50 protein-coding genes and 1 tRNA gene (2 of these 51 only partly in view) are annotated in these 56,404 nt (G+C 63.6%); 22 read left to right on the top strand and 29 right to left on the bottom strand.

Annotated features, from left to right (window positions below; genetic code table 11):
* From ACUXVH_RS05680 to ACUXVH_RS05695, 4 genes are all read right to left on the bottom strand, one after another.
* On the bottom strand, positions 1-487 hold the start of the coding sequence (locus tag ACUXVH_RS05680; protein ID WP_011058768.1) for a class 1 fructose-bisphosphatase. The gene continues 524 nt to the left of window position 1, outside the view; 487 of the gene's 1,011 nt are visible here — the first part of the coding sequence; its start codon is at positions 485-487; its stop codon lies off the left edge, out of view.
* Between the two features lie 186 nt (positions 488-673).
* The gene (locus ACUXVH_RS05685) at positions 674-2,047 is read right to left on the bottom strand and encodes a DUF3999 domain-containing protein (RefSeq protein ID WP_065364830.1); all 1,374 of its coding nucleotides are present in this window, start codon (positions 2,045-2,047) and stop codon (positions 674-676) included.
* The gene (locus ACUXVH_RS05690; RefSeq protein ID WP_065364829.1) at positions 2,044-5,676 is read right to left on the bottom strand and encodes a DUF2339 domain-containing protein; all 3,633 of its coding nucleotides are present in this window, start codon (positions 5,674-5,676) and stop codon (positions 2,044-2,046) included. The genes ACUXVH_RS05685 and ACUXVH_RS05690 overlap by 4 nt, the downstream gene beginning before the upstream one ends.
* A gap of 205 nt (positions 5,677-5,881) precedes the next feature.
* On the bottom strand, positions 5,882-8,332 hold the full coding sequence (locus ACUXVH_RS05695; protein ID WP_041115300.1) for a glycogen/starch/alpha-glucan phosphorylase: 2,451 nt from the start codon (positions 8,330-8,332) through the stop codon (positions 5,882-5,884).
* A 269-nt stretch (positions 8,333-8,601) separates the two neighbouring features.
* Between ACUXVH_RS05695 and ACUXVH_RS05700 the strand changes: the two genes are divergently transcribed.
* Complete coding sequence (locus ACUXVH_RS05700; protein ID WP_026020056.1) at positions 8,602-9,042, top strand: YkgJ family cysteine cluster protein; 441 nt, start codon at positions 8,602-8,604, stop codon at positions 9,040-9,042.
* Positions 9,043-9,311: 269 nt separating this feature from the next.
* On the opposite strand, the gene typA is transcribed toward ACUXVH_RS05700, so the two are convergent.
* Positions 9,312-11,132, bottom strand: a complete 1,821-nt coding sequence (typA, locus tag ACUXVH_RS05705) for a translational GTPase TypA (RefSeq protein ID WP_019093868.1) — start codon at positions 11,130-11,132, stop codon at positions 9,312-9,314.
* 139 nt (positions 11,133-11,271) lie between these two features.
* Positions 11,272-12,726, bottom strand: a complete 1,455-nt coding sequence (gene thiI, locus ACUXVH_RS05710; RefSeq protein WP_011058762.1) for a tRNA uracil 4-sulfurtransferase ThiI — start codon at positions 12,724-12,726, stop codon at positions 11,272-11,274.
* 331 nt (positions 12,727-13,057) lie between these two features.
* On the opposite strand from thiI, the gene glnA reads away from it, so the two are divergent.
* The 3 genes from glnA to ACUXVH_RS05725 all read left to right on the top strand — a co-directional run bounded on the left by glnA (position 13,058) and on the right by ACUXVH_RS05725 (position 15,730).
* Positions 13,058-14,464, top strand: coding sequence for a glutamate--ammonia ligase (gene glnA / locus ACUXVH_RS05715; protein WP_011058761.1), 1,407 nt, complete (start codon positions 13,058-13,060; stop codon positions 14,462-14,464).
* A gap of 136 nt (positions 14,465-14,600) precedes the next feature.
* On the top strand, positions 14,601-15,155 hold the full coding sequence (locus tag ACUXVH_RS05720) for a chorismate mutase (RefSeq protein WP_011058760.1): 555 nt from the start codon (positions 14,601-14,603) through the stop codon (positions 15,153-15,155).
* 68 nt (positions 15,156-15,223) lie between these two features.
* On the top strand, positions 15,224-15,730 hold the full coding sequence (locus tag ACUXVH_RS05725; RefSeq protein ID WP_015633837.1) for a DUF4124 domain-containing protein: 507 nt from the start codon (positions 15,224-15,226) through the stop codon (positions 15,728-15,730).
* Positions 15,731-15,733: 3 nt separating this feature from the next.
* On the opposite strand, the gene ACUXVH_RS05730 is transcribed toward ACUXVH_RS05725, so the two are convergent.
* The gene (locus ACUXVH_RS05730) at positions 15,734-16,921 is read right to left on the bottom strand and encodes a CaiB/BaiF CoA transferase family protein (protein WP_065364828.1); all 1,188 of its coding nucleotides are present in this window, start codon (positions 16,919-16,921) and stop codon (positions 15,734-15,736) included.
* A 35-nt stretch (positions 16,922-16,956) separates the two neighbouring features.
* Positions 16,957-18,678 carry an acyl-CoA dehydrogenase family protein gene (locus ACUXVH_RS05735; protein WP_065364827.1) on the bottom strand — a complete coding sequence of 574 codons (1,722 nt, stop codon included), beginning with the start codon at positions 18,676-18,678 and terminating at the stop codon, positions 16,957-16,959.
* Between the two features lie 110 nt (positions 18,679-18,788).
* Between ACUXVH_RS05735 and ACUXVH_RS05740 the strand changes: the two genes are divergently transcribed.
* Both ACUXVH_RS05740 and ACUXVH_RS05745 read left to right on the top strand, forming a co-directional pair.
* Positions 18,789-19,688 (top strand): LysR family transcriptional regulator, encoded by a 900-nt coding sequence (locus tag ACUXVH_RS05740; protein ID WP_011058756.1) that lies wholly within the window; start codon positions 18,789-18,791, stop codon positions 19,686-19,688.
* A 157-nt stretch (positions 19,689-19,845) separates the two neighbouring features.
* Positions 19,846-21,258, top strand: a complete 1,413-nt coding sequence (locus ACUXVH_RS05745; RefSeq protein ID WP_065364826.1) for an MFS transporter — start codon at positions 19,846-19,848, stop codon at positions 21,256-21,258.
* Here ACUXVH_RS05745 and ACUXVH_RS05750 read toward each other — a convergent pair.
* The gene (locus ACUXVH_RS05750; RefSeq protein ID WP_011058754.1) at positions 21,241-22,335 is read right to left on the bottom strand and encodes a bifunctional transcriptional activator/DNA repair enzyme AdaA; all 1,095 of its coding nucleotides are present in this window, start codon (positions 22,333-22,335) and stop codon (positions 21,241-21,243) included. The genes ACUXVH_RS05745 and ACUXVH_RS05750 overlap by 18 nt on opposite strands.
* 371 nt (positions 22,336-22,706) lie before the next feature.
* Here ACUXVH_RS05750 and glnL point away from each other — a divergent pair, with 371 nt between their 5' ends.
* Both glnL and ntrC read left to right on the top strand, forming a co-directional pair.
* Positions 22,707-23,792, top strand: coding sequence for a nitrogen regulation protein NR(II) (glnL, locus tag ACUXVH_RS05755; protein ID WP_011058753.1), 1,086 nt, complete (start codon positions 22,707-22,709; stop codon positions 23,790-23,792).
* Positions 23,789-25,225 carry a nitrogen regulation protein NR(I) gene (ntrC, locus tag ACUXVH_RS05760; protein WP_065364825.1) on the top strand — a complete coding sequence of 479 codons (1,437 nt, stop codon included), beginning with the start codon at positions 23,789-23,791 and terminating at the stop codon, positions 25,223-25,225. The genes glnL and ntrC overlap by 4 nt, the downstream gene beginning before the upstream one ends.
* A 685-nt stretch (positions 25,226-25,910) precedes the next feature.
* On the opposite strand, the gene ACUXVH_RS05765 is transcribed toward ntrC, so the two are convergent.
* Positions 25,911-26,351, bottom strand: coding sequence for a hypothetical protein (locus tag ACUXVH_RS05765; RefSeq protein WP_011058751.1), 441 nt, complete (start codon positions 26,349-26,351; stop codon positions 25,911-25,913).
* Between ACUXVH_RS05765 and trmL the strand changes: the two genes are divergently transcribed.
* Entirely contained in the window at positions 26,350-26,805 is a 456-nt protein-coding gene (gene trmL, locus ACUXVH_RS05770; RefSeq protein WP_047283558.1) for a tRNA (uridine(34)/cytosine(34)/5-carboxymethylaminomethyluridine(34)-2'-O)-methyltransferase TrmL, read from the top strand. The two genes, ACUXVH_RS05765 and trmL, sit on opposite strands and share 2 nt — an antisense overlap.
* Positions 26,806-26,900: 95 nt before the next feature.
* Here trmL and secB read toward each other — a convergent pair whose 3' ends face one another.
* The 3 genes from secB to ACUXVH_RS05785 are packed head-to-tail and all read right to left on the bottom strand — an operon-like array spanning position 26,901 to position 28,090.
* A complete protein-coding gene (gene secB / locus ACUXVH_RS05775; RefSeq protein ID WP_011058749.1) occupies positions 26,901-27,380 on the bottom strand; it encodes a protein-export chaperone SecB in 480 nt (159 codons plus the stop codon).
* A gap of 42 nt (positions 27,381-27,422) precedes the next feature.
* Positions 27,423-27,677 carry a glutaredoxin 3 gene (gene grxC, locus ACUXVH_RS05780; RefSeq protein ID WP_011058748.1) on the bottom strand — a complete coding sequence of 85 codons (255 nt, stop codon included), beginning with the start codon at positions 27,675-27,677 and terminating at the stop codon, positions 27,423-27,425.
* On the bottom strand, positions 27,677-28,090 hold the full coding sequence (locus ACUXVH_RS05785; protein WP_011058747.1) for a rhodanese-like domain-containing protein: 414 nt from the start codon (positions 28,088-28,090) through the stop codon (positions 27,677-27,679). The genes grxC and ACUXVH_RS05785 overlap by 1 nt, the downstream gene beginning before the upstream one ends.
* Before the next feature lie 164 nt (positions 28,091-28,254).
* Here ACUXVH_RS05785 and gpmI point away from each other — a divergent pair, with 164 nt between their 5' ends.
* The 5 genes from gpmI (at position 28,255) to ACUXVH_RS05810 (ending at position 34,602) form a co-directional block, all read left to right on the top strand.
* Positions 28,255-29,796 (top strand): 2,3-bisphosphoglycerate-independent phosphoglycerate mutase, encoded by a 1,542-nt coding sequence (gene gpmI, locus ACUXVH_RS05790; protein WP_065364824.1) that lies wholly within the window; start codon positions 28,255-28,257, stop codon positions 29,794-29,796.
* 166 nt (positions 29,797-29,962) lie between these two features.
* Complete coding sequence (locus tag ACUXVH_RS05795) at positions 29,963-30,877, top strand: DUF1460 domain-containing protein (protein ID WP_065364823.1); 915 nt, start codon at positions 29,963-29,965, stop codon at positions 30,875-30,877.
* Between the two features lie 174 nt (positions 30,878-31,051).
* The gene (locus tag ACUXVH_RS05800; RefSeq protein ID WP_019093876.1) at positions 31,052-32,338 is read left to right on the top strand and encodes a murein hydrolase activator EnvC family protein; all 1,287 of its coding nucleotides are present in this window, start codon (positions 31,052-31,054) and stop codon (positions 32,336-32,338) included.
* A gap of 31 nt (positions 32,339-32,369) precedes the next feature.
* Positions 32,370-33,680, top strand: coding sequence for a S41 family peptidase (locus tag ACUXVH_RS05805; protein ID WP_011058743.1), 1,311 nt, complete (start codon positions 32,370-32,372; stop codon positions 33,678-33,680).
* A 115-nt stretch (positions 33,681-33,795) separates the two neighbouring features.
* The gene (locus ACUXVH_RS05810; RefSeq protein WP_065364822.1) at positions 33,796-34,602 is read left to right on the top strand and encodes a divergent polysaccharide deacetylase family protein; all 807 of its coding nucleotides are present in this window, start codon (positions 33,796-33,798) and stop codon (positions 34,600-34,602) included.
* Positions 34,603-34,640: 38 nt separating this feature from the next.
* Here ACUXVH_RS05810 and ACUXVH_RS05815 read toward each other — a convergent pair whose 3' ends face one another.
* The 7 genes from ACUXVH_RS05815 to ACUXVH_RS05845 all read right to left on the bottom strand — a co-directional run bounded on the left by ACUXVH_RS05815 (position 34,641) and on the right by ACUXVH_RS05845 (position 40,411).
* On the bottom strand, positions 34,641-35,396 hold the full coding sequence (locus ACUXVH_RS05815; RefSeq protein WP_053155988.1) for a substrate-binding periplasmic protein: 756 nt from the start codon (positions 35,394-35,396) through the stop codon (positions 34,641-34,643).
* A gap of 63 nt (positions 35,397-35,459) precedes the next feature.
* Positions 35,460-36,230: an imidazole glycerol phosphate synthase subunit HisF gene (hisF, locus tag ACUXVH_RS05820; protein WP_015633827.1), complete on the bottom strand. Its 771-nt coding sequence runs from the start codon at positions 36,228-36,230 to the stop codon at positions 35,460-35,462.
* Positions 36,231-36,239: 9 nt separating this feature from the next.
* Positions 36,240-36,977 (bottom strand): 1-(5-phosphoribosyl)-5-[(5-phosphoribosylamino)methylideneamino]imidazole-4-carboxamide isomerase, encoded by a 738-nt coding sequence (hisA, locus tag ACUXVH_RS05825; protein ID WP_011058739.1) that lies wholly within the window; start codon positions 36,975-36,977, stop codon positions 36,240-36,242.
* 42 nt (positions 36,978-37,019) lie between these two features.
* On the bottom strand, positions 37,020-37,280 hold the full coding sequence (locus ACUXVH_RS05830; RefSeq protein ID WP_011058738.1) for a DUF2164 domain-containing protein: 261 nt from the start codon (positions 37,278-37,280) through the stop codon (positions 37,020-37,022).
* On the bottom strand, positions 37,281-37,919 hold the full coding sequence (gene hisH, locus ACUXVH_RS05835) for an imidazole glycerol phosphate synthase subunit HisH (protein WP_011058737.1): 639 nt from the start codon (positions 37,917-37,919) through the stop codon (positions 37,281-37,283).
* A complete protein-coding gene (gene hisB, locus ACUXVH_RS05840) occupies positions 37,919-38,512 on the bottom strand; it encodes an imidazoleglycerol-phosphate dehydratase HisB (protein ID WP_011058736.1) in 594 nt (197 codons plus the stop codon). The genes hisH and hisB overlap by 1 nt, the downstream gene beginning before the upstream one ends.
* A 237-nt stretch (positions 38,513-38,749) precedes the next feature.
* The gene (locus ACUXVH_RS05845) at positions 38,750-40,411 is read right to left on the bottom strand and encodes an OFA family MFS transporter (protein ID WP_011058735.1); all 1,662 of its coding nucleotides are present in this window, start codon (positions 40,409-40,411) and stop codon (positions 38,750-38,752) included.
* 343 nt (positions 40,412-40,754) lie between these two features.
* Here ACUXVH_RS05845 and ACUXVH_RS05850 point away from each other — a divergent pair, with 343 nt between their 5' ends.
* From ACUXVH_RS05850 to ACUXVH_RS05865, 4 genes are all read left to right on the top strand, one after another.
* On the top strand, positions 40,755-42,980 hold the full coding sequence (locus ACUXVH_RS05850; RefSeq protein WP_015633825.1) for an AsmA family protein: 2,226 nt from the start codon (positions 40,755-40,757) through the stop codon (positions 42,978-42,980).
* Positions 42,977-44,044, top strand: coding sequence for an A/G-specific adenine glycosylase (gene mutY / locus ACUXVH_RS05855; RefSeq protein ID WP_065364821.1), 1,068 nt, complete (start codon positions 42,977-42,979; stop codon positions 44,042-44,044). Before ACUXVH_RS05850 ends, mutY begins: the two co-directional genes overlap by 4 nt.
* A complete protein-coding gene (locus tag ACUXVH_RS05860) occupies positions 44,041-44,313 on the top strand; it encodes an oxidative damage protection protein (RefSeq protein WP_011058732.1) in 273 nt (90 codons plus the stop codon). The genes mutY and ACUXVH_RS05860 overlap by 4 nt, the downstream gene beginning before the upstream one ends.
* A 105-nt stretch (positions 44,314-44,418) precedes the next feature.
* Positions 44,419-44,494 (top strand) — tRNA-Phe (locus ACUXVH_RS05865).
* A 265-nt stretch (positions 44,495-44,759) separates the two neighbouring features.
* Here ACUXVH_RS05865 and ACUXVH_RS05870 read toward each other — a convergent pair.
* From ACUXVH_RS05870 to ACUXVH_RS05880, 3 genes are all read right to left on the bottom strand, one after another.
* On the bottom strand, positions 44,760-45,083 hold the full coding sequence (locus ACUXVH_RS05870) for a hypothetical protein (protein ID WP_019093884.1): 324 nt from the start codon (positions 45,081-45,083) through the stop codon (positions 44,760-44,762).
* A 171-nt stretch (positions 45,084-45,254) separates the two neighbouring features.
* Positions 45,255-45,713: a hypothetical protein gene (locus ACUXVH_RS05875; RefSeq protein ID WP_019093885.1), complete on the bottom strand. Its 459-nt coding sequence runs from the start codon at positions 45,711-45,713 to the stop codon at positions 45,255-45,257.
* 252 nt (positions 45,714-45,965) lie between these two features.
* Positions 45,966-46,307, bottom strand: a complete 342-nt coding sequence (locus ACUXVH_RS05880; protein ID WP_065364820.1) for an isochorismate lyase — start codon at positions 46,305-46,307, stop codon at positions 45,966-45,968.
* A 122-nt stretch (positions 46,308-46,429) separates the two neighbouring features.
* On the opposite strand from ACUXVH_RS05880, the gene ACUXVH_RS05885 reads away from it, so the two are divergent.
* On the top strand, positions 46,430-46,759 hold the full coding sequence (locus tag ACUXVH_RS05885) for a hypothetical protein (RefSeq protein ID WP_065364819.1): 330 nt from the start codon (positions 46,430-46,432) through the stop codon (positions 46,757-46,759).
* Positions 46,760-46,808: 49 nt separating this feature from the next.
* Complete coding sequence (locus ACUXVH_RS05890; RefSeq protein ID WP_041115266.1) at positions 46,809-47,786, top strand: alpha/beta hydrolase family protein; 978 nt, start codon at positions 46,809-46,811, stop codon at positions 47,784-47,786.
* Here ACUXVH_RS05890 and gltS read toward each other — a convergent pair whose 3' ends face one another.
* From gltS to ACUXVH_RS05905, 3 genes are read right to left on the bottom strand one after another with little or no spacing between them, the layout of a single operon-like run.
* Entirely contained in the window at positions 47,787-48,995 is a 1,209-nt protein-coding gene (gene gltS / locus ACUXVH_RS05895; RefSeq protein WP_065364941.1) for a sodium/glutamate symporter, read from the bottom strand. It abuts the gene before it with no gap.
* A gap of 52 nt (positions 48,996-49,047) precedes the next feature.
* Positions 49,048-49,986, bottom strand: coding sequence for a formimidoylglutamase (hutG, locus tag ACUXVH_RS05900; protein ID WP_065364818.1), 939 nt, complete (start codon positions 49,984-49,986; stop codon positions 49,048-49,050).
* An 18-nt stretch (positions 49,987-50,004) separates the two neighbouring features.
* Positions 50,005-50,730: an IclR family transcriptional regulator gene (locus ACUXVH_RS05905; RefSeq protein WP_019093890.1), complete on the bottom strand. Its 726-nt coding sequence runs from the start codon at positions 50,728-50,730 to the stop codon at positions 50,005-50,007.
* Positions 50,731-50,989: 259 nt separating this feature from the next.
* On the opposite strand from ACUXVH_RS05905, the gene ACUXVH_RS05910 reads away from it, so the two are divergent.
* Positions 50,990-51,400 carry a hypothetical protein gene (locus ACUXVH_RS05910; protein WP_041115261.1) on the top strand — a complete coding sequence of 137 codons (411 nt, stop codon included), beginning with the start codon at positions 50,990-50,992 and terminating at the stop codon, positions 51,398-51,400.
* Positions 51,401-51,482: 82 nt separating this feature from the next.
* Here the strand turns inward: ACUXVH_RS05910 and ACUXVH_RS05915 are convergent, their stop codons facing one another.
* From ACUXVH_RS05915 to gabP, 3 genes are all read right to left on the bottom strand, one after another.
* Positions 51,483-51,803 carry a hypothetical protein gene (locus tag ACUXVH_RS05915; protein ID WP_011058722.1) on the bottom strand — a complete coding sequence of 107 codons (321 nt, stop codon included), beginning with the start codon at positions 51,801-51,803 and terminating at the stop codon, positions 51,483-51,485.
* Between the two features lie 358 nt (positions 51,804-52,161).
* The gene (locus tag ACUXVH_RS05920; RefSeq protein ID WP_065364817.1) at positions 52,162-54,192 is read right to left on the bottom strand and encodes a DKNYY domain-containing protein; all 2,031 of its coding nucleotides are present in this window, start codon (positions 54,190-54,192) and stop codon (positions 52,162-52,164) included.
* Between the two features lie 187 nt (positions 54,193-54,379).
* Complete coding sequence (gene gabP / locus ACUXVH_RS05925) at positions 54,380-55,771, bottom strand: GABA permease (RefSeq protein WP_011058720.1); 1,392 nt, start codon at positions 55,769-55,771, stop codon at positions 54,380-54,382.
* 565 nt (positions 55,772-56,336) lie between these two features.
* On the opposite strand from gabP, the gene ACUXVH_RS05930 reads away from it, so the two are divergent.
* On the top strand, positions 56,337-56,404 hold the 5' portion of the coding sequence (locus ACUXVH_RS05930; RefSeq protein ID WP_011058719.1) for an ABC transporter ATP-binding protein. Its footprint extends 706 nt past the window's final position; the window shows 68 of its 774 coding nt (coding positions 1-68); it begins with the start codon at positions 56,337-56,339; its stop codon lies beyond the right edge, outside the window.

Below are 56,404 nucleotides of genomic sequence, written 5' to 3' on the forward strand. Positions count from 1 at the left end.
AACCGGCGGCGACCTGCTGGGTGCCCGGCTGCAGGAAGGCCTTTTCATTCAGGGCTTCGTTCTGGCTCAGGTACTCGTTCGGGCAGCGCAGTACCGAGAAAATGGTGCCGACCGGTGCGTTGATATCGATGTTCGAGGAGCCGTCCAGCGGGTCGAATACCAGCAGGTAGGCGCCTTTGGGGTACTTGCCCGGAATCTGGTAGGCATTGTCCATTTCCTCGGACGCCATGCCGGCCAGGTGGCCGCCCCATTCGTTGGCTTCGAGCAGGATCTCGTTGGAGATCACGTCGAGCTTCTTCTGCACTTCGCCCTGCACGTTTTCCGTGCCCATGCTGCCCAGGACACCGCCCAGGGCGCCCTTGGAAACGGCGTGGCTGATCTCCTTGCAAGCACGCGCCACCACTTCGATCAGGAAGCGCAGATCGGCAGGAGTGTTGTTGCTGCGGGTCTGCTCAATCAAATAGCGACTCAGGGTAACGCGGGACATGGAAGGCTCCGGAGGAATGGGGGGCTAAAAACCCGCGCAGTTTAACGCGAGTCGAGGCGCATTTCCTCCTCTCAGACAGGGAACCGCCAGTTAGAGTTCAGGCGCCGGTTTCAGCGTAGTCAAAAACCCCGGGCACGATGGACCTTGGTGGCGAGGGAGCTTGGTCCCTCGCCACACCTGCCCGCCTCAGGCCGCGGGTTTGCGCAACATGCTGAAGGCCATGCCGGCCAGGGCCAGCACCCCGAGAAGCAATACGGCCCACAGGCCGATCTTCTTCCAGTCCGGCCCGCCTGCCGCCACGGCAGCGGCAGGAGCGACAGTGGCCGAGGCCAGTTGCGCCGCGCCCTCGACCTTGGCCTGGCCCAACTGCTTGAGGCGTTGCGCACTGTAGTCGGGGATCAGGGTCGCCAGCGGCAGGTTGGCCGCGCTCGCGGTGGGGTTGCCCAGGGCCAGGGTGTAAGGGCCGGCTCCCCGAGCCAGGAACACCAGTTGGGTGCCACGCACGGCGAACTCCAGGCTCGGGGCCTCGGCGCCCAGGCCGCCACCACGTTCATCCACCACCAGCCTGAGTTGCTGCACGGTCTGCCCCGGCAGTTGCAGTTCGTTCTGCTGTACGTCCTGGCCATTCTGGGTCAGGCGGTACAGCAGGCCATTGCCCAGTGGCTGCCACGGCAGGCTGCTTTCTCGGCGCCCATAAAGCGTGGCCGGAGCCAGGCTGTTGGCCTGGGTCAGGGCAATGCGCACCCGTTCCAGGTTCAAACCCATGGGCAACTGCCAGGTGTACTCGCCGGCCTTGGCACTGCTGCCTCCCAGGGGCTGCGACCACACCAGCGGCGAGGGCAGGCTGCTGGTGGTACTGCTTTGCAATTGCGCCGAAGTCAGCACCGGCGCCGTTTGCGGGGTGTTCCACAAGAGGCGCAGGTAGCGCGCCGTCTGCCCGGGCAAGGCCACTTCATGCTGTTCGACCCGTTCGTCGGCGAACGACAGGCGCGCCACCTGGCCTTCGCCCCAGGGCTGCCAGTGCTGCAGGTCGTCGCTGGCTTCGATGCTGAACCGCTGGAAGCCGTCGCGTTCGCTGGTCCAGTCCAGCACCAGTTGCTGCAACGGTGCCTTGATTGCGCTGGCATCCAGCAACCAGCCACGCAGGACCTCCTCGCCGGCCTCCAGTTGAGTGGAGGGCTGAACCTCCACCAGCGTGCCATTGGTGGTGGATTGCACCCGCACGCTGGGGGTGCTGTCGGCGGCATCTGCCGAGCTGTACAACGGGAACCACTTCACATCGCTGAGCGTGTGCTGCTCGGTGGTCTGCGCCTGCTGGCGCGCCAGGGCATAGGCCTGGGGCTCACCGGCAGCGTTGAACACACGGATATCCCGCAGGTCGGTCTGGCTGGCGTGCAGTTGCACCGCCAACGGCAGTTCCAGGCGATACCAGGGCCCCTCGCCGCTCAGGCTCAGGGGTGCCAGGGACTTGAAGTCCCCCGGTTTGTCCTGGGCCACGGCGGACAACGCCACACACAGGCCCACAGCCCCCAACCAGCCCAGGCTCAGCTTCGCACTCACGATGACACTCCTTCATTCAACGGTTTGCCGGGCTCGGCTTGCGCCTCGGCGCGCTTGGGCGGCAATGGGGCGAAATAGCCCACCACCAGCAGCAATACTCCCACCCCGATGAACGAGACGATCCGCGCCAGCCCGCCACGGTTGCTCAACTCCACCAGGAACAGCTTGGCCACCACCACGGCAATCAGCACTGCGCCGATCAGCCAGACTTCACGGCGATGACGCAGGTGGCCGCCGATCATCAGGCTCAGGGCAATCAGGGTCCAGACGATGGACAGCCCGGCCTGGACCATCATCGATTCCAGCAACGCATCCGCCTGGAACGGCACGCCGCTCCAATGGTGGGCCGCCCGCATCACCAGCACGGTGAAGAAGGCGAACAGCGACAGCCCCGCCACCAGTTGCGTGGCACGCTCGGCGTAGTCGGCACGGATCGCCAGTTCCCGCACCGCGCTGCGCGACCAGACATAGACGCCGAACAGCGCGAACAGCAGCCCCAGTTCCAGCGGGTTGAGCAGCGGCAGGTAAGGCAGTGGTTCGGCCCGGCCATCGCTGAAGATATTCGCCAGCCAGAACCAGCCGAGCATCAGCACCGCCAGGGGCAGCGCGGCATACAGGCGGTACTCGCGGGAGTGGGCAGAAACCGGCCACGGCCAGGCGCGCGGCGCGGCCATCGCCACCAGGTACAGGCTCGGCAGGATCGCCCAGCCCAGCCAGCGCCAGGCGTTGTACTGCTCGGACAACAGCAGCAGGCCATAACGCAGCTCCAGCGCCAGCACGCCGATCAGCAACCAGCAGCCCAGCACATGGGCAATGCTCGCCACCCGTGCCGGCAGCTGCGACGCGAGGCGCCGCTGGCTGAAGAAGTGCACGGCGAACAACAGGGCCCAGGCCAGCCAGCCGAAATCCGCCGCCGGGTGATAGCGCGGAGCCCAGGAAGCCAGGAGCACCAGGCCCGCGGCTGGTATCAACAGGCTGCACAACAGGCCCAGGGACGACCATTTCAAACGTACCGCCAGCAGCGCCCAGAGCAACACGCTAGCCGCGCTGATCAGCAACAGCAGGCTGGCCTGCCAATGGGCCGGGGCGAAGCGCAGCACTTCCTTGAGCCAGGTAAAGGCCCACCAGCAGGCGCCCCAGGCCAGCAACAGATCGGACAGATGGCCCAGGCTCAAGGTATCGAAGGCCGAACCATGGTTGCCCCGCTGCAGGCGCCAGGCGCCCACCAGGGCCGCCAGGGCCAGGACCATCGGCGTCCAGAAATCGCCATTGGCCAGAGGCCGCGCAGCGTCCGCCGCCACGAAATACCAACCCGACCCGGCCAGCAGGAAAGTGCTGCCGCCAATCACCTGGAGCACCAGGCCGAAGACAAAGCTGGCCCGCTGCTGCAGATACAGGCTGAGCCAGATGATCAGCAGGCCACTGGCGGCCCAGACGCCACTTGCCGTGCTCCAGGGCAGGACGAACAGCACCGCCAGGTTGATCATCATCAGGCCGGCCAGCAGTACCAGGGACAAGCCCCGCAGCAGCCGCGGATCACTGCGCACCATGTCATTGCGGGCTGCCAGGAGCATGCCGCCGATCAGCGCCAGGCCAATCAGCGAAGCGCTCATCAGCCCGCTCCAGCCGGCGTTGAACACCGCACCGGCATCGCCGTCCGCACCTTGCAGGCGCATCAGGAACAGCGCACCGCCCAACAGCTGCACGGCGAAGGCGGTGAACAGGAACGTCCGCGATTGCAGGCGCAGGCCGACAAACAGCGTCGCCAACCCGGCCACCGCCCAGCTGATGGCGGTGCCCTGGGTGAACAGGAACAACGGCGCCAGCAGGTACAGGAAAGCCAGCCCGGCCACCGCCAGGATCGGCGCAATGCCCTGCTCCCAGCTCGCTACCTGGGTCTTCTGCGCCCGCCGCAACTGGTCGAAGCTGAACAGCAGCGCGACGCCCAGCAGCAACGCCCCCAGCGGCGCGCCATCCAGCAGGCTGGTAGCGCCAGGCTGCAGCTTACTGAGGAAGGCCAGGGCCGACCCCAGTTGCAGCAGCAGGGCGAACGCCCGGGCCAGCGGCCGTTGCTGGCGCAGGCCGAGCCAGAAGATTCCCGCCCCTTCCACGGCCCAGGCAGCGCAGGTCCAGCGCGCATCCAGGCCTAGAGGGATCGCCAGGCTGGCGAAGATCACGCCCAGGGCCAGGCAGGTTTCACCCAGCAACAGGGCGCGGCCGCCCATCAGTAGCCGGGCCAGGACCATGTAGGTCAGGCCCAGGGCCAGGGCACTGAAGGAAGCGGCGAACTCCAGGTGCTGGACCAGCGCCAGTTGCAGGCCGAAGCCCACCAGGGGCGGGCCGAAGAGCATGCTGCCGTCGACGTAGTCACCCTTGCGCGCAGACCAGTGCAGCAGCGCCTGGCGGCTGTCATCCGCCGGTGCGTCGGGCATTTCCAGCAGCTTGCGCCGGGTGAACAGCAGGCCGATGGCCAGGTACATGACAAAGAACAGGATCAGGAAGGGCTCGGTGCTCCACAGCAGCTCCGGCGTGTAGGAGCGCAGGCCCCAGGCAAAGCCGATACCGAAGGTGCCGACAAAGCCGATCAGGTTCAGCAGGCGCCAGGCCTTGAACCAGGCAATGGCCAGGATGCCTGCATTGAGCAGGGCGAAGTAACTGAACAGTGCCACATGGCTGCCGGCGCCGGTGGACGTCAGGATCGGTGCGGCAAAGCCGCCCAGGGCTGCAGCGGCCGCCAGACTGAGGGCGTCCTGGGTAATGGCCAGGATCGCCGAAAACACGGTGACCGCCACCAACAGGCCAAGGGCCGCGGAAGGGTCGAGCAACGGATGCAGGCGCATCGCCGCGAACACCGTCAGGTACAGCACGGCGATACCGGTGCCCTGGAGCATCAGGGCGTAGCTGCTGTTGCGCCGCCGCAACCACCAGCCCAGGCCCAGCAGGCCCAGGGAACAGGCCGCAACCCCGGCGTAGCGCAGCTCCAGCGGCACCACCATGCCTTCGGTGGCGTAGCGCAGAAGGAAAGCCAGGCCAAGGAACAACAGCACCACGCCGACCCGCAGCACGGTGTTGCCGCCAAACAGCCAGGTGCGCGCGCCGCTCAGGGCACGCTCGATCAGGTTGGGTTCCCGAGGCGCAGCTACGGACTCACGGGCCGGCGCCTGGGGCTGGGGTTGCCACACCGACTCCGGCACCGGCTGGCTGGCCTCCACGGAGGCGGCAGGGCTCGCTGCCGCGGGCAACTCCCAGACCAGCTCGGGGGCAGCCGGCGCCGGCTCCACGGGCTGGACTTCCTCAAGAATGAATTCGGGAAGGTCTGCAAGTTCCGGCGCGGCGCTCATGCCGCTGCCTGCCTCGGCCAGCGGGGCGCTGGCCTGGGGTTCTGAGGCGGGCTCGGCAGCGGGGCCGCCGGTGCTTTCCAGCAGGGCAAGGCGCTGGCCCAGGGTAGCGAGGGCCTTCTTCGCCTTCTCCAGCTCACGATGCTGGTCGACAACTTGTCGATGCAAGGCGTCGGAACGAATCGCCAGGCCGATGGCCAAGCCCGAGACCGCGCCAATCAGGGCGTCGCTGAAGGACTCGTCAAGGAGCCAGCCCAGTCCCCCTCCCAGCAGCATGAATATCCATTGCATGTGTCGATATCCCTAAGCAGTCCATTGACGGACGGGGGCAACCGTATGGGTGCCCGCGCCGGTAAACCGGTAAAGGCCCCTCCCCGCTTGGAAGCCGGACACCAGCCAAAAGACACCGCCGGGGAGGCAAAACGCTGCCCAGTATATCGGCAAGGCCCAACAAACGCTGGGCCTTGTACACACTTCTAGAATTTTCTCAGGGGCCTCATTCCAGGGCCTTCCAGATCTCCGTAGCGTATTCACGGATGGTCCGGTCCGAAGAGAACCAGCCCATGCGCGCAGTGTTGAGCACTGCCGAACGCCACCATTCCTTGGAGTCGTGCCAGCGCTCCTCGACCCGAGCCTGGGCGTTCCAGTAAGCGTCGAAATCGGCGCAGACCAGGAACCGGTCGTAATCGATCAGCGAATCGATCAGCGCGGTATAGCGCGACGGATCGTCCGGGGAGAACACCCCGCCGCGAATCGCCTGCAGCACATCGTTCAGCCGATGGGAGGCGGCGATGTCCGGCACCGCGCTGAACTCGCCATTGCGTTTGCGCGCCTCCACCTGCTGGGCACTGAGGCCGAAGATGAACATGTGCTCCGCGCCGACCTGCTCGCACATCTCCACGTTGGCGCCGTCCAGGGTGCCGATGGTCAACGCGCCATTGAGGCCGAACTTCATGTTGCTGGTGCCCGAGGCCTCGAACCCGGCGGTGGAGATCTGCTCCGACAGGTCGGCGGCAGGAATGATGCTTTCCGCCAGGCTGACGTTGTAGTTGGGCAGGAACACCACCTTGAGCAAGCCGCGCACCGTGGGGTCATTGTTCACCGTACGGGCGATGTCGTTGGTCAGCTTGATAATCAGCTTGGCCTGGTGATAGCTGGCGGCAGCCTTGCCGGCGAAGATCTTCACCCGCGGCACCCAGTCGGTTTCCGGCTCGGCGCGGATCGCCTGGTACAACGCCACGGTATGCAGCAGGTTGAGCAACTGGCGCTTGTATTCGTGGATGCGCTTGACCTGCACATCGAACATTGCCGCCGGGTTGATCGCGATTCCCAGGCGCTCATGGATGATCGCCGCGAGGGCGCGCTTGCTGTGCAGGCGCTGCTCGGCGAATTGTTTGCGAAAGGCCGGTTTCTCGGCAAAGGGTTCGAGCCCCCTGAGCAGTTCCTCGGGGCTGTCCAGCAGCTCGGGGCCCAGGGCCTCCACCAGCATTTCAGTGAGTTGCGGGTTGGCCTGGTACAGCCAGCGGCGGAAGGTGATGCCGTTGGTCTTGTTGTTGATGCGCTCGGGGTACAGCTTGTGCAGCTCGGAGAACACCGTGCTGCGCATCAACTGGGTGTGCAGCCCGGACACGCCGTTGACGCTGTGGGAGCCGAGAAACGCCAGGTTGCCCATGCGCACCCGGCGGCCGTTGTCTTCCTCGATCAGCGACACCGCCCGCAGCACGTCGAAATCGTGCAGGCCCTTGGCCCGCAGCGAGTCGATGTGCTGGGCGTTGATCAGGTAGATGATCTGCATGTGCCGCGGCAGCATGCGCTCCATCAGGCCCACCGGCCAGGTTTCCAGGGCCTCGGGCAGCAAGGTGTGGTTGGTGTAGGAGAGGGTTTCCACGGTGATCTGCCACGCCGCGTCCCAGGCGATGCCGTGCAGGTCGACCAGTTGGCGCATCAGCTCGGCCACGGCGATCGACGGGTGGGTGTCATTGAGCTGGATCGCCGCGTGCTCGCCGAGGCTGAGCACCGAGTCGTGCATGTTCTTGTGGCGGCGCAGCAGGTCCTGCAGCGACGCCGAGACGAAGAAATATTCCTGGCGCAGGCGCAGCTCCTGGCCGGCCTCGGTGCTGTCGGCCGGGTACAGCACCCGGGAAATGCTCTCGGCCCGGGCCACTTCGGCTACCGCGCCCAGGTGGTCACCGGCATTGAAGCGCTCCAGGTGCAGGTCTTCCATGGCCCGTGCCCGCCACAGGCGCAAGGTGTTGACGCTGGCCCCGCGCCAGCCCACCACCGGGGTGTCGTAGGCCACCGCGCGCACCGTTTCCGCCGGCCACCAGACCTGCCGGGTGTTGCCCGCCTCGTCGGTCACGGTGTCGACACTGCCGCCAAAGCCGATGGAGTAGATCACCTCGGGGCGCTCGAACTCCCAGGGGTTGCCGAAATCCAGCCAGTGCTCAGTCTGCTCCTGCTGCCAGCCATCGACGATGGCCTGGCGGAACAGGCCGTGTTCGTAGCGGATGCCGTAGCCGTGGCCGGCGATGCCCAGGGTCGACATGCTTTCCATGAAGCATGCAGCCAGGCGCCCCAGGCCACCGTTGCCCAAGGCCGCATCGGGCTCCAGCAGGCGAATGCGCTCCAGGTCCACCCCCAGGTCGGTGAGGGCCTCGCGGGCCACCTCCAGCAGCCCGAGGTTGCTCAGGCTGTCGAACAGCAGGCGGCCGATAAGGAACTCCAGGGACAGGTAGTACACCCGCTTCTGGCCCTTGCGGTAGATCTGCCGCGTGTGATCCATCCAGTGGTCGACCATGTGGTCCCGCGCGGCCAGGGCAATGGCTTCGAACCAGTCGTGGTCGAAGGCGTGATCCGGGTCTTTGCCTACCGCGTAGGTGAGTTTGGTCAAGACGGCTTCGCGAAAAGCGGCCACCTCAGCGTCGCGAACAAGGGGTTCCTGAGTCATCGATACGACCTCTGACGAGATACACAGTGAGCATGGAATTGTCTGAGCCTAGTCGGTCTGACACGAGGCGAAGGCTCTGGTTCGGCGCTATTTCAAATGGCTCGGCTAAACAGGGAGTCTTCTGCGCCAGCGGGAGAAAAGGATGCAGTTGCCGTGCCGCCAGGTATTGTTCGGCGCCACATGAAGAAAAATCCGACCTAAAGTCGTTCAAAAATCCACCAGTCCCGGTATGATCGCGCGCCCTGGAACACCTGCCGGAAATGACCTTGATGAAGTCCAACCTGATCGCCGCCGCGGAAATCGATCGTCTCGATACCTGGGCCAAGTACACCGCCCCCATGTGCGGCTCCTGCATGTCCAGCTGCTGCACACTGCCGGTGGAAGTGAAGATCAAGGACCTGATCCGCATCGGCATCGTCGATGAATTCGAACGCGGCGAGCCGGCGAAGAACATCGCCAAGCGCCTGCAGAAGGAAGGCATCGTCGAGCGCTACAACCAGAAGTCGGAAATCTTCACCCTGCAGCGCATGAGCAACAACGACTGCCTGTATCTGGATCGTAAAAGCCGCCTGTGCACCATTTATGACAAGCGCCCGGACACCTGCCGCAACCATCCGAAGATCGGCCCGCGCCCCGGTTACTGCGCCTACAAGCCCAAGCCCCAGGTGCGCCCGACCAATACCAGCAGCCGGACCCTGGAACGTTTCTGAGCCCCGGCCTGCGCCTGCAACCCTGTTCCCCATGTAACCCTGCCGCCCTGTAGCCGCTGCCGAGCCTTGGCGAGGCTGCGAACGGCTGCAAAGCCGCCGCAGTACGGGCCACTGCAGAGTTTCAGATACACCGTTTTACGACCGCTACGCGGTCGAGCGCAGCCTCGCAGGCTCGGCAGCGGCTACAGGACCCGAGCTTTTTCACAGATCAAAAAAAACGCCCCCGGCCGCAAGGCCGGGGGCGTTTTCATTCAGCCGGAACTAAAGACTCAGTTCTTGGCTTTCTTGGCAGCGCGAGTACGCTCGCCTTCGTCCAGGATCTTCTTGCGAAGACGGATGGACTTAGGCGTCACTTCACACAGCTCGTCGTCCTGGATGAATTCCAGAGCCTGTTCCAGGGTGAAACGGACCGGTGGAACCAGGGCGATGGTTTCGTCCTTGCCCGAAGCACGCATGTTGTCGAGCTTCTTGCCTTTGGTTGGGTTCACACCCAGGTCGTTGTCACGGCTGTTCAGACCAACGATCTGACCGTTGTAGATTTCCTGGCCGTGCTCGACGAACAGCTTGCCGCGCGCCTGCAGGGTTTCCAGGGAGTAGGTCAGGGCCTTGCCGGTTTCTACCGATACCAGTACGCCGTTCTGACGGCCGGACATGTGGCCGGACTTCATCGGAGCGTAGCGATCGAAGATCGAGGTCAGGATGCCTGCACCGTTGGTCAGGGTCAGGAACTGGTTACGGAAACCGATCAGACCACGGGCTGGAATGTTGTATTCCAGGCGTACACGGCCCTTGCCATCCGGAACCATGTTGCTCAGGTCGCCCTTACGCAGGCCCATTTCTTCCATGACCTTGCCCTGGGAATCTTCAGGGATGTCGATGGTGACGTTTTCGAACGGTTCCTGCTTCACGCCGTCAACTTCACGAATGATCACTTCAGGACGGCCAACGCCCATTTCGAAACCTTCGCGACGCATGGTTTCGATCAGTACCGACAGGTGCAGCTCACCACGGCCGGAAACCTTGAACTTGTCGGCCGAGTCGCCTTCTTCGACACGCAGAGCAACGTTGTACAGCAGCTCCTTGTCCAGACGCTCCTTGATGTTACGGGAGGTCACGAACTTGCCTTCTTTACCGCAGAATGGCGAGTCGTTGACCTGGAAGGTCATGGAAACGGTTGGCTCGTCGACGGTCAGCGGCTTCATCGCTTCAACAGCGGTCGGGTCGCACAGGGTGTCGGAGATGAACAGCTCGTCGAAACCGCTGATGCAGACGATGTCGCCGGCAGCGGCTTCTTCAACGTCTACGCGGTGCAGACCGTGGTGGCCCATCAGCTTGAGGATACGACCGTTGCGGCGCTTGCCGTCGACGTCGATGGCCACTACCGGGGTGTTGGGCTTGACGCGACCGCGAGCGATACGGCCAACGCCGATCACACCCAGGAAGCTGTTGTAGTCCAGAGCGGAGATCTGCATCTGGAACGGACCGTCACGGTCAACGCTTGGCGCTGGCACGTTGTCGACGATCGACTGGTAAAGCGGGGTCATGTCTTCGGCCATTTCGGTGTGGTCCAGACCGGCGATGCCGTTCAGGGCCGAGGCGTAGACGACTTTGAAGTCCAGCTGTTCTTCGGTGGCGCCCAGGTTGTCGAACAGGTCGAAGATCTGGTCCAGAACCCAGTCAGGACGCGCGCCCGGGCGGTCGACCTTGTTGATCACCACGATTGGACGCAGGCCGGCTTCGAAAGCCTTCTTGGTCACGAAACGGGTTTGCGGCATAGGGCCGTCTTGAGCGTCGACCAGCAGCAGCACGGAGTCGACCATGGACATTACGCGCTCAACTTCGCCGCCGAAGTCGGCGTGGCCCGGGGTGTCCACGATGTTGATGTGGTAGCCGTTCCAGTTGATGGCGGTGTTTTTCGCCAGGATGGTAATGCCGCGCTCTTTTTCCTGGTCGTTGGAGTCCATCACGCGCTCGTCGTTGAGCTCGTTGCGTTCCAGGGTGCCGGATTGACGCAGGAGTTTGTCTACCAGGGTGGTCTTACCATGGTCAACGTGGGCAATGATGGCGATGTTGCGTAGATTTTCGATCACTTGTGTATCTCGATCAGAGGATTCGGTGTGCTGACAAATGCTGGCAGCGATTAACAATAGATTCAGGCCTGGCCGTTACAGCTGGACGGCGGCGTCGGGGGGCCGGTGACGCAAGCCACAGGCGAACATCCCCGGGCACTTAGCTCGGTCTATAAACGCGCACATTGGCATGTCCCTCACTGAGCAGATGGTGAGCATGCAGGCGACTCATGACGCCTTTGTCGCAATACAGCAGGTACTGGCGCGTAGGGTCCAGTTCCTTGAAGCGGGCGTTCAATGCATAGAACGGCAGCGCTTTTACTTCGATGCCCGCGAGCTCCAGCGGCTGGTCTTCCTCGGCATCCGGATGACGGATGTCGATGACGATCTGACCGGCCAGCGCCTCACTGACTTCTTCAATCTGTACATCCTGGCCCAACTCGTCGATCACCCGATCGATCGGCACCAGTTTGGCCCGCTCGATCGCACGCTCGAGCACCGCCATATCGAATTCTTTCTCTTCATGCTCGACGCGATGGCGCTTGGCATGGGTCTTGGGGTTCACCGAGATGACCCCGCAGTACTCCGGCATGTGCTTGGCGAAGTCGGCGGTGCCGATCTCCACGGCCAGGTCGATGATGTCCTGCTTGTGGCTGGCGATCAGGGGGCGCAGTACCAGTTTCTCGGTCACGCAGTCGATCACCGACAGGTTCGGCAGGGTCTGGCTGGACACCTGGGAAATCGCCTCGCCGGTCACCAGCGCGTCGATGTGCAGGCGGTCGGCGATGCTCGACGCGGCACGCAACATCATACGCTTCAAAATGACGCCCATATGACTGTTGTCGACTTTACCGAGGATTTCCCCGAGCACTTCCTCGAACGGCACGCTGACGAACAGCACGCGCTGGGAGCTGCCGTACTTCTTCCATATATAGTGCGCGACTTCCATCACGCCCAGTTCATGGGCACGCCCGCCCAGGTTGAAGAAGCAGAAATGCCCCATCAGGCCGCGGCGCATGATCTGGTACGCCGCCACCGTGGAATCGAAACCGCCGGACATCAGGACCAGGGTCTGTTCCAGGGCGCCCAGCGGGTAGCCGCCGATGCCGTTGTGCTGGCTGTGGATCACGAACAACCGTTGGTCGCGAATTTCCATCCGCACTTCGATTTCAGGCTCTTTCAGGGAAATTCCGGCGGCACCGCACTGCCGACGCAGTTGGCTGCCGACGTATTTTTCCACGTCCATGGAGCTGAATTCATGCTTGCCGGCACGCTTGCAGCGCACGGCAAAAACCTTCCCCGGGAGGGCTTCGCCAAAGTGCTGCTTGCACTTGGCGACGATGTCGTCGAAGTCGCCCAGAGGGTACTCGTCGACCTGCAGGAAATGCGCGATGCCGGGCATGCAGCTCAGGCGCTCGGTCATGTCCTTCAGGGCCTTGGGCTCGCTGACGGCGGTTTCCAGCTCGAGGTTGTCCCACACACCATTGACCACCACGGCCGGGTCCAGGTCGCGGAGCACGGCACGGATGTTCTTCGCCAACTGACGGATGAAACGCGTCCGAACCGGGCGGCTCTTGATGGTGATTTCCGGGAAAACTTTAACGATTAGTTTCATGAAAACAGCGCGCGCTGGGCCAGCCGAAAAAGGGGGGCGCGGATTATAGCGGAAATTGCTCAAGGTTTAACCAGTTTATGTGCAGAAGGTTTTCGATGCACCAAAACGGGTCATTTATTGGCAAAGACGCTACATTGCAGTGCGCCGAATGCCGGCATTCAACCCAATACGTCGCAGAAAGCGTGATTTTGGGGCAGAAAACCCATCTCGGGGCACTGGCATGCAATTTGCTCCCTTGTGAGGCAGGTTGCCATGGCAGAGTATTCGCGCCGGCATCACCCACATTCTAAGGGCACTCCAACACCAAGCCCGAAGCCACCCGGAGGACACTATGTCGAAGTCGGTTCAACTCATCAAAGATCATGACGTCAAATGGATTGATCTGCGCTTCACTGACACCAAGGGCACTCAACATCACGTGACCATGCCGGCTCGTGATGCGCTGGATGAAGACTTCTTCGAAGCTGGCAAGATGTTCGACGGCTCCTCCATCGCTGGCTGGAAAGGCATCGAAGCCTCCGACATGATCCTGATGCCGGACGACGAAACCGCCGTACTGGACCCGTTCACCGAAGAACCGACCCTGATCCTGGTGTGCGACATCATCGAACCTTCGAGCATGCAGGGTTACGATCGTGACCCACGTGCCATCGCCAAGCGCGCCGAAGAGCACCTGAAAGCCACCGGTATCGGCGACACCGTATTCGCCGGCCCAGAGCCAGAGTTCTTCATCTTCGACCAGGTGAAATTCAAGTCCGACATCTCCGGCTCCATGTTCAAGATCTACTCCGAACAAGGTTCGTGGATGTCCGACCAGGACATCGAAGGCGGTAACAAGGGCCACCGTCCAGGCGTCAAGGGCGGCTACTTCCCGGTTCCACCGTTCGACCACGACCACGAAATCCGTACCTCCATGTGCAACGCACTGGAAGAAATGGGCCTGACCGTCGAAGTTCACCACCACGAAGTGGCGACTGCCGGCCAGAACGAAATCGGCGTCAAGTTCAACACCCTGGTGAAGAAGGCCGACGAAACCCAGACCCTGAAGTACGTGGTGCACAACGTGGCTGACGCCTACGGCCGCACTGCCACCTTCATGCCCAAGCCTCTGTACGGCGACAACGGCTCGGGCATGCACGTCCACATGTCGATCTGGAAAGACGGCAAGAACACCTTCGCAGGTGAAGGCTATGCCGGCCTGTCCGATACCGCCCTGTACTTCATCGGCGGCATCATCAAGCACGGTAAGGCCCTGAACGGCTTCACCAACCCGGCGACCAACTCCTACAAGCGTCTGGTGCCAGGCTTCGAAGCCCCGGTCATGCTGGCCTACTCGGCGCGCAACCGCTCCGCTTCGATCCGTATTCCTTACGTGTCGAGCCCTAAGGCCCGCCGTATCGAAGCCCGTTTCCCGGACCCGGCTGCCAACCCGTACCTGGCCTTCGCTGCCCTGCTGATGGCCGGCCTGGACGGCATCCAGAACAAGATCCACCCTGGCGACGCTGCTGACAAAAACCTGTACGACCTGCCGCCTGAAGAGGCCAAAGAGATCCCACAAGTTTGCGGCAGCCTGAAGGAAGCCCTGGAAGAGCTGGACAAAGGTCGTGCGTTCCTGACCAAAGGCGGCGTTTTCAGCGACGACTTCATCGACGCCTACATCGCCCTGAAAAGCGAAGAAGAAATCAAGGTACGTACCTTCGTACACCCACTGGAATACGAGCTGTACTACAGCTGCTGATCCGGTAACGCCGGCGCAAGCCGCGTGATCAAGAGGCCTCCTTCGGGAGGCCTTTTTTATGCCCGCGCATTTGCCCTGCCCGGGGTGGTTGCGTGCATCATGGGCGCCGTCTCCCCATCAGCAGCCGAGCCCGCCCATGACTTCGCGCCTCAACCTGTGCCTCGCCCTGACTTGCAGCCTGTTCGCCACCGCCGCCTGCGCCAGTGACGCCCCGCCCGCCCTCGCCCCGCTGCTGCAGAGCATCGGCGAACGCCTGGCGATTGCCGATCAGGTGGCCCTGAGCAAATGGGACAGCCACAAGGCCGTGGAAGACCGCCCGCGGGAACAACAGGTGATCGCCGGGGCAACCGCCCAGGCCGCAACCTATCACTTGAGCGAAGAAACGGTTGGGCAGTTCTTCGCCGCCCAGATCGAAGCCAACAAGCTGGTGCAATACGCCCGACTCTCGACCTGGCACTTGCAAGGCCGGGCACCGGACACTCCGCGCCAGGACCTGGCCGGGCAGATCCGCCCCCAACTTGATCAGTTACAAAAACGCCTGCTGCAGCAACTGGCCGACTTCAGCCCGCAGCGCACCGACCGCCAATGCCCGCAATGGCTGGCCCGGGCCAATCAGGCCAGCAGCAGCGACCCGCTGCGACGACTGGCGATGGTTCGTGCCACGGCAGAGTTATGTGTGTTCAAAGGTTAACCACGCCTGTGCCACGCGCAGCAGCACCCTATGCTGGAGCCTTTCAGGCACCCGCCAGGATCAGCGAGATGCACCTCGTCATTGCTTGCCTGCTGTGGATCAGCGCATTGCCAGCCGGCGCGCAGATCTACCAGTACACCGACTCGGCCGGTAATCGCGCCTATAGCGACCAGCCGCCGGGAACCTCGTACCGGCAGATTGAAACGCCCGCGCCGAATCGCCTCCCCAGCCCGGCCACACCGGCGCCACATACGCCGGCAGCACAACCTGCCAGCACCCTTCTGGCCTACGAACGGCTGCAACTGAGCGGCGTACCGGAGCACGGTGCCTTGCGCGCCAACAACGGCAGTTTCAGCGTGCAGGTGGAGTTGCAGCCCAGCCTGCGGCCCGGCCACCGTCTGCGCCTGCTGCTGGATGGCCAGCCCTATGGCCAGGCCGGCCAGGGGCCCGAGCTGCAACTGGTGAATATCGACCGTGGCCAGCACCGGTTGGCGGTGCAGGTGCTGGCTGGCGACAAGGTCCTGCAACAGAGCCCGGCCATCAGCTTCACTCTGCTGCGGGCCCGCCGCCCCTGAGCCTCAACCGTGCACCACGCCGCTGGCCAGCAGTGCGGCGATGGTCGGTTCATCCAGGCCCAGCCCCTGCAATACCGCCCGGGTGTCCTGCCCCAGGCTCGGCGGCGCCGTACGGTAGCTGGCCGGCGTGCGCGACAACTTCACCGGCGAACCTATGCCCCGGTAGCCATCGAGTTCCACCAGCAGCCCGCGATGCCGGGTGTGGGGATGAGCCACCACCTGGTCGACGGTGGCGATCGAACCACAAGGCACCCCCAGGCCGATCAGCCGCGGGGCCAGCAACGAGCCGTCGTGTGCCGACAGGTAATGCTCCAGTTGCTGCTTCAAGGCCTCACGGTTGATCGAGCGCTGGCCGTTGTCGGTAAAGCGCGGGTCCTCCAGCAACGCGCCGGCCCCCAGTTCCTGGCACAGCCGGGTGAACTGGCGGTCGTTGCCCACCGCCAGGAAAATCGGCTCGCCAGCAGTGCGGTAGCTGTCGTAGGGAGCAATGTTGGGATGGGCGTTGCCCGTGCGTTTGGGCGTCTTGCCGGCGGCGAAGTAGTTCGGCAGGTGCGGGTGCAGCAGGGACACGCCGCAGTCGTACAGGGAGATGTCCAGTGACTGCCCGAGGCCGCTGCGCTGGCGCTCGTTGAGGGCCAGGAGAATCCCCGCCAGGGCATTCAGGCCTGTGACCATATCGACAATCGGCAGGCCGATGCGCAACGGCCCGCCGTCGCCTTCGCCGTTGACGCTCATCAGCCCGGCCATGGCCTGGATCACCGCGTCGTAACCCGGTAGCCCGCCCAGCGGGCCATCGGCGCCAAAGCCGGAAATCCCGCAGTGGATCAACGCCGGAAAACGCTGGCTCAGCACCTCCTGGTAACCGATGCCCCAACGCTGCAGGGTGCCCGGCTTGAAGTTCTCGATCAGCACGTCGGCGCCTTCCAGCAACTGCATCAGCAGTTCCAGGCCTTCGGGGCGCGACAGGTCGACGGCGATCCCCTGCTTGTTACGGTTGATACCGCGAAAATACGCCGCGTCATCACCTTCGAAAGGCGGCCCCCAGCCCCGGGTCTCATCACCGCTCAAAGGTTCCAGCTTGATCACCTCGGCGCCGTGGTCGGCCAGGGCCTGGGAGCAGTAGGGGCCGCCCAGCACACGGCTGAGATCGATGATTTTCACGCCCGCCAGGGCGCCTTGGGCAAACGTCATGGATGTACTCCGGCAGATCGGACAAGGACGGCCATTCAGGCCGGCAGCAATTGCATGGCTTGGGCCTGGGACAGCGGGCTTTCATTGGCCAGGCGCGCCAGCAGCTCGGCATCGATCACCGGCTCCAGGCCCAACGGATCGCGCGGCAATACCTTGTGCACCAGCACCAGGTGAGCCAGGGCCAGGCGCCGACGGTCCGCACCCTGGCGCGCGGCCTCCCAGGCCATGAAGATGGCGCTGGCCAGGTGATAGAGAACGCTGCCCACCTGCCGCACCTGCTCGTCCCGGCGCTGCTGCGCCACGGCATGGAAGCCGGTCACGGTGCGCAACAGGGCCGAATCGAACAGCCGGCGGCTCGCCGGTGGCAAATCGGCCTCGGCCAGCAGCCCGGCCAGATAGCCCTGCAACGGCTCCAGCGCCTGCTCCCGAGTCACCGCCCGGGCAATGTCCAGGGCGACGATGTTGCTGGTGCCCTCCCAGATCGACCCCAGGTGCGCATCGCGCACCAGCCGGGCATCGCTCCACTCCTCGATATAGCCAACCCCGCCGCGCACTTCCATGGCATCGCCGGTCACCCGGCGGGCATCACGGCAGGCGCGGAACTTGATCAGCGGCGTAAGGATCCGCACGCACTTGCGCGCCGTCTCATCGCCGCCATCGGCCCGGGGCAGCAAGCTGGCGATCTGCATGAACACCGAGCGCGCCTGTTCGGCGGGCAGCATCATCTTCAGCAACTGGCGCTGCATCAGCGGCATTTCGATCAGGTGCTTGCCGAAGGCCCGGCGCTGGCGGGCGATGTACAACGCCTCGCTCAGCCCCCGGCGCATCAGCCCCGCCGCGCGCACGCCATTGGACAGGCGCGACATGTTGATCATGTCGGCCATCTGCTGAAAACCGCGGCCGACCTCACCGATCAGGTAGGCCGTGGCGCCTTCCAGGGTGATCTCGCCACTGGCCATGGAGCGGCTGCCCAGCTTGTCCTTCAGGCGCTGGATCCGGTAGTGGTTGCGCGAGCCGTCGGGCAGCACCTTGGGCAACAGGAACAGGGTCACCCCGGCCATGCCCGGTGGTGCGTCTTCCGGGCGCGCCAGGACCATGGCCAGGTCGGCATCCGGGTTGGAGCAGAACCACTTCTCACCGAACAGGCGCCATTGGCCATCTTCCAGCCGGGCCCGGGTTTCGGTGCGTGAAACGTCGGAACCGGCGGCCTGTTCGGTCATGAACATCGCCCCCTGGAACAGCGTCTCGAAATCCTGGGACTGCAACTGCGGCAGGTAGCGCGCCACCAGTTCCGGCGTACCGAACTTGCACAGGGTGCGGGTCAGGGAGTCGGTCATGCTCACCGGGCAGCACAGGCCGAACTCGGCCTGGACGAACAGGTAGGTCAGGGCGTACTTGATCAGCGGCGGCGGGCCTCCGGGCTGGTGGCTCATGGCAGCCAGCCCCAGTTCGGCAAAGGCCACCCGTTCCAGGGTGACGTAGTCCGGATGCTTGGCGATGCTTTGCAGGTTCTCGCCGCGGCGGGTACGCGGTTGCAGCACCGGGGGATTCTTGTCGGCGCTCAGGGCCAGCACATCCAGCTCGCCACCGGCCCGGGCGCCCAGGTGCTGCAAGGTGGGCAACCACTGCTGGTAGACCGCCGAGGGCAGGTAGACCTGGAGCAGCGCGGCCAGGCCTGCGTCGCACTCGAACAGGTTGATGCCGCGGCTGTCGGGGATGTTGAGGCTGTCTTCAATGGGGCGGGGCTCGGCGGTCATGGCGCGTCTCCTGTTTTTTGTAGGCCGAGACTAGAGCCGCCATCGATAAGTATCTAATACAAAATCAATCAACTACGATAAGAAATCCATATCGTAGAGCCGGAGTCGCCATGGACCTCAAACAGTTGCGCTACTTCGTCGCGGTAGCCGAAGAACTGCATTTCGGGCGGGCCGCGAACCGTCTGTGCATTTCCCAGCCGGCCCTGAGTTTCGACATCAAGAAGCTTGAGGGGCAACTGGAAGTCCAACTGCTCAATCGCAACAACAAGTCGGTGAGCCTGACCAACGCCGGCCAGGTTCTGCTGGACGAGGCCCGCTACCTGCTGCTGCGTGCCGACCAGGCGCGGCACCTGACCCAGCGCTCGGCAGAAGGCTTTGCCGGGCGCCTGAGCCTGGGTTTCGTCAATTCGATCCTGCACCGCGGGCTGCCCGAGGCGGTCAAGGCCTTCGAACAGCAATACCCGGAAACCGAAGTGGTGCTGATGGAAATGAACAGTGCCGACCAGACCCAGGCCCTGCAACGCGGCCAGATCGACATCGGTTTCGTCCATGGCAGCACCTTTGCCGCCGGCATCCACAGCGAACCGCTGCTGGCCGAGCCGTTCCTCTGCTGCCTGCCCCAGAGCCACTCGCTGGCCACCCAGGCGCGGATCGACCTGGCGCAACTGGCCAATGACGATTTCATCCTGTTTCCGCGGGCGGTCTCGCCGCACTACCACGACCTGATCATTTCCCGCTGCGTGGCGGCCGGGTTCAGCCCGCGCATTCGCCACGAGACGCGGCTATGGCAAACGGTGGTGGCAATGGTGGCCCACGAGATGGGCGTGGCGCTGGTGCCCCAGACCCTGGCCATGCTCGGCCAGCCGGGCGTGCATTACGGCGAGCTCGAAGGCTCCGGCGCGCCTTCGCAGATCCAGGCGATCCGCCTGGAGGACAAGCCTTCGGCGGCGGCCGAAAGCTTTCTAGGGCTGCTCAAGTCCCTGATCAAACCGGCCGCCGGAGGGCGCTGAGCGTTGGGGCGCGATACGCAATCACGTATCAAACCATAAGATTTAATCATTATATTTTTCGATTCCTGCCTGTATAGGCTCCCAGCGGTCGGACCTTGCCAGAGGTCCATGCGCCCGATCAGGGGCGCATATAACAATAAAAACGCAGGAATTGAACATGAACGCTGCCCAGGATGCCGCTGCCCACAAGAAAGCCCGCAAGGCGGGTATCGCCTCATTCATCGGCACCACCATCGAGTGGTATGACTTCTACGCCTACGGCATCGCCGCCGCCCTGGTGTTCGGCAAGGTGTTCTTTCCCGCCGACCTGCCCCCCGGCACGGCCACCCTGCTGTCCTTCCTGACCCTGTGGGCCGGGTTCATCGCCCGCCCCGTCGGCGGCATCATCTTCGGCCACATGGGCGACAAGATCGGCCGCAAGACCACCCTGGTGATCACCCTGATCATGATGGGCCTGGCCACCACCTGCATCGGCCTGCTGCCCAGCTACCTGCAGATCGGCGTCTGGGCCCCCATTGCCCTGGTGACCCTGCGCATCATCCAGGGCATCGCGGTGGGCGGCGAATGGGGCGGGGCGATCCTCATCGCCAGCGAAAGCGCGCCCAAGGGCAAGGGCATTCTCTATGCCGCCTTCGCCCAGCAGGGTTCGCCGGCCGGCAACCTGCTGGCAACCCTGGTGTTCTTCGGCCTCAGCGCCCTGCCGACTCCGGACTTTCTGCTCTGGGGCTGGCGCATTCCGTTCCTGCTGTCGGCGGTGCTGGTGATCATCGGCATGGTCATCCGCCTCAAGCTGGAAGAATCCGATGACATGAAGCGCCTGATGGAGCAGAAAAAGACCGTCAAGCTGCCGATTCTCGAAGTCCTGCGCGACCACTGGCGCCTGGTACTGCTGGGGGCCGGGGTGCTGCCGATCATCCACGTCACCTATTTCAAGAGCACCTTCGCCCTGTCCTGGGCCACCAAGGAGCTGGGCTACAGCCAGGGCAGCTTCCTCAGCGTGATCGTCATCGCCCTGGTGGTGCAGTTCATCACCCAGCCCCTGGGTGCGGTGCTGGTTTCACGCATGGACATGCGCAAGGCCATGGTGCTGATGGTGGTGCCCGAGCTGCTGCTGATGCCGGCGATGTTCTTCGCCGTGGAGACCGGTCACTACTGGATCGCGGTGCTGGGCATGTGCCTGGCCACGGTGCCGCACTCGATGTTCTATGGCGCGGTGGGCGGCATCCTGGCGCGGGCGTTTCCGACCCGGGTGCGCTACAGCGGGCTGTCGATCTCCTATCAGCTGTGTTCACTGCTGGTGGGCGGCGCCACGCCGGTGCTGGCCCAGAGCATCCTCAATGGCACCGGCAGCATCATCGGCGTGGCCATCGCCTCGGCCTGCTACGCCCTGGTCTCGCTGGCATGCATGCTGGCCCTGCTCAAGCGCATCGGCCATAACGCCGCCGAGCTGTCCACGGCAGAACAGGCGGATGCCGACGAATTGGCGCGCCAGACTGGCGCCCAGCCACCTGTGGATAAGGTTTCCCGGCTCGACCCGGTGCCAGGCAGCGAGCTACAGCCCGCTCGCTGATGCACCCTGCAAGTGGTGCAGGCGCCGCTCATGCTCCAGCAACCAGCGCTTGCGCCACAGACCACCGCCATAGCCGGTCAGGGAGCCATCGGCGCCAATCACCCGGTGGCAGGCAATGACAATGGAAATCTGGTTGGCGGCATTGGCCCGGGCCACCGCGCGCACCGCTGAGGGCGAGCCGACCTGCCGCGCCACCTCGGCGTAGCTGCAGGTGGTACCCAGGGGAATGGCCCGCAGCGCCTGCCAGACGGTACGGGTAAAGGGCGAGGCGCTCATCGCCAGCGGTGTGGCGAAGTGCACCGCCTCGCCGGCGAAGTAACGCTGCAGTTCGGCCTCGATCTGGTCGATGGGGGCAAAACGCCCGAAACCTATGCTCGAACCGCTGCTCTTCTGCAGGTTCTGCAACTCATTGGCCAGTGCCGGGCGGTCGAAGAATTCCAGCAGATGCAGGACCTGGGCGTCGGCCACCGCCAGCATCACGCCGATCGGGGTCTGCAACCAATCGACCTTGAGCAGTTCCCGCCCCCGCAAGTTGGACGGCGGCTGGCCCGCCAGGCGGCTGAAGGCGTGGCGAAAGCCGCTGTCGGAGTCGAAGCCGGCGCTAATCTGCGCCTCGATCACCGGCTCTCCCGAGGCCAGTTGCTGCATGCCCTGGCCCATGCGACGCAGGCGCGCCATTTCCAGGAAGGTGACGCCGAAATAGCGCTTGAACGCACGGCGCACGGTGGATGGGTCCAGCCCCTGGGCGACCAGGTCGTCCTCGTACCAACGGCGTTCCGGGTCGCGGCCCAACTGCTCGAGCAAGGTCTGCACCCAGGGCTCCTGGACCCCGGCCCGCTCCAGCGGACGACAGCGCAGGCAGGCGCGGAACCCTGCTTCGACACAACCCTTGATGGAGCCGAAGAACACCGTGTTCTCGCGCTTGGGCTTGCGTGCAGCGCAGGTCAGGCGGCAGAACACGCCGGTGCTCTTCACCCCGACAAAGGCAAAGCCTTCATAGGCCGGGTCCCGTGCCAGCAGCGCCTGGTACAGGGTGTCGTCATCGGGAAGCTGGAACAGCAGAGGGGCATTTTCCATGGCCGCATCCTAAACCTTGAAGCATCGGGTTCGAGCACTCTAAACCCGCCCTTTGCCCCGCGCCGCTGAAAAACGGGCGTTGATTCTTCTATCAACGCGCGCCCATCGAGCGCCGCTTAGATTCATGCACTATATTGGTGCAATGCCTTGCACTCAGGTGCCAATACCAGCCCATTTTGGTTCGAAAATACCCGCCAGAGCTGGCAAAACGCCACAGAACCAGGCTTCAAACGCCTGTTTCAGGGCATGCGCGCTTCTTTTCGGAGCCTTGGTTTGGTTTTTGCATTTTCTCCACCACAGCGCCTTAGCCGCGCGCGCACTTCGGGACCGGCCCCGGATTGTCTTGCTTCAAAAGAGGTCACCATCTACCCATGACCATCAGCGACCCACTGCACCGCCTGCTTCTGGACAACCTGACCACCGCCACCATCCTGCTCAATGCCGACCTGCGCCTTGAGTACATGAACCCGGCGGCGGAAATGCTCCTGGCCATCAGCGGCCAGCGCAGCCATGGGCAATTCATCAGCGAGCTGTTCACCGAATCCGCCGAGGCCCTGAGCTCCCTGCGCCAGGCGGTGGAGCAGGCGCACCCCTTCACCAAGCGCGAAGCCATGCTCACCGCACTGACCGGCCAGACCCTGACCGTCGACTACGCGGTGACGCCGATCCTCAGCAACGGCGACACCTTGCTGCTACTGGAAGTCCACCCCCGGGACCGGCTGCTGCGGATCACCAAGGAAGAGGCCCAGTTGTCCAAGCAGGAAACCAGCAAGATGCTGGTGCGCGGCCTGGCCCATGAAATCAAGAACCCCTTGGGGGGCATTCGCGGCGCCGCACAGTTGCTGGCCCGGGAGCTGCCCGAGGAAAGCCTCAAGGACTACACCAACGTCATCATCGAAGAAGCCGACCGCCTGCGGAATCTGGTGGACCGCATGCTCGGCTCGAACAAGCTGCCATCCCTGGCCCTGACCAACATCCATGAAGTGCTGGAGCGGGTCAGCAGCCTGGTGGAAGCCGAAAGCCAGGGCTGTATCACCCTGGTGCGCGATTACGACCCGAGCATTCCCGACGTGCTGATCGACCGCGAACAGATGATCCAGGCGGTGCTCAACATCGTGCGCAACGCCATGCAGGCCATCAGCAGCCAGAATGAAATGCGCCTGGGGCGCATCACCCTGCGCAGCCGCACCATGCGCCAGTTCACCATCGGCCACGTGCGCCATCGCCTGGTGAGCAAGATCGAAATCATCGACAACGGCCCGGGCATCCCCGCGGAACTGCAGGACACCCTCTTCTTCCCCATGGTCAGCGGCCGCCCGGACGGTACCGGGCTGGGCCTGGCCATCACCCAGAACATCATCAGCCAGCACCAGGGTCTGATCGAATGTGACAGCCATCCCGGCCACACCACGTTCTCGATCTTTCTGCCACTGGAACAAGGAGCCCCATCGACATGAGCCGTAGTGAAACCGTGTGGATCGTCGATGACGACCGTTCTATCCGTTGGGTCCTGGAAAAAGCCTTGCAGCAGGAAGGGATGACCACCCAGAGCTTCGACAGCGCCGACGGGGTGATGAGCCGCCTGGCCCGCCAGGCCCCGGACGTGATCATTTCCGACATTCGCATGCCCGGCGCCAGTGGCCTGGACCTGCTGGCACGGATTCGCGAGCAGCACCCGCGCCTGCCGGTGATCATCATGACCGCGCATTCGGACCTGGATAGCGCTGTCGCCTCCTACCAGGGCGGCGCCTTCGAATACCTGCCCAAGCCGTTCGATGTCGATGAAGCGGTGTCGCTGGTCAAGCGCGCCAATCAGCACGCCCAGGAACAGCAAGGCCTGGAAGTGCCGGCGACCCTGACTCGCACTCCGGAAATCATCGGTGAGGCGCCGGCCATGCAGGAGGTGTTCCGAGCCATCGGGCGCCTGAGCCACTCCAACATCACAGTGCTGATCAACGGCGAATCCGGTACCGGCAAGGAACTGGTAGCCCATGCCCTGCATCGCCACAGCCCGCGGGCGGCTTCGCCGTTCATCGCCCTGAACATGGCGGCGATCCCCAAGGACCTGATGGAATCCGAGCTGTTCGGCCATGAAAAGGGCGCCTTCACCGGCGCGGCCAACCTGCGGCGCGGGCGCTTCGAGCAGGCCGACGGCGGCACCCTGTTTCTCGACGAGATCGGCGACATGCCAGCCGACACCCAGACCCGCCTGCTGCGGGTCCTGGCCGATGGCGAGTTCTATCGGGTCGGTGGCCATACCCCGGTCAAGGTCGATGTACGCATCATCGCCGCGACCCACCAGAACCTGGAAACCCTGGTGCACGCCGGCAAGTTCCGTGAGGACCTGTTCCACCGCCTCAACGTGATCCGCATCCATATCCCGCGCCTGTCGGACCGTCGCGAAGACATCCCGACCCTGGCCAGGCACTTCCTCAGCCGCGCCGCCCAGGAACTGGCGGTGGAACCCAAGTTGCTGAAAAACGAAACCGAGGAATACCTGAAGAACCTGCCGTGGCCGGGCAACGTGCGCCAGCTGGAGAACACCTGCCGCTGGATCACCGTCATGGCCTCGGGTCGCGAGGTGCATATCAGCGACCTGCCACCGGAGTTGCTGAGCCTGCCCCAGGATTCAGCGCCGGTCACCAACTGGGAACAGGCCCTGCGCCAATGGGCCGACCAGGCCCTGGCCCGCGGGCAATCGAACCTGCTGGACAGCGCGGTACCGAGTTTCGAGCGGATCATGATCGAGACCGCCCTCAAGCACACCGCCGGCCGCCGCCGCGATGCCGCGGTCCTGTTGGGCTGGGGGCGCAATACCCTGACCCGCAAGATCAAGGAGCTGGGGATGAAGGTCGACGGTGGCGACGAGGATGAAGGCGAGGAAGGCTGAAGCCCCGGCCGCGGCATGTAGGAGCTGGCTTGCCAGCGAAGAGGCCCTTGAGCCTTGCAGTGCGCCCACAGGCGCTTTCGCCGGCAAGCCGGCTCCTACGATGAGGAAGTGCGTGCACCAGGATGGGGTGCATGCACTGCCCGAAGGCGCGCTGCAGTGCCATACAGCCCGGGTACAACCCGGGCCTCAGCTCTGAAAAGCCCTCCGTCGAAAACGCAAAAGCCCCGGATTACGGGGCTTTCGGCTTTTTATCCCAGCAATCAACGCCTCTGCAGCCAAAACTGGCACGCCACCTGCAATAACCCAATCACTACCCAGTTTCGGGGACCTTGGTACAGGCAGGCCGGGGATTCCCCTCTTTAACACCAGGCTCGGCACGCACATCGCGACGGCCAAAGGTTTCGGGAACCCCAGTACAGGCAGGCTGGGACTTCCCTCTTTAACACCAGGCCCACCCCGCTCACAGCGACGGGCCAGGCTTTCGGGAACCCCGGTACAGGCAGGCCGGGACTTCCCTCTTTAATACCCGGCCCATCCCGCGCATCGCGACGGGCCACGCTTTTGGGGACCCTGGTACAGGCAGGCCGGGAATCCCCTTCTTTACACCGGGACTCATCGCCTTCGTGGCGCTCAGCCCCTCCCGCTTTTGGGGGCCTTGGTACAGGCAGGCCGGGGTTTCCCTCTTTTATTCCTCCCGCAGGTGGATCGCCAGGCGCCAGCGCCCCTCCACCTCGCTCCCGTCCCACTGGCCCCGCAGCGGCCGCGCGGCCACCAGGTTCAGCAGCAGGCCCTGGTCCGCCCGGCGCACCCGCCAGTTCACATTGCGCTGATTGACCTGCAACTGGCCCTTCTGTGCCTGCCCCTGGGCATCGAACAGCAGCGCCACGGTGCCATCGATGTGTTCCCCATGGAGCTTGGGCTCATGGTTGAACCACAGCACCAGCCCATCGGGCGCCACCTCGACCTGCTGCAACGCCACCGGATCAGGCTGGGTCAGGCGGCCGATCATCAGCCCTACCATCACCCCGACAATCGCCAGGGAGCCGAACACCCGCAGCATTAGCTTCGGTCGCGAGTACGCTTCAGGCGTAGAATGCAGCCTGTCTTTCTCTTCGGAGCCGTGCATGTTTCACGTCATCCTCTTTCAACCAGAAATTCCGCCGAATACCGGCAACGTTATCAGGCTGTGCGCCAACAGCGGCTGCCACCTGCATTTGATCGAGCCGCTGGGTTTCGAAATGGACGACAAGCGCCTGCGCCGCGCCGGCCTCGACTATCACGAATACGCCACCCTGCAACGCCATGCCGACCTTGCCAGTTGCCTGGAAAGCCTCGGCCAGCCGCGCCTGTTCGCCTTCACCACCAAGGGCTCGCGCCCCTTCCATGACGCCAGCTTCCAGGAGGGCGACGCCTTCCTGTTCGGCCCCGAGAGCCGGGGCCTGCCGGCGGACGTGCTGGACGCCCTGCCCGGCGAACAGCGCCTGCGCCTGCCCATGCGCGAAGGCTGCCGCAGCCTGAACCTGTCCAACACCGTGGCCGTTGCGGTCTATGAAGGCTGGAGACAGTTGGGGTTCAAGTAGAGCCTGGGGTTCGCGGGCAAGCCCGCTCCTACAGGTTTTGCCCGAGCATGAAAAAAGCGCCGTTACAGGCGCTTTTTTCGTACCGCAACCAGCACTTACTGAACGGTGTTTTCGCCAGCGGACTGCAGGCGTTGCAGCTCTTGGGCGTACAGCGCATCGAAGTTCACCGGGGCCAGCATCAGCGCCGGGAACGAACCGCGGGTCACCAGGCTGTCCAGCGCTTCACGAGCGTAAGGGAACAGGATGTTCGGGCAGAAAGCACCCAGGGTGTGGCTCATGGAAGCCTCATCCAGGTTCTTGATCAGGAAGATACCGGCCTGCTGGACTTCAGCGATGAAGGCCACTTCGTCGCCGTTCTTCACGGTCACGGACAGGGTCAGCACCACTTCGTGGAAGTCGGCTTCCAACGCTGTCTGGCGGGTATTGAGGTCCAGGCCGACGCTAGGTTCCCACTGCTGACGGAAGATTGCCGGGCTTTTCGGCGCTTCGAAGGACAGGTCACGCACGTAGATACGCTGCAGGGAGAATTGCGGTGCGCTTTCGTCGTCGGCAACGGTGTTCTGTTGGTCAGTCATCTCAGAGTCCTTCTTGATCTTGGGTCTATAGGGTTGGGAATTTCAGGCCGCTAGCAGCGCGTCGAGCTTGCCGGCACGCTCCAGGGCGAACAAATCATCACAGCCACCTACGTGGGTGGCGCCGATCCAGATCTGCGGCACGGACGTACGCCCGGCCTTCTGAGCCATCTCGGCGCGTACCTGGGGCTTGCCATCGACCTTGATCTCTTCGAAGGCTACGCCTTTGCTCGCCAGCAGATGCTTGGCGCGCGAGCAGTAAGGGCAGTAATCACTGGAGTAGACGATGACCTTGGACATTACTTCACCAATGGCAGGTTATCGGCCTTCCAGCTGGCCACGCCGCCGGACAGCTTGGCCGCGGTGAAACCGGACTTGAGCAGCTCGCGGGCGTGGGTGCCGGCGTGCTGGCCCTGGGCGTCCACCAGGATGATGGTCTTGGACTTGTGCTTCTCCAGCTCGCCGACACGGGCGGCCAGCTTGTCCTGGGGAATGTTCAGTGCACCGACGATATGGCCGGCGGCATAGTCCTTGGATGGACGGATATCGATCACGACGCCCTGCTCGCTGTTGACCAGCGCGGTCAGTTCACGGGTGCTGAGGCTGCGGCCACCGCGGCTCAATTCATGAGCGATCAACAGAGCCAGCAGGATGGCGAAGGCGCCGACGAGCAAGTAGTGTTCAGTGGCGAATTGAATCAGGTGAGCAACCATCTAAGGAGGTTCCAGGGCGTTAAAATGTCGGCCAGTATACACAGCCCTCCGGGTCGACCAAACCCCGCCCGGCGGTGACTCCACCGGAACTTCGCTTTAAACTGCCACTCCCTTTTTCAACACCTCCCTTTCATCTCTTTCCTATCCAGCCACGAGTGGACGCCATGACTACCACGCCTAAACCTTTGGTCCTGATGATTCTGGATGGCTTCGGTCACAGCGAAAGCCACGAATCCAACGCCGTCTATGCGGCCAAGAAGCCGGTCCTGGACCGCTTGTGCGCCAGCATGCCCAACGGCCTGATCTCGGGTTCGGGCATGGATGTCGGCCTGCCGGACGGGCAGATGGGCAACTCCGAAGTCGGCCACATGAACCTCGGCGCCGGCCGCGTGGTGTACCAGGACTTCACCCGGGTGACCAAGGCCATCCGTGACGGTGAGTTCTTCGAGAACCCGACCATTTGCGCGGCCGTGGACAAGGCCGTGGATGCCGGCAAGGCGGTGCACATCCTCGGCCTGCTGTCCGACGGCGGCGTACACAGCCACCAGGACCACCTGATCGCCATGGCCGAACTGGCCTTCAAGCGCGGCGCCGAGAAGATCTACCTGCATGCCTTCCTCGATGGCCGCGACACCCCGCCCAAAAGCGCCCAGTCGTCCATCGAACTGCTGGACGAAACCTTCAAGACCCTGGGCAAGGGCCGCATCGCCAGCCTGATCGGCCGTTACTTCGCCATGGACCGCGACAACCGCTGGGACCGTGTGGCCCAGGCCTACAACCTGATCGTCGACGGCCAGGGCCAGTTCAACGCCGCTACCGCCCAGGAAGGCCTGCAAGCCGCCTACGCACGTGAAGAGAGCGACGAATTCGTCAAGGCCACCACCATCGGCGAACCGGTCAAGGTCGAGGACGGCGATGCCGTGGTGTTCATGAACTTCCGCGCCGACCGTGCACGGGAGCTGACCCGGGTCTTCGTCGAAGACGGCTTCAAGGACTTCGAACGCCCACGCCAGCCTAAGCTGGCCGGCTTCGTCATGCTCACCCAGTACGCCGCCAGCATCCCCGCGCCATCGGCCTTTGCCCCGGGCAGCCTGGAGAACGTGCTGGGCGACTATTTGGCGAAAAACGGCAAGACCCAACTGCGCATCGCCGAGACCGAGAAGTATGCCCACGTCACCTTCTTCTTCTCCGGTGGCCGCGAAGAGCCGTTCCCGGGCGAGGAGCGCATCCTGATCCCGTCGCCGAAAGTCGCCACCTACGACCTGCAGCCGGAAATGAGTGCCCCGGAAGTCACCGACAAGATCGTCGACGCCATCGAGCACCAGCGTTATGACGTGATCATCGTCAACTACGCCAACGGCGACATGGTCGGCCACAGCGGCGTGTTCGAGGCGGCGGTCAAAGCCGTGGAATGCCTGGACCTGTGCGTCGGACGTATCGTCGACGCCCTGGAAAAGGTAGGCGGCGAAGCCCTGATCACCGCCGACCACGGCAACGTCGAGCAGATGTCCGACGAATCCACCGGCCAGGCCCACACCGCCCACACCACCGAGCCGGTGCCATTCATCTATGTCGGCAAACGCGCCTTGAAAGTCCGTGAAGGCGGGGTTCTGGCGGACGTGGCGCCCACCATGCTCAAGCTGCTGGGCCTGCCCAAGCCCGCGGAAATGACCGGCACGTCGATCCTGGTGGACCCGGCGCACTGATCCCTCCAGCTCGCCATTGCAGGCAAAAACGCCCGATGCAACCGTCGGGCGTTTTTCATGGTGGCCTTGCACAGGGCGAATCAGGGCCATGGAAGTAAAAGCAGACAAGCGCCGGGCACTTATTGAATAATGATTATCGTTATCAATAACAGCAGAGAGAATCTCCATGAACAAGACGGCTACGCTGCTTCTGGCCTCCCTCCTGTCAGGCTGTGCAAGCCAGATTCCTGCTCAACAGCCGGTGGATGCCAGTGCCCTCGCACAGCAACACAGCCCGGTGGAAATGGATGCTCAGACCGCCGATAAATTGAAAGCACTGCTGAAGATCCAGCCTCCTCGGGGCTCTACCGACATAGGCCAGATGAACGACCTGATTTCCCGGGAGTTCCTGCACACGCCTTACGCGGCGAACCGGCTGCACGGCTCCGCAACCCTGGCCGAGAAGCTGGTGGTCGACTTCAGGGGCCTGGACTGCTTCACCTACCTGGATTACGTCGAGGCCTTGCGCCAGTCCAGCGACGAGGCCGGCTTCATCAACAATCTGGTGCAGATTCGCTACGTGAACGGCGATATCAACTTCCTCAACCGCCGCCACTTCTTCACCGATTGGGCCCATGCCGGGCAACCCATGGCCGAGGATGTGACCGCCCAGCTGAGTGCGAACGCGGTGACCGTGGGCAAGCGCCTCAATCAAAAGGCCGATGGCGGCCGCTACCTGCCCGGCCTGCCCGTGGCCGAACGCGACATCACCTACATTCCCAGCGCATTGATTGACCAGCATCTGCTCAGCCACCTGCGAACCGGCGACTACATCGGCATCTATACCCACCTCTCGGGCCTGGACGTCACCCATACCGGGCTGTTCATCCAGACGGCCCAGGGCCCGGTCCTGCGCAACGCCTCCTCGAAAAAGGACCAGGGCGCGGTGATCGACTCACCCTTCATGGAGTACGTTCACAACGTCCCGGGAATCGTGGTCCTGCGGGCCCGGCAAGACAGCCAGGCCGGCCAGGATGCCTCGGCCGCGAAGGCCGGCACCCAGGCGCAGCAGCATCAGGCTCGCTCGCCCGCACAAGGTTGATCGGCGCCGCCGCCCCAGGCCACGGCGGCGGCACGCTGATAGCAAATGGCCCAATAACGGCCCGGAAACGGCTTTTTATGACGAACGCCTCAAAGCAGTTGGCTTTGAGGCGTTTTTTTTGCAGCGATGGGCGGGCATACTAGGCCGTCCCTTTCCCTGGTGTCGCCCGCCTCTATGCTTCGCGCCCTGATTACCCTTGCTCTGATCTGCCTGCTCCAACCGGCTTTCGCCGACGAGCGCGCGCAAACCCAACAACAGTTGGACGCCACGCGTCAGGACATTGCCGAGCTGAAAAAGCTGCTGGGCAAGCTGCAGGAAGAGAAGTCCGGGGTGCAGAAAGAACTGCGCGGCACCGAAACCGAGATGGGCAAGCTGGAAAAGCAGGTCGAGGCCCTGCAAAAAGAGCTGAAAAAAAGCGAATCCGAGCTGCAGCGACTCGATGAGGAGAAAAAAAAACTCCAGAGCGCGCGCACTGAACAGCAGCGACTGATCGCCATCCAGGCCCGCGCGGCCTACCAGAACGGGCGCCAGGAATACCTCAAGCTGCTGCTCAACCAGCAGAACCCGGAAAAATTCGCCCGCACCCTGACCTATTACGACTACCTGAGCCAGGCACGCCTGGAGCAGTTGAAGAATTTCAACGAGACCCTGCGCCAGCTGGCCAATGTGGAAAAGGACATCTCCCTGCAGCAGGCCCAGTTGCTGGTGCAGAAAAGCAGCCTCGACACCCAGCGCGAAGAACTCGACAAGGTGCGCAAGGAGCGCCAGCTGGCCCTGGCCAAGCTGAACAACGATGTGAAGGCCCGTGACGACAAGCTCAAGGCCCGCGAACAGGACCAGGCCGACCTGGCCAAGGTCCTGAAAACCATCGAGGAAACCCTGGCACGCCAGGCTCGCGAGGCAGAAGAAGCGCGGCAGAAAGCGCTGATCGCCCAGCAGGAAGCCGAAAAAAAGCGCTTGCGTGAGGCTCAGGCCGACGCCAGCGATGAGCCGCGCAAACCCGCAAGATCAAGCCCTGGAGCCCTGGTTTCCAGCGCCGGCCCTTCCTATGGCGGGGCATTTGCTTCAGCCCGGGGAAAACTTCCATGGCCCGTTGATGGTCGACTACTGGCACGCTTTGGTGAAACCCGTGGCGACGACTCCCGCTCCAAGTGGGACGGCGTGATGATCAGCGCCGCCGCCGGCAGCCAGGTGCATGCCGTGCACGGTGGCCGGGTAGTGTTCGCCGACTGGCTGCGCGGCGCCGGCCTGCTGGTGATCCTCGATCACGGCAACGGTTACCTGAGCCTCTACGGACACAACCAGACGCTGCTCAAGGAAGCCGGCGACGTGGTCAAGGCCGGAGAGTCCATCTCCACCGTCGGTAATAGTGGCGGACAGGACACTCCTGCGCTGTACTTTGCAATTCGTCAGCAGGGCCGCCCCAGCGACCCGGCACAGTGGTGCCACGCGCAAGGATAAGCGCTGCATCTAAATTAGGAGTTCGTTCGACATGCTGCATTTGTCCCGCCTTACCTCGCTGGCCCTGACGATCGCCCTGGTGATCGGAGCGCCTCAGGCGTTTGCCGCCGAAACCGCTCAAGCAGCAACCGCCGCGACCACCAAGGCGCCCTTGCCGCTGGAAGAGCTGCGCACCTTCGCCGAGGTCATGGACCGCATCAAGGCCGCGTATGTCGAACCCGTAGACGACAAGACCCTGCTGGAGAATGCCATCAAGGGCATGCTCAGCAACCTCGACCCGCACTCTGCCTATCTGGGCCCGGAAGACTTCGCCGAACTGCAGGAAAGCACCAGCGGCGAATTCGGCGGCCTGGGCATCGAAGTCGGCGCCGAGGACGGCTTCATCAAGGTGGTCTCGCCCATCGACGACACTCCGGCATCCAAGGCCGGGATCCAGGCCGGCGACCTGATCGTCAAGATCAACGGCCAGCCGACCCGTGGCCAGACCATGACCGAAGCCGTGGACAAGATGCGCGGCAAGATCGGCCAGAAGATCACCCTGACCCTGGTGCGCGACGGCGGCACGCCGTTCGACGTGACCCTGGCCCGCGCCACCATCCAGGTGAAAAGCGTGAAGAGCCAGCTGCTGGAGTCGGGCTACGGCTACATCCGCATCACCCAGTTCCAGGTCAAGACCGGCGAGGAAGTCTCCAAGGCCCTGGCCAAGCTGCGCAAGGACAACGGCAAGAAGCTCAACGGCATCATCCTCGACCTGCGCAACAACCCGGGCGGCGTGCTGCAAGCCGCGGTGGAAGTGGTCGACCACTTCATCACCAAGGGCCTGATCGTCTACACCAAGGGCCGCATCGCCAACTCCGAGCTGCGCTTCTCCGCCACCGGCAAGGACGAAAGCGAAGCCGTGCCGATGGTGGTGCTGATCAACGGCGGCAGCGCCTCGGCTTCGGAGATCGTCGCCGGTGCCCTGCAGGATCAGAAGCGCGCAGTACTGATGGGCACTACCAGCTTCGGCAAGGGCTCGGTGCAGACCGTGCTGCCGCTGAACAACGACCGGGCGCTGAAGATCACCACCGCGCTGTACTTCACCCCCAACGGGCGTTCGATCCAGGCCCAGGGCATCGTTCCGGACATCGAAGTGCGCCGCGCCAAGATCACCAGCGAGTCCCAGGACGGCGAGTACTTCAAGGAAGCCGACCTGCAGGGTCACCTGGGCAATGGCAACGGCGGCGCCGACAAGCCCAGTGGTGCAGCGAGCAAGGCCAAGCCGATGCCGCAGGACGACGACTACCAGTTGGCCCAGGCCCTGAGCCTGCTCAAGGGGCTGAGCATCACCCGCGGCAAATGATTGAACCCTTCGCCGGCAAGCCGGCTCCTACAGGAGCCGGCTTGCGTAGGAGCTGGCTCGCCAGCGAAGCGCCCGCCAGGGTGCCCATTCCCCTAAAGGCCTGATCCCGATCCCCATGATTTCCCGCTGCTCACTGCTGTTGCGCTCGCTCCAGGCCCCGCTGCTCACCCTGCTGTGCCTCTTGCCCCTCGCGACCCAAGCCGCCGAACCCACAGCCGTCGCGCCCAAGGCCTACCTGAGCCTGATCATCGACGACCTGGGCCAGAACCTGCCCCGTGACCGCCGCGTACTGGCCCTGCCCGGCCCAGTCACCACGGCGATCATGCCCGACACGCCCCACGCTGCCGAATTCGCCCGCGAGGCCCATCGCGCCGGCAAGATCGTCATCCTGCACATGCCCATGGACCCGGCCACCGGGCCGTTTGCCTGGCACCCCGAGTTGCCCATCGAAGAGCTGCAAAAACGCCTGGACGCCGCCTTCCAGGCCGTGCCCTACACCAGCGGCATCAACAACCACATGGGCAGCCGCATGACCGCCCAACCCCAGGCCATGGCATGGCTGATGGCCGACTTGCAGCGGCGACACAAATTCTTCGTCGACAGCCGCACCAGCGCCCAGACGGTGGCCGCCGCCGAAGCGCAGAAGATCGGCCTGGCCAGTGTTTCCCGGGATGTGTTCCTGGATGACGAACGTACCGAGGCAGCAATTGCCCAACAGTTGCAGACAGCGATCAAGCTGGCGCGCAAACAGGGTTCGGCGGTGATGATCGGCCACCCTTATCCACAGACCCTGGCAGTGCTCGAGCGCGAACTGCCCAGGCTCAAGGCCCAGGGCATCGAGTGGATCGATATCAAGTCGATGATCAGCCTGCGCAGCAACAAGGCCATGGCCGGGCATGGCAAGAACGGGGTTTATCGCTAGAGGCCTTCGCCACAGGAACTGGCTTGCCAGCGAAGCGCCTACAGGTAACGCCCCATGATCTCCTCCACCAGCCCCTCTTGGCGCATCTGGTCCAGGGCCGCCTGGAGCTTGGCCACCACCTCATCGGAGACGTCCTTGTTCAGGGCCAGGTACAGCTCGGCGCTGTTGAAGCGCAGCACGGTCTTGAGGCCGCTGATGCCCTCCTGCTTGGCCAGATAGCGCCCGGCCGGGTCGCCGGTGGCCCAGAGGTCGATCTGCCCCGCCACCAGCTTCCTGGCGTTGTCCTGGTCACGCAGTACCACCTGGGGTGCCAGGCCCTGCTTGGTCAGGGTCTCGGCAATGGCATCGCCCTTGTAGGCGCCGATCTTGTACTTGCGCGCCTGCTCCAGGGATTCGAGGCTGATGGTGCTGCCGGCCTTGGCCAGCATGATCCAGTCATCCGGGCCGATGGGGCCGACCCACTTGAAGAGCGGCTCGCGGTCCGGCAGGCGCGCCATGACGAACACACCATAGCCCGGCTGCTCCAGCGCCATCTTGTAGATACGCTCCCAGGGGAAACGCAGGGTCAGGCTGTAATTGATTCCGGCGCGCTTGAACATTTCACGGACGATATCCACGGCGATGCCGTCGATATTCTCGCCCTGGGCGAAGTTCTTGCCGTTCTTGGCCATGTTGTAGGGAGGGAAGTTTTCCGTCAGCAACACCAGGGAGGTGTCGGCGGGTTCATCAGCGCGAGCGAGGCCGCAAAGAACAAGCGAAGCGCTGGCGACAACCACTAGAAGACGTTTGAACATGACGGGCTACCGGAATCCATGGCGTGCTCAAGAGTGCCGTGAGCCCGCCATGCTGTCCAGTGGCTATCGCACAACAATCCCGCGCTGGGCCATGTAGGCCTTGGCCTCGGGAACCGTGTACTCGCCGAAGTGGAAAATGCTCGCCGCCAGCACCGCGCTGGCGTGGCCTTCGATGATGCCGTCGGCCAGATGCTGGAGGTTGCCGACACCGCCGGAGGCGATCACCGGAATCCCCAGGGCATCGCTGATGGCCCGGGTCACGCCCAGGTCGAAGCCGTTTTTCATGCCGTCCTGATCCATGCTGGTGAGCAGGATCTCGCCGGCACCCAGGCCTTCCATCTTCTTCGCCCACTCCACCGCGTCCAGCCCGGTGGGCTTGCGCCCGCCATGGGTGAAGATTTCCCAGCGCGGGGTTTCACCCGGGCCGGAGACTTTCTTCGCGTCAATGGCGACCACGATGCACTGAGAACCAAAGTGCTGCGCCGCTTCGCCGACGAACTCGGGATTGAACACTGCTGCGGTGTTGATCGAAACCTTGTCCGCGCCGGCATTGAGCAGGTTGCGGATGTCCTGCACGGTGCGCACGCCACCGCCCACGGTCAGCGGGATGAACACCTGGCTGGCCATGCGCTCGACGGTATGGAGGGTGGTATCACGCCCATCGACGCTGGCGGTGATGTCGAGGAAAGTGATTTCGTCGGCACCCTGCTCGTCATAGCGACGGGCAATTTCCACCGGGTCACCGGCGTCGCGGATGTTCTCGAACTTGACGCCCTTGACCACCCGGCCGTTGTCCACGTCCAGGCAAGGGATGATGCGTTTGGCCAGTGCCATGGCGAATCCTCAGCCTTGGTACGAATCGCAGAAAGCCTGGGCTTCTGCAACATCGAGGGTGCCTTCATAGATCGCGCGGCCAGTAATGGCGCCGATGATTCCTGGCGCCTTGGCATCCAGCAGGGCCTTGATGTCGCCCAGGTTGTGGATACCGCCGGAAGCGATCACCGGGATCCGGGTAGCGGCCGCCAGGGCTGCGGTGAACGGCACGTTGCAGCCCTGCATCATGCCGTCTTTGGCGATGTCGGTATAAACGATGGCGGACACGCCGTCGGCTTCGAAACGCTTGGCCAGGTCGATCACTTGCACGCTGCTGACTTCAGCCCAGCCGTCGGTGGCGACGAAGCCATCCTTGGCGTCCAGGCCAACGATGACCTTGCCCGGAAAAGCGCGGCAAGCCTCGGCAACGAACTCCGGCTCCTTGACCGCCTTGGTGCCGATGATCACGTAGCTCACGCCAGCCTTGACGTAGTGCTCGATGGTTTCCAGGGAACGGATGCCGCCGCCGATCTGGATCGGCAGGTTCGGGTAGCGCTTGGCGATTGCGGTGACCACCTCGCCGTTGACCGGCTGGCCTTCGAAGGCACCGTTCAGGTCCACCAGATGCAAGCGCCGGCAACCCCCTTCAACCCATTTGGCGGCCATGCTCACCGGGTCATCGGAGAACACCGTGGAGTCTTCCATGCGGCCTTGGCGCAGACGCACACAGGCGCCGTCCTTGAGATCGATAGCGGGAATAATCAGCATCTGGCAAACCTTCAAGTTCGATTGTTCAGCTTCACTCGGAAATCAGTTTTTCTCGAGCGCCCACAGGTCGCTTTCGATGCTTTCGAACCTCTCCTTGAGGTGCGCCTGCACATCGAAAATCGCCCGGTTGTAATAGTGCGGAGCAATTTCGCGGGTAAACAGTTCAAGAACCTCCGCCGCTTCGAACGAGCCCAGCTCGAGCTCGAACCGATCCTCCAGGAAACGCTTGATCTTGTGCGTCGCCTCGCTCTCCTGTTCGGCAGTGAGGCTCAGGATCGGCGGCTTGGGTTTCTTGATCGCCATTTACCAGCGACCGTCCCAGGCGGCGAAATTCTGCAGCAGCTGCAGGCCGTGGGTATGGCTTTTCTCCGGGTGGAACTGCACGGCAAAACGCGAGCCGTCGGCCAGCGCCGCGGCGAAATCCACGCCATAGTGACCGCTGCCCACCACCTGCCGCGTGTTACCGGCATTGATGTAGTAGCTGTGCACGAAGTAGAAGCGCGCCAGGTCCGCAATGTTGTGCCATAGCGGGTGGTCCACCGCCTGCTTCACTTCGTTCCAGCCCATGTGCGGCACCTTCAGGTGCTCGCCATCCTCGATCAGGCCCTTGCCGAAGAACTTCACCTGGCCGGGAAACAGGCCGATGCAGTCCACGCCTTCGTTCTCTTCACTGTGGTCGAGCAGCGCCTGCATGCCCACGCAGATACCGAGGAACGGACGGTCCTGGCTGACCTCGCGCACCAGGGCATCGAAGCCCAGGCGGCGGATCTCGGCCATGCAGTCACGGATCGCGCCCACTCCGGGGAACACCACCCGGTCGGCCTCTCGAATCACGCTGGCATCGCTGGTGATCAGCACCTTGCCGGCGCCCACGTGCTCCAGGGCCTTGGCCACCGAGTGCAGGTTGCCCATGCCGTAGTCGATGACGGCGACGGTCTGCATTACAGCACGCCCTTGGTCGACGGCATCTGGCCGGCCATGCGCTCGTCCAGCTCCACCGCCATGCGCAGCGCGCGGCCGAAGGCCTTGAACACGGTCTCGATCTGGTGGTGAGTGTTGGTGCCGCGCAGGGTGTCGATGTGCAGGGTCACGTTGGCGTGGTTGACGAAGCCCTGGAAGAACTCCTGGAACAGGTCGACATCGAAACCACCGACGGTGGCGCGGGTGAACGGCACATGCATCTGCAGGCCAGGGCGGCCGGAGAAGTCGATCACCACGCGGGACAGGGCTTCATCCAGCGGCACATAGGCATGGCCGTAGCGACGGATGCCTTTCTTGTCGCCGATGGCCTTGCTGAACGCCTGGCCGAGGGTGATACCGACATCCTCCACGGTGTGGTGGTCGTCGATATGCAGGTCGCCCTTGCTTTCGATGTCCAGGTCGATCAGCCCGTGCCGGGCGATCTGGTCCAGCATGTGCTCAAGGAAGGGCACGCCGATATCGAATCGGGCCTTTCCGGTGCCATCCAGGTTGATCGAGGCTTTGATCTGGGTTTCCAGAGTGTCGCGCTCGACAGATGCCTTACGTTCGGCCATCACCAGCTCCGCAAAATCATTGGGCGAAAAAGGCGAATAGTATAGGCCCCACGGCGGCTAAACAGAAACACGATGGACAATATCCTGACGGGCGCCAGCCAATGGCTGCGGGGCTGTACCTGTCATGACAACTATAGAAAACGGCTTGCCGGTGAAGGCGCCAGGCCTGACAGGCCCTGGCACCTTGTTCGCCGGCCAGCGGGCTCCTGCGCAGGAGCTGGCTGGCCGGCGAAGCCCTTAATGGAACAGCACCGCGGTCTTCTGCAGGGTGACCCACACGCCCCACGCCAGGGGAATGCCCACGGCCAGCCAGGCAGCGATCACCAGCGGCAGGCTGGCGGATGAGGCCTTCCATTCCAGCACGACGCTGTTGTCGGCGCCCTTGTCATGGCCCAGGGCCTGCTCGGCCGCCAGTTGCTCGTCGGTCATGAAGTACTTGTCGGCCACCGGGCGCACCAGCAGGTTGCACAAAAAGCCCAGCACCAGCAGGCCGGCGAGGATGTACAGGGTGATGTCGTAAGCCGCAGCGCGCTCGACGCCGATGCTCAGCTGGTACTCGCGCAGGTAGTTCACCAGCACCGGGCCCAGCACGCCCGCCGCGGCCCAGGCGGTCAGCAGGCGACCATGGATAGCGCCCACCATCTGGGTGCCGAACAGGTCCGCCAGGTAGGCCGGCACCGTGGCGAAACCGCCGCCGTACATCGACAGGATGATGCAGAACGCCGCCACGAACAGGGCGATATTGCCCAGGTGGCCGAGGTTCGGGATCAGCGCATAAAGGGCAAAGCCCAGGGCAAAGAACACGAAATAGGTGTTCTTGCGGCCCAGGTAGTCGGAGAACGACGCCCAGAAGAACCGCCCGCCGATGTTGAACAGGCTCAGCAAACCGGTGAAGCCGGCGGCAATCGCGGCAATCTGCGCCAGTTGCCCGGCGTCCAGCTGGCTGAAGGTCAGGCCATTGCCCAGCAGCTTGCCGGCAAACACTTCCTGCAGCAGGGGCGAGGCCATGCCGAGGATGCCGATACCAGCCGAAACGTTGAGGCACAGCACCAGCCACACCAGGCGGAACTGCGGGGTCTTCCAGGCCACGTTCACGTGCACGTGGCGGTGGGTGATCATCGCATTGGCGGCTTTCTTCGCCGGTGCGGTCCAGCCCTCAGGCTTCCAGCCGGTAGGCGGAACCCGGTAGGCCAGGGCGCCACCGATCATGAACACGAAGTAGATGGCCGCCATCACCAGGAAGCTCTGCCACACGCCAACGCTGGTCGGCGTTGCAAAGTGGCCCATCAGGGCCGCCGCCAGGGGCGCACCGACCATGGCGCCGCCGCCAAAGCCCATGATCGCCATGCCGGTGGCCATGCCGCGCTTGTCCGGGAACCACTTGATCAGGGTCGACACCGGGGAGATATAGCCCAGGCCCAGGCCGATACCGCCGATGACCCCGGAGCCTATCCACATCAGCCAGATCTGGTGGGTGTAGATCCCCAGCGCCGAGATCAGCAGGCCGCCGCACCAGCACAGTGCCGAAACCACACCGGCCTTGCGCGGGCCGGCATGTTCCAGCCAGCCGCCCCAGATCGCCGCCGAGCACCCCAGGAAGATGAAGAACAGGGTGTAGATCCAGCCGAGCATGGAGATCGGCCAGTCACACTGGGACGAAAATATCTGCGCGATGAAGCCCATGCCGGGCTCGCAAGCCACGGGCGCACTGACGCCCAGGGCCTTGGACAGCGGCAGCCAGAACACCGAAAAGCCATAGGCCATGCCGATGCACAGGTGGATGGCCAGAGCGGCCGGTGGAACCAGCCAGCGGTTGAAACCGGGCTTGGCGATGATGCGTTCTTTGGACAAGAACGCTGGCTGAGCGGACGGACTGGCCGCCGCGTTGCTAGTGCTCATGGATGTTTCCCCCAATTATTAGAATTGTTCATCGGCCACTCTTCTGCGACGACCTTGGCACACCGGCGCGGTCGTTTTATTGAGTAAAGCTCCATTTGGTCAGACGCGACATTAAGTCGCACAAGGGCGAACGAACCGCGAGAGGTTACCATTTGCGACAAACTAAAAAACCAAACTGACATCACCTTTTTTCCCGCGACTGCTTTGCCCGCAGGCCAGGCCACTAGCAAAAAAATGGCCGTTACACCGAAAAAACCTCTAACTGCAATGGGTGACCAGTCGTCAGGTTCAGAGCGCTATACTCCCCCGCTAAATTTTGAATTCGACATACAAGGACTCGCCCATGAAAGCGTTCGGCAAAATCCTGGGTCTGGTAATTCTCGGGCTGTTGCTGATCATCGTGGCTCTGGGCTTCGCCCTGACCCACCTGTTTGATCCCAACGACTACAAAGACGAGATTCGCCAGATTGCCCGCGACAAGGCCCACATCGAGCTGACGCTCAATGGCGACATCGGCTGGAGCCTGTTCCCGTGGCTGGGCCTGGAACTGCACGATGCCGGCGTCGCCACCCTGGCCAACCCGACCCAACCTTTCGCCGACCTGCAGATGCTCGGCCTGTCGGTCCGGGTGTTGCCGCTGCTGCGCCGCGAAGTGCAGATGAGCGATGTGCGTGTCGAAGGCCTGAACCTGCGCCTGACCCGCAACAAGGACGGCCACGGCAACTGGCAGGACATTGGCAAGGCCGCACCGACCGACAAGCAGGCCGAGACTCCGGCCGCCAGCACCGGCGAAGCCAGCCAACCACCAGCCGGCGCGGACAAACCCGCGCAGCCGATCCGCCTGGACATCGACAGCCTGACCGTGAACAACGCCCGGGTTGAGTACAACGATGAACAGACCGACAAGCAGTTCACCGCCGAAAGCATCCAGCTGAGTACCGGGCCGATTCACGAAGCCACCAACACCCCGGTCAAGCTCACGGCCTTCCTCGCCAGCAGCCAACCCGCAGTGCGCGTGCGCACCGAACTCAATGGCGAACTGCGCTTCGACCGCGCCCTGAAGCGCTACCAGTTCGAAGACATGCGCCTGTCCGGCGAAGCCGCCGGCGACCCGTTGCAAGGCAAGACCCTGACCTTCGCAGCCCAGGGCCAGCTGCTGCTGGACCAGGCCGCCAACGTTGCCCAGTGGACCGGCCTGAAGGTCTCCCTCAATCAGTTGCGCGCCCTGGGTGAGCTCAAGGTCAACGACCTGGACAAGACCCCGCAGATCAGCGGCGGCATCTCCATTGCCCAGTTCGACCTGGCGAGATTCGTCGACAGCATCGGCCAGACCCTGCCCGCCATGGGTGAAGGCAGCCTGAGCAAGGTCGAGCTGGTCAGCCGCCTGCAAGGCACGCCCACCAGCCTGGCCCTGGAAGACCTGAACCTGAAGCTCGACGACAGCACCTTCAGCGGCCGCCTGGCCATCGAGGACTTCGACAAGCAATCCCTGCGCGCCCAGCTCAAGGCCGACACCTTCAATGTCGACCGCTACCTGCCGCCCAAGTCCGCCGAAGCCAACAGCGCGGCATCGGCACGCAAGGCCGAAGTGCAGAGCAGCGAAGCCGATGCCATGGCCGGAGCCGGCAGCACCCCGCTGCCCAACGCACCGACCAAGGGCGCCTGGAGCACTGACCGCCTGCTGCCGGTGGAGCGCCTGAGCAAACTCGACGTCGATGCCGACCTGAACTTCGGCCAACTGACCCTGGACAAGCTGCCGATCCAGAATGCCGCACTCAAGGCCTCCGGCCAGGGTGGCCTGCTCAAGCTTTCCAGCCTGCGCGGCGAGCTGTACAACGGCAGCTTCGATGCCAGCGGCAACCTCGATGTGCGCCAGAGCACACCGCAGTTGAGCTTGCAGACCAAGATCAACCGGGTGCCGGTGGAACGCATCCTCGAAAGCCAGGGCCAGAATCCTCCGGTCAAGGGCCTGGTGACCCTGAACAGCAACCTCAGCGGCAGCGGCAACAGCCAGAAGGCACTGATCGACAGCCTCAACGGCACCGCCAGCTTCGTCATCAACAACGGCGTGCTGCTCAACGCCAATATCGAACAGCAGCTGTGCCAGGGCATCGCCGTGCTCAACCGCAAGAACCTCAGCAGCACGCCACGGGGCAAGGACACGCCCTTCCAGGAGCTCAAGGGCAACCTGACGCTGCGCAATGGCGTGGCCAGCAACCCGGACCTGAAAGTGCGCATCCCCGGCATGACGGTGAACGGCAACGGCGACATCGACCTGCGAGTGCTGGGCATGGACTACCGGGTCGGCATCATTGTCGAAGGCGACCTGCGGGATAACCCGGACCCGGCCTGCCAGGTGGGCGAGCGCTTTACCGGCATCGAGCTGCCGCTGCGCTGCCGCGGCCCGCTGGAGCTGGGGGCCAAGGCCTGCCGCCTGGACAAGGACGGCCTGGGCCAGGTAGCAGCCAAGCTGGCCGGTGACCGCCTGCAGCAAAAGATCGACGAGAAACTGGGGGACAAGGTCAGCCCGGAACTGAAGAACGCGCTCAAGGGGCTGTTCAAGCGATGAGAGCCGAGGCGTTTTCAACGGCGGTGCTGGACTGGTACGACCGCCACGGCCGCCATGACCTGCCCTGGCAGCAGGACATCAACCCGTATCGGGTGTGGGTCTCGGAGATCATGCTGCAACAGACCCAGGTCAGCACCGTGCTCAACTACTTCGACCGCTTCATGGCCTCGCTGCCCACGGTGCAGGCCCTGGCCGAAGCCCCGGAAGACGAAGTGCTGCACCTGTGGACCGGCCTGGGCTACTACACCCGGGCGCGCAACCTGCAGAAGACCGCGAAGATCGTCATGGCCGAATACGGCGGCGAGTTCCCCCGGGACGTGGAAAAGCTCACCGAGCTGCCGGGCATCGGCCTGTCCACCGCCGGCGCCATCGCCAGCATCAGCATGGCCCTGCGGGCGCCGATCCTCGACGGCAACGTCAAGCGGGTGCTGGCACGCTTCACCGCCCAGGAGGGCTACCCCGGGGAGCCCAAGGTGGCCAGGCAGTTGTGGGCCGCCGCCGAGCGCTTCACCCCCCACAGCCGGGTCAACCACTACACCCAGGCGATGATGGACCTGGGGGCGACGCTCTGCACCCGGAGCAAGCCCAGCTGCCTGTTGTGCCCCCTGGAGCGCGGCTGCGAAGCCCACATGCTCGGCCTGGAAACCCGCTACCCGATTCCCAAGCCACGCAAGGAAGTGCCTCAGAAGCGCACCCTGATGCCGATGCTGGCCAACCGCGAAGGCGCCATCCTGCTTTACCGGCGGCCCTCCAGCGGCCTCTGGGGCGGGTTGTGGAGCCTGCCGGAGCTGGATGGCCTGGACGACATCCAGCACCTGGCCCTGCAGCACTCCCTGGAACTGGGCCAGCAACAGCAGATGCCCGGGCTGGTGCACACCTTCAGCCACTTCCAGCTGGCCATCGAACCCTGGCTGATCCGGGTCGAAGAGTCGGCCCTGCACGTCGCCGAGGCCGACTGGCTCTGGTATAACCTCGCCACCCCGCCGCGCCTGGGCCTTGCCGCCCCGGTGAAAACACTGCTCAAACGCGCGGCCGAAGTCTTGAATGCAGGAGAGTCGTCATGACCCGCACCGTAATGTGCCGCAAGTACCAGGAAGAACTGCCGGGCCTGGAGCGCCCTCCCTACCCGGGGGCCAAGGGCCAGGATATTTTCGATCACGTCTCGGCCAAGGCCTGGGCCGACTGGCAGAAACACCAGACCCTGCTGATCAACGAAAAGCGCCTGAACATGATGAATGCCGACGATCGCAAATATCTGCAGGGCGAGATGGACAAGTTTTTCTCCGGCGAGGAATACGCCAAGGCCGACGGCTACGTGCCGCCGGCTGAGTAAAGCTGTTGAAAATCGGGGGTGGAACGTAAGCGACGGTAATAATTAAACATTTTTTTCAAAACTTGCTTGACGCCCCCCTGAAAAACCCGTTTAATGCGCCCCGTTGCCCAGATAGCTCAGTCGGTAGAGCAGGGGATTGAAAATCCCCGTGTCGGCGGTTCGATTCCGTCTCTGGGCACCACCTTCAGCTTTCAGGTGGTGTATGCATCACGTGAAAGCAACCAGAAAACCCGCCTAGTGCGGGTTTTTTGTTGCCTGAGATTTGGCCCTTCCCCGTATAACCTGCACCGCCAAGAGTGTTGCACCCCGGCAGAGATACCCCGCCCCCCATGACCCGACTCAAGTCGTGGCTTGCCGGCACTCTCTCAGTTTGCCAACCCTTCAGGCTGCCCCCCCCTGTGGGGACTTAAGGGCTGCGTCAGGCCAGTTTGAAGGCAGCCCGAATCCTATCGATCCTGGCTGCCTTCACTCATTATCTGCCTGCGCCGATCAGCGGCCCCGTCTACAGCCTCCATCGCCTGCCCCTGGGCCACATCGAGCAAGGCCACGCCATCACCGAGCAGCAACGAGGCGATGTCGGCGATCTGGAACAGATCGCTGGCGTCGGCAGCTTGCGCGGTCATGCAGGACAGGCTGTTCACCAGCTTGTGGAGGACGCGTATGCGCTGATCGGCGCAGGCCAGAAGATCGAACAGCGGCACGCGGGGTAGGAAACGGTCACAAGATCCGGCCACGCCGAAGCGTGCCCGCGTACAGCTGCCATAACGCATAGACAGCAAACAACACCCAAAGCGCTGGGTGCTTCTTATGATCAGGTTCCTACACCCGGCCGCTGATTTGGCAGCGACCCGCAAAAACCCTGAATCACTCGATTCAGGACTTTTCATGCGTGCAATTGGCCATTGCCCAGACTCAGCACCGGGCAACATTCCAGCCCTCTCTCAGTAACCGTTATTCCAGTGGACGTTGAGATCACGCATGGTCGCCACGCCCATGTCGACCATGCTGCGCTGTTCCAGCCCTTTGCGGGTGGTGATGACCTGGTATCTGCCGGCCGGCAACTGCACAAAGACGATCGGGCCCACTCCGCTCAGGCTCAACAGCTGATGCCCTTGCGGGTTCTGGATCAGCACATCGACATCCGAGGTGTATTCATTCCCCGAGCCGACGGAAAAGGTCATGTGCAGGTTGTAACCCTTGGCCTGCTGAATGGCCCGCGACTCGTCCAGGCCGATGCCGCCGCTGACATAGGAAATGCCGTTCTGTTGCAGCGGCTCCAATTGCACGCCAGCCGGGTCGATCGGCTCATTGCTGGTGGAGGCGGAGCGCACGCTCACTGGTGCGGCCAATAGCAGCACCGCGATGACACCTGACAGGACACTCATAGAAAAGGACTTCATGATGACCACTCCCGGGTTCGTCTCGAACCACTGAATGGGACGCCACCGTCAGGCCTCTGGCCCCGGGACGGCAGCGCCCGGGTCTCCCCTGCTTCATCTTGAATGGCCAGGCCATGTCTCAGGCCAGAAGCCGAATGAAAACCCTCGCTCGCCTTGTGCAACCAGGCTCGCCCATAGCTCCTGCTATTGAGTGTAAAACCTGACACAGGGCGGTTTAGATCGATTCGGCGTGAGGCCTTTAACCAAAGGTACCTAGGCTAGGGGACCAGCCCCTCGGCTCGGAGCCTGCGCCGCCTGCCAATGCCTCATCTCCTCGGCGATGAAGTGCTGCACCAGATCGCTGTACATCTTCTCGATGGCATCCGGGTTCAGGCCTTCGGCCGCCGCCCAATCGCGACGAGTGGCCAACATGGCTTTGAAACGCTCCTCGGCGCGCACGGTGGCCGCCGAGGTCTTGAATTTCGATGCCGCCAGTACGTACTGGAAGCGCGCGCCGAGCAAGGCGATGACCGCTCGATCCAGGGCATCGATTTCCCGGCGGATATCGTCCATGCCCTGGCATTGTTCCGGGCTCATCTGGTTCTTCACTTCCATGCTCAAGGCTCCATCGACGAATAGGGATACCCGGGCTCGACCGGGCCCGGATTATTCCCATGGGCCCGCCTGGGAGTAAAGTTGCAGGCATCCGCCCATCCGGGCGCAAAGGAACTGCTCTCGTGAACCAGAAACGAACCCGAGTCCGCCTGCCCCATCCCCAGCCCGGCAAGACCCGCAGCGGGGCCTGGTTTTTTTTGCTGATCGGCAGCGTGCTGCTGGCACTGACTGCGCTGCTGGGCTGGACCCTGGTAAGCGCGCTGCTGGACGGGCAGATCGTCACCAGCAACCGTGCCGGGCCGAAGCTCGCCTACAGCCAGGCGTTGCAGCCCACCCAGTTTTATATCGAGCTGCTCTGGCAGGGCACCAGCACCCTGTTGCTGGGTGCCCTGGCAGTTGCCGCGCTGTGGATCGCCCGGGTATTAATGGGCGCACAAAAAAATCGTCGCTGAACGCCAGGGGTCGCTCCGGCCCGTTACAGCCGCCAAGGAACAACCGCCCATGTCCCTGCTGTCCTCGCCCGACCTGCCTGCCGCCCGCCCCGCCACTGCCGAGCCGGCGCCCGGCCCCAGTGAACGCTTCAGCGAAGTGGCGGCGGACGGTTTCCGCCTTGGCGGCTTCAGCTGGCGCCACGCGCAAGCCGATCCGGCGCGCGCAGTGGTGATCATCAACGCCGCGACCTCGGTGCGCTGCCGCTATTACTTTCGCTTCGCCGACTACCTGTTCGCCAACGGCTTCGACGTGATGACCTACGACTACCGCGGCATCGGCGAGTCGCGCCCGGCCTCGCTCAAGGGGCTCAAGGCATCCTGGTCGGATTGGGGCGCGCTGGATTTCGAAGCCATGCTGCAACGCGCCCGGCGCGAGTTTCCCGGGCAACCGATCGACGTGGTGGGCCACAGCTTCGGCGGCTGCGCCCTGGGCCTGGCGGCCTCCGCCGGGGTGATCCGCCGCGCGGCCACCATGGGGGCGCAGTTCGCCTACTGGCGCGACTACGTGCCCGCCCAGCGCTGGCGCATGCTGGGCAAGTGGCATGTGCTGATGCCCCTGCTGACCCGCCTGTACGGCTACTTCCCCGGCAAGCGCCTGGGCTGGATGGAAGACACCCCCGCCGGGGTGGTCCGCGACTGGGCCACCCCGCACCCACGCTACGAAGGCCGCCCCAGCGGCCGCAGGCTGGCCGCAGAGCGCAGTGGGCAGCCCTTCGCCCAGGTCAGCGCCCCGATCCTCGCCATCAGCGTCAGCGACGACCCCTTTGGCACCGTGGCAGCCATCGAGCGGCTACTGGGCTACTTCGACAACAGCACGCGCACCCATTGGCGCATTCGCCCCGAGGACATCGGTGAGGTCGAGATCGGCCACTTCGCCTTCTTCCACAGCCGCTTCGAAAGCCGGCTCTGGCCGCTGCTGCTGCACTGGCTGCAGCACGCAAGCCCGGCCCCGAACAGCCCGGGGCAAGAGCTGACGCCGGGGCGCTGATCAGGCAAAGGCGTTGATGAACCAGGTGATCAGCGGGATCGCCACGATGTCGATCAATACCGCACCGCACAGCGGCACGATGATGAAGGCCTTGTAGGAAAAGACCTTGTAGTGATCACAGATCGCGCCCATGTTGGCCACCGCATTGGGCGTGGCCCCCAGGCCGTGGCCCATGAAGCCGGCACACAACACCGCCGCGTCGTAGTTGCCGCCAAACAGGCGGAACAGCAGGAACACGCACAGCAGCACCATCACCAGCACCTGCACCACCAGGATCACCAGCAGCGGCAGGCCGAGCTGTTCCAGTTCCCAGAACTTCAGGCTCATCATGGCCATGGTCAGGAACACCCCCAGGCATACGTCGCCCAGGGTGCTCACGGCGCTGTCGGGGATGTCGATGATCCGCGCCCGGTCATTGAGATTGCGCAGGATGATCGCCACGAACATCGCCCCCACGTAGCTTGGCAGGACGATGCCCAGGTGCTCGTTCAGCGCGCTGCCGATCCAGAAACCCAGCACCATGATCAGCAGAATGCAGGTCAGCAGGCGCAGCAGGGTCGGCGCATCCAAAGGCGCCACCGAACCCTGGGCAGCGTTTTCCAGGTGCTGCAGGGTACTGACCTGATCGGCCTGGATCTGCAGGCGGTTGCGCTCGATCAGCCAGCGCGCCAGCGGGCTGCCCAGCAAGCCGCCGGCAACCATGCCGAAGGTGGCCGAGGCCAGGGCCGCCGTGGTGGCCCCCACCGCCCCGAGGTTTTCCGCGATCGGGCCAAAGGCCGCCGCCGCACCAAAGCCACCCTCCAGGGACACCGCACCGGCCATGATGCCCAGCAGCGGGTCGATGCCCAGCGCCTTGGCGGCACCGACCCCCACCAGGTTCTGCAGCAGCGCCAGGGACCAGCAGGCCCCCAGGTAGACGAACAGGATCTTGCCGCCACGACGCAGCAGGCCGAGGCTGCCCCCCAGGCCCACCGTGGTGAAGAACGCCACCATCAAGGGCGTCTGGATCGCGGTGTCGAGCTTGATCGCCAGCAGTTGCTGATCGCGCAGCAGCCAGACGATCAGGGCAAAGCCGAAACCGCCGATCACCGGCGCCGGGACACAGAGCTGGGTCAGCCAGCGGCTGCGTTTCTTCAGCTGGGCTCCCACCCCCAGCAGGATCAGGGCCAGCGCCAGGGTGGTCAGCGCGTCCAATTCAAAAGTCGGCATGGCAAACATCTCTTCTTGTCATTGTGGTGTTGCGCGGCGAGGGGCATGCCCCTCAGTGAATCAGGCTGGCCAGCAGACGCGCGGCCACGCGGGCGGTGCGCTGGTCCTGGTCGAGCCCGGGATTGAGTTCGGCAAAGTCGGCCACGCGCAATTTGCCGCTGGCCCGCGCACGGCGTACCAGGTGCTCGACCACCTGCACATCCACCCCGTGGGCCGAGGGCGCGCTGACGCCGGGAGCCTGGCTGGCTGGCAGCACATCCAGGCACAGGGTCATGTAGAGCACGTCGATACCGTCGAGAAAAGCGTCCAGGCAGGCCTCGACTGCCGGCAGGTTCCAGCCCTGCATCTGCCGGTCCAGCAGGTAGCGCACATCGAGCTCCCGGGCTTGCTCGAACAGCGCCTGGGTGTTGCTCAACTCGCTGACCCCCAGGCAGCAATACTCGAAAGGCATGCCGGCCTGCCGGCAGTACTCGGCGATCTGCCGGAACGGCGTGCCCGAACTGCTTTGCGGCGCATGGCGCAGATCGAAGTGAGCATCGAAATTGAGAATGCCGATGCGCGGGCAGGGCTGTTGGCGGCGCAGGTGATCGGCCAGGCCACTGAAGCTGGCAAAGGCGATTTCATGACCACCGCCCAGCCCCAGGGCCAGGTGCCCCTGTTCGAGCAACAGGCCGAGGCGCTCGGCGTAGCGCTGCTGGGCGCTTTCCAGGTGGTGGTCGGTGCAGGTCACGTCCCCTGCGTCGTACAGCGGGCCGGTGCCGTGCCAGGCCAGGTTGGCCAGGGCCGCGCGCAAGGCTGCCGGGCCCTGGCTGGCACCGGTGCGCCCCTGGTTGCGCTTGACCCCCTCGTCACAGGCCAGCCCGAGCAAGGCGATACCCGCCGGCTGCTGTTCGGCCCAGGGCTGCACCCACTGGTGCCAGCGCCGGGCGGCAAGGCCTTCGGCCAGGTCGATACGACCCTGCCACAGGTGCATGGGGGCGGTGCTGATCATGGTCTTGCTCCAGTCAATTCAATCCAGTCGGGCGCTCAGGCGCTGGGCCGCTTCGCGGGTCCAGCGGATCAGCCGCTCACTGCGCTGTTCGGCGCGGAACGCCGGGGCCATGAGGCTGATGGCGCCTTGCAAGCGGTCACGGCTGTCCAGCAAGGGCGCGCTGACACCCCAGATGCCCAGATCGATCTCGCTCAGGCTCACCGCATGCCCGGCGGCGCGAATGGCCCCGTAGCTGTCCAGGTGCGCGGCGAAATCCGCCTCCTCAACGCCCTGCTGGCGCAGGATCGACAAGCACAGCTCAGGCTCCATGTAGGCCAGCAACACCTTGGCCGAGGCGCCCAGCAGCAGCGGCTGCGCCAGGCCTTTCTGGTAGCAGCAGCGCAAGGGCTGCGGGCTGTCCACCAGCTCGATGCAGATCGCCTGCCCGTTGCTTGGCACCATCAGCGCGACGCTTTCCTGGCTGAGTTCGGCCAGACGGTTGAGCTCCGGCTTGGCCAGGGTCACCAGCAGGCCTTCGCGGTCGAACTTCTTCGCCAGTTGCAGGCAAGCGGGCCCTGGCAGGTAACGGCCCTGGCCATTGTCCTGGGCCAGCCCCCAGCGCAGCAGGGTCTTGAGGTGGCGATAGGTGCTGCTCAGGGGCTGCTGCAGGTTCAGCGACAGCTCCTTGGCAGACATGGCCTCCGGGGATTGCCCCAGGGCCACGAGTATTTGCAGCAGACGGTCAGTGGGCGTGTGGTAGTGCATAGCGGCCTCTTGCAGCCATGGTGCATGGAGTTTCCCGGCAAATGAAATCAGATTCCCAGGCAGTGGGAAAAGGCTGCAAAAAACCTTTGGCACAGGTGCTGCGCCGCAATGGACCTCGGCCCATGCAGGATCGTCGGTACCCGCCTTGAGGCCTTGGCGGGTGCCAGCGCAGCGATTTGCTGGCATCCTTTCCCGCCTGACCGGCCGTTCGCCCCGAATCCGCGAGCGCCGCCCCTTTGCGCAACAAGGTAAGACGCCCATGGCATCGATCGACAAACAACACAAACGTGCCGCCCGGGCAAAGGCCAAGGCCAAGCAGAACCGCGCCAAGCGCACTGCACCGACCTCGGAGCTGGAACTGGACCCCAACGACAGCCGCATCGACTTCGAATCGGTGGACCTGACCGAGCTGTTCGTGAAGATGCGCGACGCCGAGAAAACCAGCCAGCAGGCGCTGTGCACGGCCTTCCTCTCGGACCCGCTGCTGGAACTGGTCTATGAGCAGGAGGGCGAACAGGGCGCCACGGACTTCATCCTTGCGGCGCTGATCGAATACCGTAACTGGTCCACCGAGGCCGACGAGGCCACGGCCCTGGCCTGGATCGAGTCCGAGGCCTTCCAGGCCGACTACATGGCCGCATCCCAGGCACTGTTCAGCGCCGAAGGCTGAGTTTCTTCCGGGCATGAAAAAAGGGCGCATTCAGCAATGAATGCGCCCTTTTCCGTTTCAGCTAAACAGCCTGGCGTGATGCTCAGGCAGCTTCCAGCCGAGGGATTTCCATGCCGATGCGCGAGCTGGCGAAGTTCAGGTCGCCGCTGGCGATGGACTGGGCCTTGAAGCCTGCGCCGATCAGGTCGCGTACATACAGCTTGTTGTAGATGAACATGAACACCAGGTTGCTCAGGCCGAAGGTGAACATGGCCAGCAGGAACATGATGGCGGCCCATTTCCAGTCGGCGCGGAACAGTGCCGGGATGAAGCCGAAGAAGAACACGGTCCAGGAGAAACCGACTGGCGCTTCCTTGATGGCTCCGGTGTTCGGGTTTTTGAAGATGATTTTAGTGAACGCCATGCGCGTCTCCTTGCCGCCCTTTCTTTAAGGGACCAATGGCCGGGCGATCACCATTGAACCCTGAATGCTCGTTCTTCGAGCCGGGACTGTCAGGCAGGCGCTGACACTCAGGAACCATGGCGGCTACGCAGGGAACAAGGGACAGAGGCAGAAGGCGGATTCAGGGCCCCGACAAGCATTCAATCCCTTGCAATACAGCGCTATTCCATAGCTCCTCTCACGCTGGCACGCAAGAGCTCTTATCGAAGAGCGCGCAGGCTACTATTTCGCCAGCGGGCTGTCCATGAAACGCCATGTAACAAGTCACAAATCCAGCAAAAAGGCCACCGTCAATGCTGACGGCAGCCTTTTTTGCCTTTCAGAACGCCAAACTCTCAGAGCCGGCGTCCCCTGCCGGGGCCTTCTTCAGTGCCTGGTGGTACTGCTCGGCGCTGATTTCGCTGAGTGTCGCGTAGCCGTCGTACTGATAAAAACGCTGTTTGTCGCGAGCATAGCGGTCCGCGACAAACTCCAGGCTGGCCAGGTCGATGCGCTTGGCACTCACCGGCCGCCGGCCACAGAACAGCTTGCGCGTGCCCAATTGCAGAAAGTCCGGATGAGGAACCATCACCTCCTCCGGGCTGAATTCCACCTCCAGCGGTTTGCCGGCAGCAAACATCAGTGTCGCGGTGAAGGCGTAGCTGCCCATGACGCGAGTGTGCGCCGGGTCGAGGGGCTTCTTTCTTGCGCCGTAGTAATACACCGCCCCCTTGTCCCGGGCCCAGCCATGCCCGCATGACTCGAAGCTGGCCAGATCCGCTTTGGCCATAGGCTCGGGCACCTGATAAAAGACACTGTGGCAAAAAACCCTCTGGCCATCGGTCAGGTACGGGCCGCCCAGGGCACGGTAATGATCGGCGCAGGCCGAAGAGAATCGCTCCGGCACCCGGGTCTCGGCGCGATGAAAGGGGATCAGATACAAGCCATTGGCGTCGCCACACAGGTGTGTGTCCAGCAGCTTGAAACTACCGGCATCCAGACCATTGATGGGGCGGCCATGGAAGTGCACCTGGCTCCCCAGCTCGAACCCGGAGCCGATGGAACGCAAGGCCTGGGCTGTTGACGCCGATGGTGCCTGCAAGCGATGCCACCAATAATCTTGCAACTGCGGATGCGCCTCGAAGTACGCCGACCACTCTTGCAGCATGGCGTCATCGATCACCCCATCCGAACCGAGCGGGCCGTGCCTGTCACCCACCAGCAACGGCGAATAGTTGCCTTCGCCACGCTCCAGCTGGGCCACCACAAAACTCTCTACATCCACGTCCAGCGGCTTGCTGCGCCGGTAGACGCGATGCCGGTCAGCGTAGTAGTCGAATCCCAGGTGACGGAAACTCGGGCCATCGGCACCACGCAGGCGGGTGCCATTGCAGTAGACGAACTGATCGTCCACGGCAAAGTACGGGTCCGCCGCTTCACTCTGGCTCAAGATCCGGCCACCGGCATCGAACACCGACTGAACACGGTTCAGCAGGCGGAAGTCACCGACATAGCGCAGGGTTTTTCCGGTCAGGTAATAAGCCCGCCGTGCGTCCTTGGCGTAGCGCTCGTTGAGCACGCTGAAAGTCGCCAGATCGACGTTGTCGATGCGGTAGAAATACTCATAGGCGATGCTCGAGCCCTGCTGCGCCTGGACGATCACCGAATGCCCATCCGTACCCCAGCGCCAGGCCAACATCTGGAAGCCATCCGGATTGGCAATCGGCAACGGCGAACCGTCCTTCTGATGCAGCACAACGCCGCCCCGGCAGACCTGGCCGCTGATCACTTGATAAGCCGGATGGTTGGTACCGCGTACCTGCTGCTCCGCGCTGGCGATCGCCCGGGCGCCAAGGAAGACCTTGTCCCCATCACTGAACAGCACCGACCCCGCAGGCCAGTTTTCTGGCACCGGGTGCACAAGCGCCAGGCGCTCAGGCTGCGCGCCGTCGATCACCTCCTGCCCGTAGTCATGACAGAAGTAGGCACGGCACTGATCACGCCAATGGTCATGGCCCAGGCTCTGCAAGCCCCGACACACACGCACCGGCAAGGCTTGCAACGGGTGGTAGCCATAACGCGCGAAGTAACGGGGCAACGCATAATAATCGGCCCGCACATCACGCAGCAGGTGCCGATGAACACGATGTCGCCAGAGCGGCTCGCCCTCTACCAGGGGGGAAGCCGGGAATTGCTCGGTCGCGGCCTGGCAAGCCTGCTCAGCCGGGGTCCGCCCTTCACGCTGCAGCATGAGGTACACGTCCCGGGCTCGCTCCTCCACCAACAGGGCCCCTTCCACGAAGGCGAACCCTTGATGCCATTCGAGGTCGAGCAGTTCCCACTCGGCATCATCCATATCCAGGTCTTTCATCGCTGCATCCCAAGCTAACCGAGTGGCGGATTATCAGCAGGCGCCCCGGGTGGGTAAAGCGCCCCGTCGCCAGGCCACGAGCGAGCCTCTGCCCGCCACCAGCAGCCCCCCCCAAGTTGCATCCGGACATGAAAAAGGCCGCGGTCATTTCTGAGCGCGGCCTTTTCATAAAGAGCGGAGCAAACCGTCAGTTCAGTGCCAGGGCACCATTGCGCTCGGCCTTGCGCCGACGGGCCACCATCAGGCCGGCAGCGATGACGATGACACTCAGCAGGCCAGTGGCGAGGATCTCCACCCGGTGCTCTTCCTGGAACAGCATGATGCCCAGCACCGCGACGATGAACACGATCACAGCGTAAGTCAGGCCCGGGAAGAGCCACATGCGGAAGGCGATCTTCTCGCCGGCAGCCATGCGCTTGTGGCGCATGCGCAGTTGCGAGACGGCAATCACCAGGTACACCAGCAAGGCGATGGCGCCGGAGCTGGCCAGGAGGAATTCGAACACCGCCGCCGGAGCGACATAGTTGGCGAACACCGCGAGGAAGGCCGCAGCGGTGGACAGGATCACCGCCCAGTAAGGCGTGCCGCTGGCGTTGGTGCGCTTGGCGGCGGCCGGGGCATCGCCACGCTTGCCCAGGGAGAACAGCATGCGCGAGGCAGTGTAGAGCGCCGAGTTCAGGCAACTGGTCACGGCCACCAGCACCACCAGGTCAACGATCAGCTTGGCATTGGGGATGCCCATGCGGTCGAGCACGGTCTGGTAGGAGCCGACCTGGGCCAGGCTCGGGTCGTTCCACGGCACCAGGGCCACAACGATAAAGATCGATACCAGGTAGAACAGGCCGATCCGCCAGATCACCGAATTGGTGGCCTTGGAGATCTGCTTGCCCGGGTTGTGGGATTCCGCCGCGGCGATGGTGACGATCTCGGTGCCCATGAAGGAGAACATGGTGGTCAGCATGGCGGCCAGTACCGCGCCCATGCCGTTGGGCATGAAGCCCTGGGTGTCCACCAGATGCGATACGCCGCTGACCTGGCTGTTGGGGAGCAGGCCGCAGATGGCGGCGAGGCCGAGGATCACGAAGCCGATGATGGCTACCACCTTGATCAGGGCGAACCAGAACTCGAACTCACCGTAGTTCTTCACGCTGAACAGGTTGGTGGCGGTCAGCAGCAGGGTGATCACCAGAGTGAAGACCCAGATCGCCACGTTGGGGAACCAGGCATGCAGGATGGTCGCGGCAGCGTTGGCTTCCAGGGGAATCACCAGCACCCAGAACCACCAGTACAGCCAACCGATGGTGAAACCGGCCCAGTGGCCGATGGCGCGGTCCGCGTAGGTGGAGAACGATCCGGTGTCCGGCGAAGCCACGGCCATTTCCGCCAGCATGCGCATCACCAGCACCACCAGGGTGCCGGCGGCGGCATAGGCCAGCAGCACGGCGGGGCCGGCTTCGGCAATGGCGTGGCCGGAGCCGACGAAGAGGCCTGCGCCGATCACGCCGGCAATCGACAGCATGGTCACATGCCGCGGTTTGAGCCCCTGTTCGAGGTCATTGGAGAGTTGCGTACCGCTCATGAAAAGCACCTTTGCAACGAAAAAAGAGTAACTCCACCCGGTCTGCATTCGTTCTCGTAAAAAGAATCCAACAGGGCGTTCTTTATATCGCACGCAAGAATTGCGCCAAAATGTTACAGAACCCCGGGCAACAAGGGTTGGCGAGCCGACCGATGGAAATCCCAAGTCATTGAGAACAATGGCATTTCGCCATTTCGTTACCGGCCGACTCACTTGCAGGACGAAATGACGCACCAAAAACACACCCGAAAAGCAGCCGATGAGCGATTAGAGTGCAGATCCATGACCTTTGGCCCGTTAACCCTTCCAACACCCGGCCAAAGCTGGCACCATCGCGCCTTTTTTTACGCGACACCTACCGGATTTCAGGCGGATCCAGGGTTCAAACAGGCGTTCGGTTGTTGATGGGGCGACAGTCTTCTGTGCTGATGCGACAACCTGCCACACACCGTCTGTTTACCTCCGGTAGCGCTGTTGGCTGCGCTTGGAACCCTATGCTAGCTTGGCGCCTCGCCAGGAAGGCCGCCCAACAGCAGGAGCACAATGAACTCAATGAGGACCGCACATGGCTGAGGCCACGCCCGCGCTTGAAATCCGCAACTTGCACAAACGCTACGGCACTCAGGAGGTACT

The sequence above is a fragment of the Pseudomonas sp. 8(2025) genome, from assembly GCF_052665325.1.

Bases quoted from the DNA above. Each gene is read 5' to 3' on its own strand.
- ACUXVH_RS05690 (WP_065364829.1), bottom strand. From the start codon at position 5,676: ATGCAATGGATATTCATGCTGCTGGGAGGGGGACTGGGCTGGCTCCTT.
- ACUXVH_RS05695 (WP_041115300.1), bottom strand. From the start codon at position 8,332: ATGACTCAGGAACCCCTTGTTCGCGACGCTGAGGTGGCCGCTTTTCGC.
- ACUXVH_RS05700 (WP_026020056.1), top strand. From the start codon at position 8,602: ATGAAGTCCAACCTGATCGCCGCCGCGGAAATCGATCGTCTCGATACC.
- thiI (WP_011058762.1), bottom strand. From the start codon at position 12,726: ATGAAACTAATCGTTAAAGTTTTCCCGGAAATCACCATCAAGAGCCGC.
- glnA (WP_011058761.1), top strand. From the start codon at position 13,058: ATGTCGAAGTCGGTTCAACTCATCAAAGATCATGACGTCAAATGGATT.
- ACUXVH_RS05720 (WP_011058760.1), top strand. From the start codon at position 14,601: ATGACTTCGCGCCTCAACCTGTGCCTCGCCCTGACTTGCAGCCTGTTC.
- ACUXVH_RS05725 (WP_015633837.1), top strand. From the start codon at position 15,224: ATGCACCTCGTCATTGCTTGCCTGCTGTGGATCAGCGCATTGCCAGCC.
- ACUXVH_RS05730 (WP_065364828.1), bottom strand. From the start codon at position 16,921: ATGACGTTTGCCCAAGGCGCCCTGGCGGGCGTGAAAATCATCGATCTC.
- ACUXVH_RS05735 (WP_065364827.1), bottom strand. From the start codon at position 18,678: ATGACCGCCGAGCCCCGCCCCATTGAAGACAGCCTCAACATCCCCGAC.
- ACUXVH_RS05740 (WP_011058756.1), top strand. From the start codon at position 18,789: ATGGACCTCAAACAGTTGCGCTACTTCGTCGCGGTAGCCGAAGAACTG.
- ACUXVH_RS05745 (WP_065364826.1), top strand. From the start codon at position 19,846: ATGAACGCTGCCCAGGATGCCGCTGCCCACAAGAAAGCCCGCAAGGCG.
- ACUXVH_RS05750 (WP_011058754.1), bottom strand. From the start codon at position 22,335: ATGGAAAATGCCCCTCTGCTGTTCCAGCTTCCCGATGACGACACCCTG.
- glnL (WP_011058753.1), top strand. From the start codon at position 22,707: ATGACCATCAGCGACCCACTGCACCGCCTGCTTCTGGACAACCTGACC.
- ntrC (WP_065364825.1), top strand. From the start codon at position 23,789: ATGAGCCGTAGTGAAACCGTGTGGATCGTCGATGACGACCGTTCTATC.
- trmL (WP_047283558.1), top strand. From the start codon at position 26,350: ATGTTTCACGTCATCCTCTTTCAACCAGAAATTCCGCCGAATACCGGC.
- ACUXVH_RS05765 (WP_011058751.1), bottom strand. From the start codon at position 26,351: ATGCACGGCTCCGAAGAGAAAGACAGGCTGCATTCTACGCCTGAAGCG.
- secB (WP_011058749.1), bottom strand. From the start codon at position 27,380: ATGACTGACCAACAGAACACCGTTGCCGACGACGAAAGCGCACCGCAA.
- grxC (WP_011058748.1), bottom strand. From the start codon at position 27,677: ATGTCCAAGGTCATCGTCTACTCCAGTGATTACTGCCCTTACTGCTCG.
- ACUXVH_RS05785 (WP_011058747.1), bottom strand. From the start codon at position 28,090: ATGGTTGCTCACCTGATTCAATTCGCCACTGAACACTACTTGCTCGTC.
- gpmI (WP_065364824.1), top strand. From the start codon at position 28,255: ATGACTACCACGCCTAAACCTTTGGTCCTGATGATTCTGGATGGCTTC.
- ACUXVH_RS05795 (WP_065364823.1), top strand. From the start codon at position 29,963: ATGAACAAGACGGCTACGCTGCTTCTGGCCTCCCTCCTGTCAGGCTGT.
- ACUXVH_RS05800 (WP_019093876.1), top strand. From the start codon at position 31,052: ATGCTTCGCGCCCTGATTACCCTTGCTCTGATCTGCCTGCTCCAACCG.
- ACUXVH_RS05805 (WP_011058743.1), top strand. From the start codon at position 32,370: ATGCTGCATTTGTCCCGCCTTACCTCGCTGGCCCTGACGATCGCCCTG.
- ACUXVH_RS05810 (WP_065364822.1), top strand. From the start codon at position 33,796: ATGATTTCCCGCTGCTCACTGCTGTTGCGCTCGCTCCAGGCCCCGCTG.
- ACUXVH_RS05815 (WP_053155988.1), bottom strand. From the start codon at position 35,396: ATGTTCAAACGTCTTCTAGTGGTTGTCGCCAGCGCTTCGCTTGTTCTT.
- hisF (WP_015633827.1), bottom strand. From the start codon at position 36,230: ATGGCACTGGCCAAACGCATCATCCCTTGCCTGGACGTGGACAACGGC.
- hisA (WP_011058739.1), bottom strand. From the start codon at position 36,977: ATGCTGATTATTCCCGCTATCGATCTCAAGGACGGCGCCTGTGTGCGT.
- ACUXVH_RS05830 (WP_011058738.1), bottom strand. From the start codon at position 37,280: ATGGCGATCAAGAAACCCAAGCCGCCGATCCTGAGCCTCACTGCCGAA.
- hisH (WP_011058737.1), bottom strand. From the start codon at position 37,919: ATGCAGACCGTCGCCGTCATCGACTACGGCATGGGCAACCTGCACTCG.
- hisB (WP_011058736.1), bottom strand. From the start codon at position 38,512: ATGGCCGAACGTAAGGCATCTGTCGAGCGCGACACTCTGGAAACCCAG.
- ACUXVH_RS05845 (WP_011058735.1), bottom strand. From the start codon at position 40,411: ATGAGCACTAGCAACGCGGCGGCCAGTCCGTCCGCTCAGCCAGCGTTC.
- ACUXVH_RS05850 (WP_015633825.1), top strand. From the start codon at position 40,755: ATGAAAGCGTTCGGCAAAATCCTGGGTCTGGTAATTCTCGGGCTGTTG.
- mutY (WP_065364821.1), top strand. From the start codon at position 42,977: ATGAGAGCCGAGGCGTTTTCAACGGCGGTGCTGGACTGGTACGACCGC.
- ACUXVH_RS05860 (WP_011058732.1), top strand. From the start codon at position 44,041: ATGACCCGCACCGTAATGTGCCGCAAGTACCAGGAAGAACTGCCGGGC.
- ACUXVH_RS05870 (WP_019093884.1), bottom strand. From the start codon at position 45,083: ATGCGTTATGGCAGCTGTACGCGGGCACGCTTCGGCGTGGCCGGATCT.
- ACUXVH_RS05875 (WP_019093885.1), bottom strand. From the start codon at position 45,713: ATGAAGTCCTTTTCTATGAGTGTCCTGTCAGGTGTCATCGCGGTGCTG.
- ACUXVH_RS05880 (WP_065364820.1), bottom strand. From the start codon at position 46,307: ATGGAAGTGAAGAACCAGATGAGCCCGGAACAATGCCAGGGCATGGAC.
- ACUXVH_RS05890 (WP_041115266.1), top strand. From the start codon at position 46,809: ATGTCCCTGCTGTCCTCGCCCGACCTGCCTGCCGCCCGCCCCGCCACT.
- gltS (WP_065364941.1), bottom strand. From the start codon at position 48,995: ATGCCGACTTTTGAATTGGACGCGCTGACCACCCTGGCGCTGGCCCTG.
- hutG (WP_065364818.1), bottom strand. From the start codon at position 49,986: ATGATCAGCACCGCCCCCATGCACCTGTGGCAGGGTCGTATCGACCTG.
- ACUXVH_RS05905 (WP_019093890.1), bottom strand. From the start codon at position 50,730: ATGCACTACCACACGCCCACTGACCGTCTGCTGCAAATACTCGTGGCC.
- ACUXVH_RS05910 (WP_041115261.1), top strand. From the start codon at position 50,990: ATGGCATCGATCGACAAACAACACAAACGTGCCGCCCGGGCAAAGGCC.
- ACUXVH_RS05915 (WP_011058722.1), bottom strand. From the start codon at position 51,803: ATGGCGTTCACTAAAATCATCTTCAAAAACCCGAACACCGGAGCCATC.
- ACUXVH_RS05920 (WP_065364817.1), bottom strand. From the start codon at position 54,192: ATGAAAGACCTGGATATGGATGATGCCGAGTGGGAACTGCTCGACCTC.
- gabP (WP_011058720.1), bottom strand. From the start codon at position 55,771: ATGAGCGGTACGCAACTCTCCAATGACCTCGAACAGGGGCTCAAACCG.